Raw genomic sequence first — 57,671 nt, 5'->3', positions numbered from 1 at the left:
TGATGGCCCGGTCAGCGTGACCACGCCCAAAGCCGGCAACAACCCGTTGTTCGCCGCGATGGTGGAAGCGGGCGTGCAAGCGGGCTATCCGCGCACCGACGACCTTAACGGTTACCAGCAAGAAGGCTTCGGCCCGATGGACCGCACCGTCACGCCGTTCGGCCGTCGGGCCAGCACCGCGCGCGGCTATCTCGATGACGCGAAAAAGCGCTCGACGCTGACCATCGTCACTCACGCCCTGACCGACCGCATCCTGTTCGACGGCAAGCGCGCCGTCGGCGTGGCCTATCTGGTCGGCGACAGCGACGCTCGCATCGAAGCCCGCGCTCGCAAGGAAGTCTTGCTGTGTGGTGGGGCCATCGCTTCGCCGCAGATCCTGCAACGTTCCGGCGTCGGCCCGGCCGAAGTGCTGAAGAAGCTGGACATCCCGGTGGTTCACGACCTGCCGGGCGTGGGCGAGAACCTTCAGGATCACCTGGAGATGTACCTGCAGTACGCCTGCACCGAGCCGGTCTCGCTGTACCCGTCGCTGTTGTGGTGGAACCAGCCGAAGATCGGTGCGGAGTGGATGTTCCTGGGCAAAGGCATCGGCGCCAGCAACCAGTTCGAAGCCGGTGGCTTTATCCGTTCGCGGGAAGAATTCGAGTGGCCGAACATCCAGTACCACTTCCTGCCCGTTGCGATTAACTACAACGGCAGCAAGGGTGTGCAGGAGCACGGCTTCCAGGCCCACGTGGGCTCGATGCGTTCACCGAGTCGTGGCCGCGTGCAGGTCAAGTCGAAGAACCCGCGCGAGTACCCGAGCATCCTGTTTAACTACATGGCCAGCGAGCAGGATTGGCAGGAGTTTCGCGACGGCATCCGCCTGACCCGCGAGATCATGCAGCAGCCGGCGCTGGACAAGTACCGGGGCCGGGAAATCAGCCCGGGTATCGAAGTGCAGACTGACGAGCAACTGGATCAGTTTGTCCGCGAGCATGCCGAGACGGCGTACCACCCTTCGTGCTCGTGCAAGATGGGCACCGATGAGATGGCCGTTGTCGATGGCGAAGGCCGCGTGCATGGCGTGCAGAACCTGCGCGTGGTGGATGCCTCGATCATGCCGCTGATCACCACCGGCAACCTGAATGCGCCGACGATCATGATCGCCGAGAAGATCGCCGACAAGATCCGTGGCCGCGCGCCGCTGCCACGCAGCACGGCGGACTACTTCGTCGCCGGCGACCGCCCTGCCCGCACCACGCCGCTGCGTGATGTGAGCCGGACAGCGCAGTAAATACACCGCACGACCTCCTGTAGGAGCGCGCTTGCCCGCGATTGCAATCTGTCTGAAGCCCCTCTGGCGAATGGCACACCTCAATCGCGAGCAAGCTCCTCCCACCAAGCGCGCTCCTACAATCGCTGCAACCGTCACGCCCCCGCTTGCCGCTACCCTCCTCGCAGGCCTAATCTAGAGCCCGCGCAACCGCTTCGTCTCCTGCGTACCCACCGGCCCACATCTTGCTTCAGGTTGTTGTTCAGCCTGACAGCCTTCCAAGGAGCCTCTCTGCATGTTCGATTTCTCCGCTCAACTCTCGCAGCGGTTTGCCGCGCTGGAGAGCAGTGCCCAGTTTTTCTCCCTGCGTTACGTCAAACAGACCAGTCAGCACCTGTCCGTGCGCAAGAACGTGGCCGCGCCGCCGCACATGAGCATCGACGAAGGCGCGATGCTGACCGTGCGCCTCAACGGCGTGGAAACCTATGCCGCCACCAACGATATTTCCCAGCGCGGCCTGCAAGCGGCGCTGGAGCAGGCCGAGATGCAGGCGCGTCTGCTGGCGCCGCATTCCCTGCTCGATCTGAGCGAACAACGTGTGTCCAGCGCCCGCGCCGATTACCTCTCGCCCAACCTGTCCAGCGCCTTCCCGTCACTGAGCGATTGCTACGCCCTGCTCAGCGCCGAATCGGCTGCCGTGCCAAAGGACGAGCGCCTGGTGAACTGGCAGGTCAGCCTGGGCATTGAAAATGTCGAGCAGATCTACCTCAACAACGCCGGGGCGCAGATCCGTCAGGCCCAGCGTTATGTGTTTCCCGGCTTGAGCGTGACGGCTTTCGACGGCCACGACAGCCAGTCCCGCAGCCTGGGCCGCGAGAATTTCGGCCAGCAAGGCGGCGCGGAAGTCATTGCCAGCTGTGGCCTGGTCGGCGCCGGGGTAAAGATCGCCGATCAGGCGCTGCAACTGATCATGGCGCCCAACACGCCCACCGGCCCGCGCGACCTGCTGCTGACCCCCGATCAAATGACCCTGCAAATCCACGAGTCCATCGGCCACCCGCTGGAACTGGATCGCATCCTGGGCGATGAACGCAACTACGCGGGCACCAGTTTCGTCAAAACCAGCGACTTCGGCACCCTGCAATACGGTTCAAACCTGCTGAACGTGACCTTCGACCCGGACATTCCCGAGCAACTGGCGAGCTACGGCTACGACGACGATGGCACCGAAGCCAGCAAACAATTCTTGATCAAGGATGGCGTGTTGGTACGGCCGCTGGGCGGTGCGCTGTCGCAGTATCGCGCCGGGATGGACGGTGTCGCCAACAGCCGCGCCTGCGGCTGGAACCGCGCGCCCATTGATCGCATGGCCAACCTGAACATCGAGCCGGGCGATAAGTCGATGGCGCAACTGATCGGCGGGATCGAGCACGGGATTTTGATGAGCACCAACAGCTCCTGGTCCATCGACGATGCGCGTAACAAATTCCAGTTCGGTTGCGAGTGGGGCCAGTTGATCGAAAACGGCGAACTCAAAGGCGTGGTGAAGAACCCGAACTACCGCGCGATCTCGGCGCAGTTCTGGCGCAACCTCAGCGCCGTGGGTGATGCCAGCACCTTCAAAGTCCTCGGCACGCCCAACTGCGGCAAGGGCGAACCCAATCAGGTCATCCGCGTGGGGCACGCATCGCCCGCCTGCGTGTTCTCCCATGTCGATGTATTCGGAGGTGACGCTTGATGTCTCATCACTCTCAGTTCAAGTCCCTGGTTGATCGCCTGAACGGCGCAATCACCCATCAGGAACGCTTCACCCTGAGCTACAACGCCGAAGAATCGGACTTCATTCGCTTCAACCACGGCAAGGTGCGTCAGGCCGGGCATGTGCAGCAGGCCAGCGTGAACTTCAAGCTGATTGACGACGGCCGCCACGCCAACCTCAACCTGACGCTCTCGGGCGACAGCGAGGTGGATCAACAGCGTTTGTCCGAAGCCCTGCACCAACTGCGGCAAACCCTGACGCTGCTGCCGGAAGACCCTTACTTGCTGCTCAACGAGCAGGACTGGCAGAGCAACAACGTCCAGGACCAACCGTTGCCGGACAGCGCCCATGTGGTCAACCAAATCGCGCAACGGGGCGAAGGCCTCGACCTGGTCGGCATTTACGCGGCCGGGCCGTTGTATCGCGGCTTCGCCAGTTCCCAGGGCGCGCTGGGCTGGCATCAGGCCAACAGTTTTAATTTCGACTGGAGCCTGTTCCACGACAACGGCCAGGCGGTGAAGGCCAATTACGCCGGTCACGACTGGAGCGATGAGGCGTTTGCACGCCGCTTCACGCTGGCTCGCGAGCAACTGGAATTCCTCGGCCGCCCAGCACATACGTTGGCGCCGGGGCAATACCGCGCGTATCTGGCGCCGGCGGCGGTGGAAGAGATCGTCGGCATGATGTGCTGGGGCGGATTTTCGGCGCAGTCGCTGGCCGACAAGAGCAGCCCGCTGCAACGCCTGTACAGCGGCGAACTGGCGCTGAACCCGCTGGTGAGCCTGGACGAGCAGGTCAGCGGTTCGTTGTCGCCAGCGTTTTCCGGCGAAGGGTATCCACGTTCGGACCTGTCGCTGGTGGTCGAAGGCGCCGCACGGGATCAACTGGTCAGCTCGCGCAGCGCGGCGGAATACGGTCTGGCGGCCAATGGCGCAGGTGGCGGCGAGTCCCCCAGTGCGTTGAGCATGAATGGCGGCTCGCTGGGGCTGGACCAGGTGCTGCAAGCCCTCGGCACCGGCTTGTACATCAGCAACCTGTGGTACCTCAACTTTTCTGACCGAAGCGCAGGCCGCCTGACCGGCATGACCCGTTTCGCAACGTTCTGGGTGGAGGACGGCAAAATCATCGCGCCGGTGAGCACCATGCGTTTCGACGACAGCCTGTTCAGCCTGCTGGGCGACGCGCTGGAAGAATTGACGACAGAGAGGGAACTGATTCTGTCCACAAGTACCTACAGTCAGCGCGATACCAGTTCCAACCTGCTGCCGGGCGCGTTGATCAGCAAGCTTACCTTGACGCTCTGAGTACCCTGTAGGAGCGCGCTTGCCCGCGATTGCAATCTGTCCGCACCGTAGAGGCGACTGATCCACCGCAATCGCGGGCAAGCGCGCTCCTACCAATCGCCTCATGCCAATAAAACCAACAAGGACCCACGCCCCACATGCCGACCACAACCCCGCATCTGGACGCCACAACACTGCGCTGGATGCCTTGGGTCATTGCCATCGCTTTCTTCATGCAAAGCCTGGACGGCACGATCCTCAACACCGCCCTCCCCTCCATGGCCGGTTCGTTGTCCGAAGACCCGCTGCGCATGCAGTCGGTGATCATCGCCTACATGCTGACCATCGCCCTGCTCATCCCGGCCTCTGGCTGGATTTCGGATCGATTCGGGATCAAGCGCATCTTCTTCAGCGCCATTCTGTTATTCAGCTTCGGCTCCTTGCTGTGCGCCCTGGCCAACTCGTTGAGCATGCTGGTGGGCGCGCGGGGGATTCAGGGGCTGGGCGGCGCACTGATGATGCCGGTCGGGCGCCTGATCGTATTACGGGCCTATCCGCGAACCGAGCTGGTGCGCACCTTGAGCTTCATCACCATGCCGGCGCTGCTGGGTCCGTTGATGGGCCCGACCGTGGGCGGCTGGCTGGTGGAATACCTGAGCTGGCACTGGATCTTCCTGATCAATATTCCGGTCGGCATTCTGGGCTGCTTCGCCGTGCGCAAATTCATCCCGGATTTGCAGGGTGGCGGGCGTACGCGCTTCGATATGGTGGGCTTTTTGCTGTTCGGCGCGTCAATGGTGCTGATCACTATCGCGCTGGAAGGCCTGGGCGAGCTGCACCTGCCGCACCTGCGCGTGGTCATGCTGTTGTTCGGCGGGATGGCCTGCCTGGCGGCGTATTGGTTGCGCGCAAGCCATGTAGAGCACCCGCTGTTCTCGGCTTCGCTGTTCAAGACCCGCAGTTTTGCGGTGGGAATCATGGGCAACCTGTTCGCCCGACTGGGCAGCGGCGCCTTGCCGTTTCTGGTGCCGTTGATGCTGCAAGTGGCGCTGGGTTACTCGCCGTCCCATGCCGGGATGAGCATGATTCCGCTCGCGCTGGCCGCGATGTTCGCCAAACCGCTGGCCACCAAGGCGATCGAGCGGCTCGGTTACCGCATCGTGCTCACCGGCAACACGCTGCTGCTGGGCATCTTGCTGGCGAGCATGGCGTTGATCAGCGCGGAGACTCCGTACTGGATGCTGCTGATTCATCTGGCGCTGCTGGGTGGCGTCAACTCGCTGCAGTTCTCGGCGATGAACGCCGTGACGCTGATCGACCTCGACGACGCCAGCGCGGCCAGCGGCAACAGCCTGTTGTCGGTGGTGGCGCAGTTATCGTTGAGCCTGGGCGTGGCCTGCGCGGCGGCGCTGCTCGGTGGGTTCACCGACGACGTGGCGACCGGCGAGGTCAGCAGTGTGCTGGGGGCGTTCCAGCTGACATTCCTGTGCGTTGGGGTGCTGGCGATGCTGGCCGCGACGATTTTCCTGCAGTTGTCGCCCCGAATCACCCAGGAGAACCCGCCGCGCAAGCCGCAGCCGGAGCCTGAGATCGAAGCGTGACCGGTCCCGCCCTGTAGGAGCGAATTCATTCGCGAAGGGCTGGTGTAGGCGACGCCTATTTGTCGCCCATGCCTGCGTATCACGAATAAATTCGCTCCTACAGAGGTTCTCTGACTAACGCGTACCATTTATCGCCCATGGCCCCAAGGCAGGGACCGCGACCTGATACACTGCGCGACATTTTGTTTTGCAGGCTCACTCTTGTGACTAACACCGCGTTCAATACCTTGCCCCTTTCCGCCGCCATGCTGGCTAACCTGGAGTCCCTCGGTTACGCCCAGATGACGCCGATTCAGGCGCAGAGCCTGCCGGTGATTCTCAAGGGCATGGACCTGATCGCTCAGGCCAAGACCGGCAGCGGCAAGACCGCCGCCTTCGGTATCGGCCTGCTGAACCCCATCAATCCGCGCTTCTTCGGTTGTCAGGCGCTGGTGCTGTGCCCCACGCGTGAACTGGCTGACCAAGTCGCCAAGGAAATCCGCCGCCTGGCGCGTTCCGAAGACAACATCAAGGTCCTGACCCTGTGCGGCGGCGTGTCGTTCGGCCCGCAGATCGGTTCGCTGGAGCACGGCGCGCACATCATCGTCGGCACGCCGGGCCGCATCCAGCAGCACCTGCGCAAGGGTTCGCTGGTGCTGGACGGTCTGAACACGCTGATTCTCGACGAAGCCGACCGCATGCTGGACATGGGGTTCTACGACTCCATTGCCGACATCATCGAGCAGACGCCCAAGCGCCGTCAGACCCTGCTGTTCTCCGCCACCTACCCGGTCGGCATCAAGCAACTGTCGTCCAAGTTCATGCGCGACCCGCAGACCGTCAAGGTCGAAGCGCTGCACGCCGACAGCCAGATCGAGCAGATTTTCTACGAAATCTCCCCGGAGCAACGCCTCGAAGCCGTGGTGAAAGTGCTGGATCACTTCCGCCCGCAATCGTGCGTGGCGTTCTGCTTTACCAAACAGCAGGTTCAGGAAGTGGTCGATCACCTGATCGCCAAGGGCATGTCGGCGGTCGGTCTGCACGGCGACCTGGAACAACGCGATCGTGATCAAGTGCTGGCGATGTTCGCCAACCGCAGCACCTCGGTGCTGGTGGCCACTGACGTCGCGGCGCGCGGCCTGGACATCGACGGCCTGGACATGGTGCTCAACGTCGAGTTGGCGCGGGATTCGGAAATCCACATCCACCGCGTCGGGCGTACCGGTCGTGCGGGTGAAACCGGCATCGCGGTCAGCCTCGTCGCCCCGTCGGAAAGCCAGCGCGCCCGCGCCGTTGAAGAGCTGCAGAAAGCGCCGCTGAACTGGCAGCCATACGAAAACCTGACCCGCACCGAAGGCGGCAAGCTGCTGCCACCGATGACCACCCTGTGCATCGGCTCGGGTCGAAAGGACAAGCTGCGTCCGGGCGACATCCTCGGCGCACTGACCGGGGACGCCGGTATTCCCGGCGCTCAGGTCGGCAAAATCGCGATCTTCGATTTCCAGGCCTACGTCGCCGTCGAACGCAGCATGGCCAAACAGGCGCTGGAGCGTCTGAACAACGGCAAAATCAAGGGCAAGTCGTTGCGTGTGCGGATTCTCTAAACTCCGCCGCCTTACCCCTTTGTAGGAGCTGCCGAGGTACGAAGGCTGCGATCGCAGTGTGTCAGGTTTACCGAATCGCAGCCTTCGTTCCTCGGCAGCTCCTACAGTTATCGATCGTTCCCATGCTCCGCGTGGGAATGCCCTGACGGACGCTCCGCGTCCAGGGTGACGCAGAGCGTCACGAATCGCGTGCCCACGCAGAGCGTGGGCACGATCTTTGTTTCCCGAGGAATCCGCTTTGCCCGTTACTGACGTTGTGATCATCGGCGCTGGCGCCGCAGGCTTGATGTGTGCGTTCACGGCCGCTAATCGCGGGCGCAGCGTGATGCTGATCGATCACGCCAACAAGCCGGGCAAGAAAATCCTCATGTCCGGTGGCGGTCGCTGCAACTTCACCAATATGTACAGCGAACCGGCCAACTTCCTGTCGCAGAACCCGCATTTCTGCAAATCGGCATTGGCGCGCTACACCCAGTGGGATTTCATCGAGCTGGTAGGCAAGCATGGCGTGCCGTATCACGAGAAAAAGCTCGGTCAGCTGTTCTGCGACAACAAGTCCAGCGACATCCTCGAGCTGCTGCTGGACGAGTGCAAACAGGCCGGTGTGAAGCTGCACATGGACACCTCGGTGCAGCAGATCGAAAAGACCGAAGCTGGCTATCTGTTGCAAACCACCTTGGGCGACATCAGTTGCGCGTCGCTGGTCATCGCCACCGGCGGCCTGTCGATCCCGACCCTGGGCGCCACCGGTTTCGGTTATCAGGTCGGCAAGCAGTTCGGCCACACCCTGCTGCCGACCCGCGCAGGCCTGGTGCCGTTCACCATCACCGACCAGCTCAAGGCGCTGTGCACCGAGCTGTCGGGCACGTCGGTGGATTGTCTGGTCAGTTGCAATGACACCGCTTTCCGGGAAAACATCCTGTTCACCCATCGCGGCCTCAGCGGCCCGGCGATCCTGCAGATTTCCTCGTTCTGGCAGCCGGGGGACGTGGTCGAAATCAACCTGATGCCCGACCACGATGTACCCGCCTGGCTGGCCCAGCAACAGGCCGAGCGCCCCAACAGCGAACTGAAAACTTTGCTGGGCGAGATCTTCACCAAAAAGATGGCCAACCTGATCGCCGAGCAATGGTTTGTGTCCAAGCCGATGAAGCAATACACCCACGCAGAACTCGCCGACATCGCGGCGAAACTGGCGAGCTGGCAGGTCGTGCCGGCGGGCACCGAAGGCTATCGCACCGCCGAAGTCACGCTGGGCGGGATCGACACCCGGGAAGTTTCGTCCAAGACCATGGAGTCGCTGAAGTCTCCGGGCTTGTACTTTGTGGGTGAAGTGCTGGACGTCAGCGGTCATCTGGGCGGTTTCAACTTCCAGTGGGCGTGGGCCTCGGCCTACGCGGCCGCGCAGTTCGTCTGACCCGTCATCCCTGGCTACTCGCGAATAAATTCGCTCCTACCGAAGTTTTTCAAGCAGAATCGATTTATCGCGAACCAGGCAGTCAGCGTTCCTATGGCATCGAAATTCAAATCGTTGCGTAATACCTTCCGCCGCCTGTGGGCGCTGGATAAGTTCAGCTACAGCGTACGGGTGTTCATCGCCCTGACCGGCAGCATGGCGCTGTGCTGGTACCAGGGCGAGATGAAACAACTGATTCCGCTGTTCCTCGGGATCATCGCCTGCGCCCTTTCTGAAACCGACGACAGCTGGCAAGGCCGGCTCAACGCGCTGGCCGTGACGCTGGTGTGCTTCAGCGTCGCCGCCCTGTCGGTGGAACTGCTTTTCCCCTACCCCGTCCTGTTTGTCTGCTCCATGGCCGTGGCTGCTTTTTGCCTGACCATGCTCGGCGCGCTGGGCGAACGCTACGGGGCGATTGCCTACGGCACCCTGATTCTCTCGGTGTACACCATGATCGGCGTCGATCAGCGCGGCGGCGAAGTCATCGACTTCTGGCACGAACCGATGCTGCTGGTCGCGGGCGCGGCGTGGTACGGCCTGCTCTCGGTGTTGTGGCAAATGCTGTTTTCCAACCAGCCGGTGCAGCAGGCACTGGCCCGGCTGTTTCGCGAGCTGGGTTTGTACCTGAAGATCAAATCCGAATTGTTCGAACCGATTCGCACGCTGGACGTAGAAGCGCGTCGCCTGGACCTGGCCAAGCAGAACGGCCGGGTCGTCGCGGCGCTGAACTCCGCCAAGGAAATCATCCTGAATCGCGTCGGCAGCGGTCGACCGGGCTCGAAAGTCAGCCGCTACCTGAAGCTGTACTTTCTGGCGCAAGACATCCACGAACGCGCCAGCTCCTCGCACTATCCGTACAACTCGCTGGCTGAAGCGTTCTTCCACAGCGACGTGTTGTTCCGCTGCCAACGCCTGCTGCGCCAGCAAGGCACGGCCTGTCGCGACCTCTCGGTGTCGATCCAGCTGCGCCAGCCATTCATTTATGACGACAGCTTTGCCCACGCCCTGAATGATCTGCACGCCTCGCTGGAACACCTGCGCATCCAGAGCAACCCGGCCTGGCGCGGCTTGCTTCGCTCCTTGCGCGCGCTGGCCAACAACCTGGGCACGCTGGACCGATTGCTCAGCGATGCCAGCAACCCCGATGCCCTGGCAGACGCCACCGACAGCAGTTTACTGGACCGCTCGCCGCGCAACTTCAAAGACGTCTGGAATCGCCTGCGCCTGCAACTGACACCCACCTCGCTGCTGTTCCGCCACGCGTTGCGCTTGCCGCTGGCACTGGTCGTCGGCTACCTCACCGTTCACCTGATTCACCCGTCGCAGGGTTACTGGATCATCCTTACCACGGTGTTTGTCTGTCAGCCGAGCTACGGCGCGACCCGGCGCAAGCTGGGCCAGCGGATCATCGGCACCGCCATCGGCCTGACTGTCGGCTGGGTGCTGTTCGATCTGGTGACCTCACCGATCCTGCAATCGATGTGTGCGGTGTTGGCGGGTGTGGTGTTCTTCGTCAATCGCACCACGCGTTACACGCTGGCCACCGGCGCGATTACCGTGATGATCCTGTTCTGCTTCAATCAGGTGGGCGACGGCTACGGGCTGTTCCTCCCGCGCCTGCTGGATACGCTGCTGGGCAGTTTGATCGCAGGGCTGGCGGTGTTCCTGTTCCTGCCGGACTGGCAGGGCCGTCGCCTGAACAAAGTGCTGGCCAATACGCTGACCTGCAACAGCATTTACCTGCGCCAGATCATGGAGCAATACGCGCAAGGCAAGCGGGACGATCTGGCTTATCGCCTCGCTCGCCGTAACGCTCACAACGCTGACGCCGCGCTGTCGACGACGCTGGCCAATATGCTGATGGAGCCGGGCCATTTTCGGAAGGAAGCTGACGTGGGCTTCCGCTTTCTGGTGCTGTCGCACACGCTGTTGAGCTATCTGTCAGGCCTGGGGGCGCACCGGGAGACGCCGTTGCCCGCCGAAGTGCACGAGCAGCTGATCGAGGGCGCGGGTGCCACGCTGGCGGGCAGTATCGATGAGATTGCGCAGAGCCTGGCGACACGCCAACCGGTCGCGGTTCAGAGTGACGCGGAGGAAGCCTTGGCCGCCGAACTGGAGCAGATGCCTGAGGAGCTCGACGAAGGCCAACGCCTGGTTCAGACGCAACTGGCGCTGATCTGTCGCCAGCTCGGACCGCTGCGGACCCTGGCCGCGCATTTGATCAAGGCGCCCGTGACCGAAACCACCGACCTCACAAACCGTGCAGCTTGAACAGCTTCTCGTAGCTGCCGTCGGCCTTCATGGCCGCGATCTCCTGGTCGAAGCGGGCGACAATGTTGGCGTGATCCGGGATCTTTCGACTGACCAGAATGTGCAGGGTGTTTTCGGCCAGGGCCACAGGCAGAAATTCGACGCCCGCTTGCACGTCGGATGACTCGTGGCTCAAGGCGTAGCGCGCCGCGTATTCATCCTCGACGGCCAACTCCACTCGCCCGGCCACCAGCATGCGCAAGGCGGTAGAGAAGTTCGCCACCGGCACTTTCTTCAACTCCGGATCGTTGTCGAACGCGGGTGAGTACGCGTAGCCCCGCACCACCGCAATGGAGTAAGGGTGCAGCTGCGCAAGGTTCTGATAACTGACATCGGCGTCCTTGCGCTTGATAAAGCGCAAGCGATTGGTCAGGTAAGGTGCAGAAAACTGTCCCATGCGGGCCCGATCATCGCTGTACCACGCGTTGATCAACACGTCGTAGCGGCCTTCGCTCAAACCATGCACGGCGCGCGCCCAGGGGACCTGCTCGAATTCAGTTGCGTAACCGGCGCGGCTCAGCGCGGTTCTGATCAGGTCCGTTGCCAATCCGCCATTGAGCAACGAGGCATCCGCGTACGGGGCCCAGGCGTCTCCCGCCATGCGTAACGTATCCGCCCCCGCCGTCCCGGCCGCCCACATGAAGCTTAAAAACCCCATGGTTCGAAGCAAACGCGGCATGCTCAAGATCCTTTGGCAAACGACAGCCCGTTGGGTTTACTACGCCGAAGAGGCCGCCGTGGCGGTGCTAGCAGGTCGCCTTCATTGAAGACCCATTCCCGCTTGAGTACAACTCATAAGAATCTGAAGGCTGTGCGGTAGTTCAAGAACTTCACAATAAGCATCCGGCTCTTTTTGCAGACGAGGAAACCGGGCCGAATACTGAGTTGGGCTCACGTCATTAAGCGTTTAGTATCCACCATGGATTTCCCCTTATGAGCCCGCGTCATGCCGATCAACTGGATTTGCAAACACCACACCGAACTCAGCAAAGAACAGCTGTACACCATCCTGCAGCTACGGGCGCAGGTGTTCGTGGTGGAGCAGAAATGCTGGTATCAGGACGTCGACGGTCAAGACTTGCTGGGCGACACCTGTCACCTGATGGCGTGGCAAAACGATCAATTGGTGGCGTATCTGCGCCTGCTCGATCCGATCCAGCAAAACGGCGATGTCACCATCGGCCGCGTCGTGACGGCGCCGTCGATGCGCAACAAAGGCATGGGCCATGAGTTGATGGTGCAGGCCATCGACCACGCAGAACGCAAATGGCCAGACCAGCCGATCTATCTATCGGCTCAGGCGCACTTGCAGGGCTACTACAGCCGGTATGGGTTCAATGCGGTGGGCGATGTCTACGTCGAGGACGGCATTGAGCACATAGGCATGCGCCGCGATCTGGACTGAACGCCGGGCAATCTCTCAGGGATAGCCCAACACTGATTTGATCTGTGCCAGGTGGGTCGCAATCCACTGCTTGTCGATCGCGCCCCACTCCCGAATCCGGTAGCCGCCCGCGTGGTTACGCCCGCCGTCGAGCTGCTCGAACTCACACACGATGTCCAGATCCGCCAGCGCTGCGAGGGTATCCTGCGCCGTGCGCCGAGGCATGCCGGTGACCTCGGTCAAGGCCGGCACGTTGCTGGCCAGCCCACTGTCGATCAGATAGGCCACATAGAGGCGGCGGTAGAAGCTGGTTTTGGTTTTGCTGACGTCCATCGTAAAGTCCTTGTTCGAGCATCGCCCGCGGATCAGGTGTAGGAGCGCGCTTGCCCGCGATTAGGTGAGTCAGTCACATAGATGTCGTCTGACAAATCGCTATCGCGGGCAAGCGCGCTCCTACAAATATCAGTGCTTACCCGTGGCCTGCAGATCCCGCCAGGTCAAGTAAACCCGCAGGTCGAACTCCATCTGGTGATAGCCGGGCAGCATGTGTTCGCACAGGTTATAGAACGCTTTGTTGTGATCGGATTCCTTGAAGTGCGCCAACTCATGCACCACGATCATTTTCAAGAATTCCGGTGCCGCCTCCTTGAACAGCGACGCCACGCGGATTTCCTTCTTGGCCTTTAGCTTGCCGCCTTGTACGCGGGAAACCGTGGTGTGTAACCCGAGGGCGCGATGGGTGAGATCGAGGCGGTTATCAAACAGCACCTTGTCGATGGGCGGTGCATTGCGCAGGTATTCCTGTTTGAGCGACAGCGCATAGGCGTACAGCGCCTTGTCACTCTGGACTTCGTGCCGGCCGGGGTAGCGCTGTTCCAGGTAGGCCGCCAGTTTGTCCTGGGCGATGAGTTGTCGCACCTGCTCCTGCAGGCTTGGAGGGTAAGCCTGCAGGTATTTCAGCGGGTTGAGGGTCGGTGAGCTCATGTTCGTTGCAATAGCAGGAAAACGCCGAGTTTACAGGTTAGTCGCGGCTGATCTGCAACGGATCGACCGGGGCCGTGACGGCCTCGATAAATCGCAGCGAATCATCCGACGTCATGGGGCGCCCCAGCAGCGCGCCTTGAATCACCTGGCAACCGTTATCCACCAGCCAACGATATTGCTCACCGGTTTCAACGCCTTCGGCAATCACTTCGATATCCAGTTGGCGACACAGGTCGATGATGCTGCGCGCCACGGCCATGTCCCGCGCGGAACCCGGCAGGCCGGCGATGAAGTGCCGATCAAGCTTGAGGGTGTCCAGATCGAGATTACGCAAATGGGTCAGCGAGCACTCCCCTGAGCCGAAATCATCCAGCGACACGCGCACGCCAATGTCATGCAGGCTTTGCAGCTGTTTGCGACTGTGAACCAGGTTGTGGACCAGCGACGGTTCGGTGATTTCAATCTCCAACTGCCGTGGCTGCAAGCCATGAATGTGAATGGCGCGCTGCAGCTCTGCCGCCAGATTGGGCATGCTGAACTGCGCCGGGCTGACGCTGATGCTGATCACCAGATCATCGCCAAACACGCTGCTGCAACGTTTACGCTGGGCAGCACCCTGTTCGAAGATCCAGCCGCCAAGCTTGTTGATCAGGCGGGTTTCTTCCAGCAACGGGATAAACAGCCCGGGGGGCACATCCCCGGCCGAAGGATGCTGCCATCGCAGCAGCGCCTCAAAACCGCGAACGCTGCCGTCGGCAACACGCACTTGAGGCTGGTAGACCATCGTGAAGTCCTTGCCTTCGATGGCCCCGCGTACGCTTTCTTCAAGCATCAGCCGCGATCGCGCGCGACCGTTCATGTCCTGATCGTAAAATCGGTACTGCTGGCGCCCCGCACGCTTGGCCTCGTACATGGCCACGTCCGCCGCGCGCAGCAGCGCATCGAGATTCAGCCCGCAATCAGGGTAAATGGCGATACCGATACTGACGCCCAGGGTCGCCTCCATGCCATCGATCTGTCGACGTACCGAAATGCGCTCGATCAGTTTCTCAGCCACTTTCGCCGCGTGCTCCGGGTAATCCAGGCCGTCGATCACCACGACAAACTCATCACCCCCCATGCGCGCCAGCACGTCGTAGGGTCGCAGGCTGTCTTTCAACTGCTCCGCCACCCACAGCAAGACCTGATCGCCGGCGTCATGCCCCAGCGAATCGTTGACGTGCTTGAAGCCGTCCAGATCCAGGTACAGCACCACCAGATACTTCTCGGCGTGATCTTTGCGCATCAACATGCTTTCAACGGTCTGGTAGAAACCGCGCCGGTTAAGCAAACCGGTCAGCGCGTCGGTGACCGCCTGCTGTTCAAGCTGGCGATAAAGGTCGCGCACCACCGACATGTCGAGAATGCTCAGCACCATTGCCTTCTGCTCGCCCGGCAAAGGCGCGCAAGACAGCGCCACCGGCACCTGACGACCTTCCGGCGAACGCAGGATCGCATCATGCACCCGGTAGGTGTCCGCGCGACGGTAGTGGTGATAGAAGCCCGACTCGGTCCACTCGCTGACACTGGGCTCTTGCAGGTAGCTGATCAATTGAGTGCCGCGCAGCTCGCCGTCGGTCATGCCCAGCAACCGGCAGATGGCGGGATTGGCGAAGCTGATCAGTCCAGCTTCGCCCACCACCAGAATGCCTTCTGCGACGTTGGCCAACACCGAGGCATTGAAGGCCCTCGCCGCTTCAAGCTCGCGGCTGAGTTTCTGCAACGCACGGCGATTGGACTGATGCTCAAGCAGCGCCTGGACCTTGGGCTTGAGGACGTTGGGGTCGAAAGGTTTGAACAGATAATCCACCGCACCACTGGCGTATCCCTTGTGAACAGAGTCCCGGGACAGCTCGTTGGCGGTGAGAAATATAATGGGGGTCAGCCGGGTGCGATGGCTGCCGCGCATGAGGCGAGCCACTTCAAATCCATCCATGCCCGGCATCTGCACATCAAGCAGGACCAGATCGACCTCGATCTCAAGCAGCAAGCCCAAGGCTTCCAGACCCGAGCTGGCCGTTATGATTTCCCAGTCCTGACGCTGAAGAACCGCACGCATGGTGACCAGGTTTGCCGGATAGTCATCGACAACCAATAAAACCGACTTGCCAGCTACTGGCTGGGACTGCACGCATTCCATGCTGCTACTCATACATAACTGATGCCGATAAGGGGCTCCGCCCATGGCGCCGAATGGCATTCACTCTAGTCGTCTCTCGGAAAAATAGAAGAGGGCTATTGTTTAGCCACCAACTAATTGTGTCCGGCCCGACTAACGGTCATGTCCCCAGAGGCGTTTGGCACAGTGGCCTCGGGAAAAAATGTGGGCACTTTGACTGCATCCGCTCGACGGAATTCCATTAACAATGCCCATTCTCAACCGTATAAGGAGCACCCTTCAAACACCTTGCGCCAGACATCTTCGCTGGCAATGAGACATACGGACGATTAGACATGATTGATTTGGGATCCTGGAATCTGAGCATTCCGGTGGGCTCGCCACCCGCCACGGTTGAAACGCGACAACTGGTAAAAGGCTACAGCGGCAAGTACTTCAAGTCCGACTCCTCATCCATCATTTTCTGGTCCCCGGTCACGGGTACCAAGACGGAAAACGCGATTTACCCTCGAAGTGAGCTGCGGGAAACCTGGACCAACGGAGACCTGCACAACTGGTTCTATCGGGACGCGGACAATTATCTGAACGCCAAACTGCAGGTCAATCAGGTGCCCTCCTCGGGCAAAATCGTGATTGGCCAGATACACGCTTACGAAAGCACCCAGCCGTTGCTGAAAGTCGAGTATCAATTCAAGGACGCCACCGACACCGGGAACATCGTCGCCAAAGTGCGCATGCACCCCGATGACAAAACCAGCCGCGTCATCACCATTGCCGAAGGGGTGCAGCTCAATGAAACCTTCAATTACATCATTCGACTGAGCCCCGGCGGGATGCTGAACGTCACTGCACACGACCAGAACTGGCACCAGCGGATCAGCGCCCAATGGAGTGACAAACCGCTGTACTTCAAGGCCGGCGTCTATACCCAGGACCACACCGGCTACACCAGTGAAGGCGGCAAGGCGACCTTCTTCAATCTGGATATCGATCACAACAAGACATAACGAAAAAGGCCCGCTCTCTTGCGAGACGCGGGCCGTTTTGACAACGCCGACTATCAGGCAGCCTTGTACTCTTTCTCTGCGGCGTCAAAGCGCGCCTGCATGGCGGCGGAGGCAGGCTTGCCGATCAAGCTGAAGCCCACGATGGCAATGCTGGCGAAGACGAAGCCCGGAATGATTTCGTACAGGCCCATCACCTCGAAATGCTTCCACACCACGACCGTGACCGCACCCACCAGAATGCCGGCCAGTGCGCCGTTGCGCGTCATACCTTTCCACAGCACCGAAATAAGCACCACCGGACCGAACGCCGCACCGAAGCCGGCCCAGGCGTAACTCACCAGCCCGAGCACGCGGTTTTCCGGATTGGCCGCCAACACAATCGCAATCAGTGCGACCAGCAGCACCATGGCGCGGCCGACCCACACCAGTTCCAGCTGAGAAGCGCTCTTGCGCAGGAATGCCTTGTAGAAGTCTTCAGTCAGTGCGCTTGAGCACACCAGCAACTGGCAACTGAGCGTACTCATCACCGCCGCCAGGATTGCAGACAGCAGCACACCGGCAATCCAGGGGTTGAAGAGGATCTTCGCCAGCTCGATAAAGACCCGCTCATGGTTCTCGGTAACTGGAGCGGCCAGCTCAGGATGCGCCGAAAAATAGGCGATACCGAAAAAGCCCACCGCCACCGTGCCGCCCAGGCAGAGGATCATCCAGGCCATCGAGATGCGGCGCGCCTTGGCGATGGATTTAACCGAATCGGCTGCCATGAAACGCGCCAGGATGTGCGGTTGACCGAAGTAACCCAGCCCCCAGCCCATCAACGAAATGATGCCGATGAAGCTGGTGTTCTTGAGCATGTCGAAGTTGGTCGGATCGTTGGCCTCGATGGCCAGGAAGGTAGTGTCGACCCCGCCGGTCGCCAGCAGCACGATGATGGGCGTGAGGATCAGGGCGAAGATCATCAGCGTCGCCTGTACGGTATCGGTCCAGCTGACTGCCAGGAACCCACCCACGAAGGTGTAGGCGATGGTTGCCGCTGCGCCTGCCCATAGCGCCGTCTCATAGGTCATGCCGAAAGTGCTTTCGAACAGTCGGGCGCCGGCAACAATGCCAGAGGCGCAGTAGATGGTGAAGAACACGAGAATCACGACGGCGGAGATCACCCGCAGCAGTCCACTGGTGTCTTCGAATCGGCTGGAAAAGTAATCCGGGAGGGTCAACGCATCGCCGTTGTGCTCCGTCTGGACGCGTAGACGACCGGCGACGAACAGCCAGTTGAGGTAAGCGCCGACGATCAGCCCGATGGCGATCCAGCTCTCGGAAAGGCCTGAAAGATAGATCGCGCCAGGCAGCCCCATCAACAGCCAGCCACTCATGTCCGAGGCGCCGGCCGACAGTGCAGTCACGACGCTCCCCAGGCTGCGACCGCCGAGGATGTAATCAGACAGGTTATTGGTGGAGCGGTAGGCCATGAATCCGATCAGGACCATTGCCGCGATATAGATCACGAACGTGATCAATGTAGGGTTACTGACACTCATTGTGTACGCCCTTGCTTGTTTTTATTGAGCCCGACGGGCAGCAGACAGGAGGCGTGTGTGACTCAATGACTGCTCCCTCCCCCGGGCATGTAGACGAAGATTCAGCAACGAATCCTCATCGTTTCAGCTTCCAGCCGTTTCAGATGACCGAGGGCGCGCATCCTAATCAACATGCCAAACCGGGTGCAACCCTTGCCTCGGTTTCAGTTGCACCCAAGTCCGAAAAAAATGTAACCAGGGCGCGAATTTGCGCTGTTTCGGCGCAAAGACCTGCAGCACTGAAAGAAACGGCCCCTAAGGTGTGCAAGACATTTCGCTGTTCGGACGAGAGGATGCAATATCTCGAAAAAACCGGTTGCACCCGGTTGCACCCCCCTATCGGCAGAGGCTATCTTTGCGCCAATTAAAGCCACGGAACCGTGGCTGACATGAGGACAAGACATGGCGACCACCACTCTGGGTGTCAAACTCGACGACCCTACCCGCGAGCGATTGAAAGCAGCTGCGCAGTCCATCGACCGGACGCCGCACTGGCTGATCAAACAGGCGATTTTCAATTACCTGGAGAAACTCGAGAGTGGTGCAACCCTGACTGAACTTAACGGTTCGAGCAGCAAGGACGCCGACGAGCTGGGCGAGATCCCCACTGAAGTGGCCCATCAGGCTTTTCTGGAATTCGCTGAAAGCATCCTTCCGCAGTCCGTGCTGCGCGCAGCGATCACCTCGGCTTATCGCCGCCCGGAACCAGAAGTCGTACCGATGTTGCTGGAGCAGGCGCGCCTCCCGGCTGAAATGGCCGCCGCGACCAACAAGCTGGCCTCCACGATTGCCGAGAAGCTGCGCAATCAGAAAAGTGCTGGTGGACGCGCTGGCATCGTCCAGGGGCTGCTGCAGGAATTTTCACTGTCTTCCCAGGAAGGCGTAGCGCTGATGTGCCTGGCCGAAGCGTTGCTGCGCATTCCGGACAAAGGCACCCGCGACGCACTGATTCGCGACAAGATCAGCACCGGCAATTGGCACCCGCACCTGGGCAACAGCCCGTCGCTGTTCGTCAACGCCGCCACTTGGGGCCTGCTGCTGACTGGCAAGCTGGTCAGCACCCACAATGAAGCAGGCCTCACGTCGTCCTTGAGCCGCATCATCGGCAAGCGGGGCGAGCCGATGATTCGTAAAGGCGTCGACATGGCGATGCGCCTGATGGGCGAGCAATTCGTCACCGGTGAAACCATCGCCGAAGCATTGGCCAACGCCAGTCGTTTCGAAGCCAAAGGCTTTCGCTATTCGTACGACATGCTCGGCGAAGCAGCACTGACCGAGCACGACGCGCAAAAATACCTGGCCTCCTACGAGCAGGCCATTCACTCCATCGGCAAAGCCTCCCACGGTCGTGGCATCTACGAAGGCCCGGGCATTTCAATCAAACTGTCGGCCCTGCACCCCCGCTACAGCCGCGCGCAGTACGAACGCGTGATGCAAGAACTGTATCCGCGCCTGCTGTCGCTGACACTCCTGGCCAAGCAGTACGATATCGGCCTGAACATCGACGCCGAAGAAGCCGACCGCCTAGAGCTGTCGCTGGACCTGCTGGAACGCTTGTGCTTCGAGCCACAGCTGACCGGCTGGAACGGCATCGGCTTCGTGATCCAGGCGTATCAGAAACGCTGCCCTTATGTGATCGATTACGTCATTGACCTGGCCCGCCGCAGCCGTCATCGCCTGATGATCCGTCTGGTCAAAGGGGCGTACTGGGACAGCGAAATCAAACGCGCCCAGGTCGAAGGCCTGGAAGGCTATCCGGTCTACACCCGCAAGGTGTACACCGACGTGTCCTACATTGCCTGCGCCCGCAAATTGCTGGCGGCGCCGGAAGTCATCTACCCGCAGTTCGCGACCCACAATGCCCACACCCTGTCCGCGATTTACCACATCGCCGGTCAGAACTATTACCCCGGCCAGTACGAGTTCCAGTGCCTCCACGGCATGGGCGAACCGCTGTACGAGCAGGTCGTCGGCAAGGTATCGGACGGCAAACTGAACCGACCGTGCCGGGTTTACGCACCGGTCGGCACCCATGAAACCCTGCTGGCCTATCTGGTTCGCCGATTGCTGGAAAACGGCGCGAACACCTCGTTCGTCAACCAGATTGCCGATCAATCGATCTCCGTCCAGACGCTGGTCGCCGATCCGGTCAGCAGCATCGAACGCATGGCAACCCAGGAAGGCGGTTTCGGTCTGCCGCATCCGCGCATTGCGCTGCCCCGTGACCTGTACGGCCCGGACCGGGCGAATTCGGCGGGCATCGACCTGGCCAACGAACATCGCCTGGCATCGCTGTCGTCTGCGTTGCTGGCGACCGCACACAACGACTGGAAAGCCGCGCCCATGCTCGGCAGCCCGGTCAGCGCAGGCGCCTCGGTGCCGGTGCTGAACCCGTCTGACTTGCGGGACGTGGTGGGCCACGTGCAGGAAGCGAGTCTGGAGGATGTCGACAACGCACTGCTCAGTGCTGTCAGTGCCGGCCCGATCTGGCAAGCGACGCCACCGGCCGAACGCGCCGCGATTCTCGAGCGCGCTGCCGATCTGATGGAGGCCGAGATTCAGCCGCTGATGGGGCTGCTGGCGCGCGAAGCGGGCAAGACGTTCGCCAACGCCATCGCCGAGGTGCGTGAAGCCGTCGACTTCCTGCGCTACTACGCCGTTCAGGCGCGCAACGACTTTACCAATGACGCCCATCGCCCCTTGGGGCCGGTGGTGTGCATCAGTCCCTGGAACTTCCCGCTGGCCATTTTCAGCGGCCAGGTCGCGGCAGCGCTGGCCGCCGGTAATCCGGTGCTGGCCAAGCCTGCCGAACAAACGCCACTGGTCGCCGCTCAAGCGGTTCGCCTGCTGCTGGAAGCCGGCATTCCTGAAGGCGTCGTGCAACTGCTACCGGGCCGGGGTGAAACAGTGGGCGCTCGTCTGGTCGGTGACGATCGGGTGAAAGGCGTGATGTTCACCGGGTCTACCGACGTCGCGCGGCTGCTGCAGCGCAACATCGCCGGTCGCCTTGATGCCCAGGGCCGACCGATCCCGCTGATCGCCGAAACCGGCGGCCAGAATGCAATGATCGTCGACTCCTCCGCGCTGACCGAACAAGTGGTCATCGACGTGGTGTCCTCGGCCTTCGACAGCGCCGGCCAACGCTGCTCGGCCTTGCGCGTGCTGTGCCTGCAGGAAGATTCCGCTGGTCGTGTCATCGAAATGCTCAAGGGCGCCATGGCCGAAAGCCGGCTGGGCAACCCCGAGCGTCTGTCGGTGGACATCGGCCCTGTGATCGATGCCGAAGCCAAGGCCGGCATCGAGAAACACATCCAGGCCATGCGCGATAAAGGCCGTTCGGTGTATCAGGTCGCCATCGCTGACAACGACGAAATCAAGCGCGGCACCTATGTCATGCCCACCCTGATCGAGCTTGAAAGCTTCGACGAACTGCAAAGGGAAATCTTCGGCCCCGTCCTGCACGTCGTGCGCTACAAACGCAAAGAGCTCGATCAACTGATCGCCCAGATCAATGCCTCCGGCTACGGGCTGACGCTCGGCGTGCATACGCGCATCGACGAAACCATCGCCAAAGTCGTGGACAACGTGAACGCCGGCAATATGTACATCAACCGCAACATCGTCGGCGCAGTCGTGGGAGTCCAGCCGTTTGGTGGCGAAGGCCTGTCGGGCACCGGCCCCAAGGCGGGTGGTCCGCTGTACCTGTACCGTCTGCTGTCGACCCGCCCCGTTGACGCCATCGAGAAGTCGTTCGTGCGCGGTGATGAATTAACCGCACCTGACACTCGCCTGCGTGAGTCGATGAGCAAACCGCTGACCGCCCTGGCGACCTGGGCGAGCAGCCATCAGCACACCGAGCTGGCAGCATTGTGCGCCCAGTTCGCCGAGCAGTCGCAAAGCGGCGTGACGCGTCTGCTGGTCGGCCCGACCGGGGAACGCAACAGCTACAGCATCCTGCCGCGAGAACACGTGTTGTGCCTGGCGGAGGACGAAGCCGACCTGTTGACGCAATTGGCAGCGGTCATGGCAGTAGGCAGCACGGCAATCTGGCCGGAAAACGACCTCGGCAAGTCGCTGCGCAATCGTCTGCCCAAGGAAGTGCAAGCCCGCATCAAGCTGGCGGCTGACTGGAACAAGGACGAATTGATCATCGATGCCGTGCTGCATCACGGCGATTCGGATCAGTTGCGCTCCATTTGCGAGCAGGTTGCCAAACGCGCCGGCGCTATCATCGGCGTGCATGGCTTGTCCAAAGGCGAAACCACCATTGCCCTGGAGCGCCTGGTGATCGAGCGCGCGATGAGCGTCAACACGGCGGCAGCGGGTGGCAACGCCAGCCTGATGACCATCGGCTAACGTGCTGGAGGGAGGCTTGCCCGCGAATGCGATGTATCAGGCGCGATTATTTCGTCTGACGCACCGCATTCGCGGGCAAGCCTCGCTCCAACCCGGTGCTACATGACCATCACCCACATCAATCATCCTTCTGCCCCATGCCCCACCCCACCTAGACTCTCGGCTATCCATAAAAAAGGTACGCCGACATGTCCGAGACGCTGCTCAGTTCCCGCAATCTGGCTTTCGAGCTGTATGAGGTGCTGGACGCCGAAGCGCTGACTCAACGCCCACGCTTCGCCGAGCACAGTCGAGAGACGTTCGATGCGGCCATCAACACGGCCCGAGCCGTCGCCGAAAAATACTTCGCTCCGCATAACCGCAAGGCCGACGAAAACGAGCCACGTTTCGAGAACGGCGAGGCCATTCTGATACCTGAAGTCAAACCGGCCGTGGACGCGTTTCTTCAAGCGGGCTTTCTCAACGCGGCACGCCGCTTCGAAGACGGCGGCATGCAATTACCTACCCTGCTGGCTCAAGCGTGCTTTGCCCATTTTCAGGCCGCGAATGCGGGCTCCACCGCTTACCCGTTTCTGACCATGGGCGCGGCCAATCTGATTGAGAGCTTTGGCAGCGAAGAGCAGAAACGGCGCTTTCTCCAGCCGATGATCGACGGCCGCTTCTTCGGCACCATGGCACTGACCGAGCCCCATGCCGGTTCGTCGCTGGCAGACATCCGGACGCGGGCAGAACTGGCGGCAGACGGCACCTACCGACTGCGCGGCAACAAGATCTTTATCTCAGGTGGCGATCACCCGCTGTCGGAAAACATCGTGCACCTGGTGCTCGCCAAACTGCCGGAAGCACCCGCTGGCGTGAAGGGCATTTCACTGTTCATCGTGCCCAAGATTCTGGTCAACGACGACGGCAGCCTTGGCCCGCGCAATGACGTGATTCTCGCAGGGCTGTTTCACAAGATGGGGTGGCGCGGCACCACCTCCACGGCGCTGAACTTTGGTGACAACGGGCAGTGCGTCGGCTACCTGGTGGGCAAGCCGCATCAAGGCTTGAGCTACATGTTCCAGATGATGAACGAGGCGCGCATCGGCGTCGGCATGGGCGCCGTCATGCTGGGTTACGCAGGCTATTTTTACTCACTGGACTACGCGCGGCAACGCCCCCAGGGTCGAACGCCCGACAACAAAGCGGCCGACAGCGCGCCGGTGGCGATCATCGAGCACGCCGACGTCAGGCGGATGCTGCTCACACAGAAGTCGTACGTGGAAGGCGCTTTCGATCTGGGTCTGTACGCCGCCAGGCTGTTTGACGACACCCAGACCGGCGAGACTGATGAGGCGCGACAACAGGCCCTGGCGCTGCTCGACCTGCTCACGCCCATCGTCAAATCCTGGCCGTCCGAGTTCTGCCTGAAAGCCAACGAACTGGCGATCCAGGTCCTTGGCGGCCACGGCTACACCCGGGATTACCCAGTGGAGCAGTATTACCGCGATAACCGGTTGAATCCCATCCACGAGGGGACCCATGGCATACAGTCGCTGGACTTGCTGGGGAGAAAACTGGCGCAAAACGACGGATCGGGCCTGAAGCAATTGATTCGTTTGATCGCCACAACCTGCGAACGCGCCCAGGCCCATGAATCACTCAACACGCTGCGCCAGCCGCTGGAGCAACTGGTGGCGCACCTGCAAACGGTCACCATCGGCCTGCTGACAGACTTGGCCCAAGGCAAAATCACCTCGACGCTGGCCAACGCCGCGCTGTATCTGAAAGCGTTCGGTCACACCGTGATCGGCTGGCGCTGGCTGGAACAGGCGATTCGCGCCGAAGAAGGTTTAGCCAAGGTACAGGAAGCCGATCGTGACTTCTACACCGGCAAACTGCAAGCCGCCCGGTACTTCCTGACGTGGGAAGTACCGGGCTGCCATCATGAATTGGCGATTCTGGAACGCCGGGATGATGCATGCCTGTCGATGCAGGACGGATGGTTTTAAATCACATGGTCAGGCATGGGGGACCCATGAATTGTCTCTCCCCGCATCGATCTTGAATCGGCGAGCAAATGGCGCATAAAACTCGTAGGCCTGGTTTAGACGCTCGGCGTAGGGTAACGAGCTGATTCCCGCCTTGGGTTTAAAATTCTCATCCACCAGATCCGCGTAGTCCGGACGCGTTTTTTTCAGTGCATCGATAAATAACCGGGGCCCAGTGACCTCAGAAATTTTCGCCATGTAGGGATTAAACTTGCCGACGGTTTCGGACCTGGACGTCGACAGGTCATCAAGCGTGTCGAAATCGCCGGAGAAGCGTATGTATAGCTCTTTCTGCAGCACCCGCAGTACCGGGTTACCGGCATGGCTTGCGAAGTGGCTGTTGCCCGGACCAATAAAACCCATGGTCTCTGAGGTTAGCGGGGCGCCTACCAACACATCAGCAGGTCCGGCCATGAGTTCCTGCCCGGAAAACGAGCGTTTAATCACGTCGTCGCAGTCCATATAAATCCCGCCGTACTCCCTGATCAACTGATAGCGCAGAACGTCGGACGCTGCGGCAAGGTTTTGCCCACGACCGTTACGGAAGTACCTGAACGGCTCAGCGGTCTCCTGATAAGTGACGAAGTACTTGAAGAAATTCTCGTCCTTCAAATTCGAAATCGTCATGTTCGGGAAGTCTGCGAACTGCGCTTCAAGCTGCTCCCGGGGCGTCAGCCCATCCGCGATAGCGACATCGTCGATATCAATGTGAAAGGTAAACTTCAAATCAGGGCTCATCGACATGTTGGCCTTGATGTTGTCGATTAGTTGGCTTTTCGGAAGCCTGTTACCCAGCCAGATATGGTGAACGGTCTGATCAACAGCCGCCTGCTCCCCGGAAAATCCTGGTACGCGGGGGAACGTGTAGAGCTCGGTGCTGACGCCGACGCGAAGTTTCGAATTGACCTTCAAATAGGCTTTCTCGCTGCCTGTCCGCCATGTGCCGTTGTTATCCAGCCACATGAGCTCAACCGCGTCTTTTCTCCAACAGGCCAGATCTGCGTCATATCTGACGGGCGTACCGTCCGGCCCATTCATGGCGAAATACTTCTGGGCAGGCTTGCCCCAATCATCGGTGCCTGGTCTCACCTCGATACCATCCATGGGAATCTCGATGTGCACGGGTGGCTGGGCTCGAATCAGTTTTATCTCGGCCTTCGCAATCTCCGGCACCGGTTCAGCGGGGGGTGGCACCTCAATGAAACTGTCACCACCGCGCAATCCGGTTTTAAGATCGATATCGGAGTAGAAGCCCTTCACCCTTTTGACGTATGGCCCCTTCAGAAACGAGTCATCTGGCGAAACAATCCGGTATTGGCCCGCGGCTTCCACACGCTCAACGCAGTAGATCTTTGAGTGCACCCGCGCGAAGTAGCTATTCTTTGCTGCCTCTGGGTGACTGACCTTGTAGACCGCCCCGAAATCATCGGTTGTCCAGGCGCCGGCGGGATCGAGTGGCGCCTGATATTCAAAGCGGGCAAGTGAGGTCCTGAGGTCCGGCGTCAGTGAGCGAAGCCCCTCAGGTTCTACACCAAAGGCAATTGCGCTGTCGTAACGTGCCGCACGGTGAGTCTTGATTGCCAGGCGCTGCTGCTCCTCCGTTCTCAATCGCGCTGCGCGTTCGCCCGCTGACTCATTGGCTCGCTCCAGAGCGTCTTCAGCAGACTGCGCCTGCACCTTTTGATCCCTTGCCAGCGCTACGCCTTGTTGCTCCGGGGAGCGGCTGGCAATCACCTGTCCGGCGTCATCCGCCGCACCGGGAATCAGCGCCTCCCCCTCCCGGGCGGCTGCGCCCAGGAAATCACCGGCAGCCGCACCCCCTTCAGCCAAAACAGGCACAGCGTTCAGGACGCCAAATACGATTCGGTCAGTCCCCTGCTTCTTTTCATCCAGTGTTCTGCCTTCAAGGGCCTCATCCGCACCGAGCCCAACCAACGCCACGGACATTGCCGCCAATGGCACCCACAGGTAAGGCGCCACCATTGCAATCACGCCTGTGGCAAGAATGGCGTTATTCAAGAACTGCGCCGCGACTTCCTTGTTGTGGTCGGCACGGTTGCGGATAAGTTGCTGCCCATCGGACACGAGTCGCGCCTGCAGACTCTCCTTAAAGTGTGTAAACGGCCATGGCGAAAGCGCGTCGCCCAGGTGAATTTCCCTGGACGGATCCCAGTATCCCGTCGCCTGGTTCAGGAAGTGTGGATAGACCGCCAGACCGGCCAGGGCCGTATGAACGCCACTGATGAACAGCCCGTCACCGTCATCTTCGATCTTGAAGTGGCTTTCCAGCGTCTTTCTTCGGCGCGAATCCTTGCACTGGAGCGCTACCCAAAGACGTAACGCCTGCAGATCCTTGAAGCCATGAAGCGGAGAAGAATTGCCAGGGACATACATCACCAGCCGGTCGGTCTGCTCGTTTCTGATCACAATAATGTCGGTGGCGACGTATCGGTACAGCACAAGCTCGCGAAACGTGATGGTATGGGGCAACGGCGCATCCGCAAACGCCTTGAAACTCAGCGTTTCCCATGGCTGATCAGCATCCAGACCCATGGACTGAAACACCAGCGCTTTGTCCTCTGCGCTCAATGAGCCTTCGGCGTGTTGTACGCAGGCGGCTTTCAGGACTGCCGCCTTGATCAGCAGGTTGTAATCAGTGCCGTAGCCATCCCAGAACTGCCTCAGCGACTCCTCATAGTGAGCCTGCAAGTCAGCGTCCCAGACAAACTGCTTGAACGTCTCTGGATCGATGGATATGTGTGTCGAGCGGTCAAAGCGCTGGGGGCTGGTTTTGCGGTAAATCGCATCATAGGAATAGCAATCAGAGGGTTTGAGTGGTGTCGGGGATATTTGAACCGGATAACCGCCTTCTTGGTAACGCCGTGGATGCCCAAGATGATCCCACCAGTCGCCATTGCCACTCTTTTGGTAGTTGTTCATGAGTGCATCGGTCAAGGTGATCGACTGAACGATGTTTGCCCGCTGCGGTTCACCGTCCTGTTCGTTGATGTACAACGTGACGAGCAATAAGTCATCGGGGTCGATGTCTTCGTCCAAATGTTGCAAGAGGAATTCATTGGCTTTCTCGTGGGCGTAATTGCGAGGTAGCCCGAATTCAATCTCTTGCGAAGCAACAAAATCTTTCAGCAGAAGCGAATCGGAGGCGTACGTTTCCTTGGTCATTATTGACATCCTGTCAGTGAATGGAGGCGTCAGCGTAACGGCGCGCAGAATCATCAATGGAATATCTATTTATCGCGGATAGAACCACTCGTCGCTCAATCGGGCTGCGAGCCGCCTGATGATTCAAACCGGCGCCCTCACCGTCTCTGGCTGCACGCGTCACGGGATTAAGCTTTGACAGCCAGCCAATTCAACAGGTTAAATCCCTTGGCACGCGGACTGCATGGTCCGTAACGCCCTCGCTTTTTCGATTTCGTTCTGGAGTACCGCCCTTGGATGCCACCACCATCAACAGCCTGTTCCTGATCGGCGCGTTGCTGGTAGCGGCGAGTATTCTGGTCAGTTCGCTGTCCTCGCGCCTGGGCATCCCGATCCTGGTGATTATCCTGGCGGTCGGCATGGCGGCTGGCGTAGACGGCGGCGGCATCATCTTCGACAACTACCCCACGGCCTATCTGGTTGGTAACCTCGCCCTCGCGGTGATCCTGCTCGACGGCGGGCTGCGGACCCGGGTCGCCAGTTTCCGGGTTGCCCTGTGGCCTGCGCTGTCGCTGGCCACCATTGGCGTGCTGATCACCACCGGATTGACCGGGATGATGGCCGCCTGGCTCTTTGACCTGAACATCATTCAAGGCCTGCTGATCGGCGCCATCGTCGGTTCCACGGACGCCGCTGCGGTTTTCTCGCTGCTGGGCGGCAAGGGGCTAAACGAAAGGGTCACGGCCAGTCTGGAGATTGAATCCGGCAGCAACGACCCGATGGCCGTGTTCTTGACGGTCACCCTGATCGGCATGATTTCCAGCGGCGAAACCGGTCTGCACTGGGCGTTGCTCGGGCATCTGATTCAGGAATTCGGCATCGGCGCCATCATCGGCCTGGGCGGTGGCTGGTTGATGTTGCAAATGGTCAACCGAATTCATCTGGCCAACGGCCTGTACCCGATTCTGGTGATCGCCGGCGGCCTGTTTGTCTTCGCCGTCACCAACGCCATCCATGGCAGCGGCTTCCTGGCTGTTTACCTGTGCGGGCTGGTGCTGGGCAACAAGCCGATTCGCAGCCGCCACGGCATCCTGCACATGCTCGACGGCATGGCCTGGCTGGCGCAGATCGGGATGTTCCTGGTGCTGGGCCTTCTGGTCACCCCTCACGATCTGCTGCCCATCGCCCTGCCCGCCCTCGGTCTGGCGCTGTGGATGATTCTGGTCGCACGGCCGCTGTCGGTGGCCGCCGGATTGCTGCCGTTCAAGGTGTTTCACACACGGGAAAAAGCGTTCATCGCCTGGGTCGGCCTGCGCGGCGCGGTGCCGATCATCCTCGCGGTCTTCCCGCTGATGGCGGGTCTGCCGCAAGCCCAGCTGTATTTCAACCTCGCGTTCTTCATCGTACTGGTGTCGCTGCTGGTGCAGGGCACGAGCCTGCCGTGGGTGGCCAAGCTGTTAAAAGTCACCGTTCCACCAGAGCCTGCGCCCATTTCCCGTGCCGCGCTGGAAGTCCACGTGACCAGCGAGTGGGAGCTGTTCGTGTACCGCCTCGGCGCCGAGAAATGGTGCATCGGCGCAGCCCTTCGCGAGCTGAAAATGCCCGAGGGCACCCGGATTGCCGCGCTGTTTCGTGGCGAACAACTGCTCCACCCGTCGGGTAGTACGGTGCTGGAAGTCGGTGATCTGCTGTGCGTGATCGGCCACGAACACAACCTGCCAGCCCTCGGTAAACTGTTCAGCCAGGCACCGCAACGAGGCCTGGACCTGCGCTTTTTCGGCGACTTCGTGCTCGAAGGAGACGCTCAGCTGGGGGCTGTGGCGGCGCTGTATGGTCTGAAGCTCGATGGCCTGGATTCAAACATGCCGCTGAGCCAGTTCATCATTCAGAAGAATCGCGGCGCGCCGATTGTCGGTGACCAGATTCAATGGAATGGAACTATTTGGACGGTTGCCGTCATGGACGGGAACAAGATCCTCAAAGTGGGCGTCAGATTCCCCGAAGGAAGCCGCCCGGGCCCCGGGTTGTTCCTTTAAACTGCCCGCTATTCCACGTGCTCGACCCGGTGTCTATGTTCTCGCTGCGTACGCTTGTTGCCTCGGCCCTGCTTGGGCTTTGCCTTTCTTCTGCTCCGGTCTTGGCAGCCGACACCCCTCCACCCACCACCGACTCGGTTCAGCACAGTCTGGACAAAATCGCCGATCGCAAACTGCCGGATGCGGACCAGAAAGCCTTGCGACAGGTGCTGGAGCAGACGCTCACGTTTCTGACAGCGCAGAAAGACAACCAGAAAAAGCTCGACGACTTAAAACGCCAGCTGGCCGACGCGCCCAAGCAAACCACCGACAATCAGAAAGAACTGGCGCGCCTCAAAGGCGTTCGCCCGATGCCAGTGTCCCAGCGTTACGCCAACCTGGACGTGCCGACGCTTGAGCAGATGCTCAGCCAACGCAGCACACAGCAGGCCGACCTGCAAAGCGCGCTGAACGACGCCAACAGCCTGACCATCACCGCTCAGACCCGGCCTGAACGCGCCCAGGCCGAAATCAGCGCCAGCCAGACCCGCATCCAGCAGATCAATGCCTCGCTCAAGGCGGGCAAGGATGGCGGCAAAACCCTCAGCGCCGACCAGCGCAATCAGTTGAACGCCGAACTGGCTTCGCTCAACGCGTTGATGGCGCTGCGGCGTCAGGAGCTGGCCGGCAACAGTCAACTTCAGGACCTGGGCGGCAGCCAGCGTGACCTGCTCACCGAGAAAGTCACCCGGCAGGAACAGGAGATCCAGGACCTGCAGACCCTGATCAACCAAAAGCGCCGCGAACAGTCCCAGCGGACCGTGACGCAGCTGCATCTGGAGGCGGAAAAGGCCGGCAGCAGCAGCCTGCTGGCGACCGAGAGCGCGGCCAACGTCAAGCTGTCCGATTACCTGCTACGGGGCACTGACCGGCTCAACGAACTGACGCAACAGAACCTCAAGACCAAAACCCAGCTGGATGCGCTCACCCAGAGCGATCAGGCGCTGGACGAACAGATCAATGTGCTCAGCGGCAGCCTGTTGCTGAGCAAGATCCTCTACAAGCAGAAGCAGGCGTTGCCGCACTTGAAGCTCGACAACGGGCTGGCTGACGAAATCGCCGACATCCGTCTGTACCAGTTCGAGGTCAACCAGCAACGCGAGCAGATGAGCAGCCCTTCGGCCTACGTCGAAACGCTGCTGGCGACGCAAAAGCCTGAAGACATCACGCCGGCGCTGCGCAAGACACTGCTGGACCTGGCCACCACCCGCAGCGATCTGCTGGAACGCCTGAACCGCGAGCTGAGCTCATTGCTCAACGAATCCATCACCCTGCAGCTCAATCAGAAACAACTGGTCAGCACGGCGATCAGCCTGCGCCAGACGCTGGACGAGCAGATGTTCTGGATCCCCAGCAACAAGCCGCTGGATCTGGAGTGGTTTGAACGGGTGCATCCGCGCCTGATGAAGCAGATCACCACGCTGCCGTGGACATCGAGCGTCAGCGAACTGGCGGACGGCCTGACCCAACGCCCGTACATCTTCCTGCCGCTGCTGCTGGTGATTGGCGTGCTGATGTGGAAACGCAAGGCGCTGTACGACAAGCTCAATCGCCTGCACGCCGACATCGGCCACTTCAAGCGCGATCGGCAATGGCATACGCCGCTGGCGATCTTCGTCAATGTGTTGCTGGCAACGCCGTTTGCCCTGGCATTGGCGCTGTGTGCCTACGCGCTGCAAATCGATGCGCGGGGGCAAAACGTCAACCTCGGTGCGGCGCTGCTGCAGATGGCGCTGGCGTGGCTGGTGTTCTACACCGCCTATCGCATCCTCTCGCCCGGTGGCGTGGCGCAGTTGCACTTCCGTTGGGAGAAACCACAGGTCGAGTTCCTGCGCGGCTGGATCCGGCGACTGGGTCTGGTGGTGCTGGCGTTGGTCACCGTGGTGGCCGTCGCCGAACACGAACCCGCCGCATTGGCCGACGATGTCATCGGTATCGCTGTCGTATTGACCTGTTACGCGATGATGACCTGGCTGCTGGCGCGCCTGTTGCTGACCAGCCCGACGCACCACAACGCCTCACTGTTCCGCCGCGCCATTGGTCTGGCCTTCACAGCAATGCCCGTCGCGCTGTTTGTGGCGGTGTGCTTCGGCTACTACTACACCGCGTTGAAGCTCAGCGACCGGCTGATCGATACGCTGTACCTGATCATGCTGTGGCTGGTGATCGAAGCCGCCTTCGTGCGGGGTTTGAGTGTCGCGGCGCGGCGCCTGGCGTATCAGCGCGCCCTGTCCAAGCGTCAGGCGGCCAAGGAGTCCGGCGATGGCGAAGGCGCGCTCATCGAAGAACCGACGCTGGACATCGAACAGGTCAACCAACAGTCACTGCGGCTGATCCGTCTGGCCTTGCTGGCAGGCTTCATCGGCGCGCTGTATTGGGTGTGGGCGGATCTGATCACGGTGTTCTCGTACCTCGACAACATCACCCTGTATGAGTACACCAGCGGCACCGGCGCCACCATGAGCATGGTGCCGATCAGTCTGGGCGACCTGATCGGCGCACTGGTGATCATCGGCATCACCTTTGTGCTGGCGGGTAACCTGCCGGGCCTGCTGGAAGTGCTGGTGCTGTCGCGCCTGAATCTGGCGCAAGGCAGCGCTTACGCGACCACCACCTTGCTGTCGTACACCATCGCCGGCATCGGTTTTGTCTCCACCTTGTCCGCCCTGGGCGTGAGCTGGGACAAGTTGCAGTGGCTGGTGGCCGCGCTGTCGGTGGGCCTCGGCTTCGGGATGCAGGAGATCTTCGCCAACTTCATCTCCGGCATCATGATTCTCTTCGAGCGTCCGGTGCGCATCGGCGACACGATCACCATCGGCGCCCTGTCCGGCACCGTCAGCAAGATCCGGATCCGGGCCACGACCATCACCGACTTCGACCGCAAGGACATCATTGTCCCGAACAAGACATTCATCACCGGGCAACTGATCAACTGGTCGCTCACCGACACCATCACCCGCGTGACGCTGAAACTGGGCGTCGATTACGGCTCGGACCTGGACCTGGTCCGCGACCTGCTGCTCAAGGCGGCGCAGGACAACCCGCGCGTACTGAAAGAGCCGGCGCCGCTCGTGTACTTCCTCAACTTCGGAGAAAGCACGCTGGATCACGAACTGCGCATGCACGTGCGGGACCTGGGCGACCGCAACCCGGTGCTGGACGAGATCAACCGCTTCATCAACAAGGAATTCAAGCGCCAGAACATCAACATCTCGTTCCGCCAGATGGAGGTGTACCTGAAGAACCTGCAAGGGCAGGAATACAAAATGGTGCCTATCGAAGCCGAACCCAAACCGGTCTCCGATCCCGACCCGGTGCCTGCCGCGCCTAAAGACGCGCCCGAGCCGCCAGACGTCAAACTCGACTGATGCGCTAAATCCCAGCAGAATGGTCGGACATTCTGCTGGAGGCATCCCTTGAAAGCCCTCGACGAACTGACCTTCGACAACCGCTTCGCCCGCCTCGGCGATGCGTTCTCCACCACCGTATTGCCTGAACCGATTGCCGAGCCCCGCTTGGTGGTGGCAAGCGATGCTGCCCTGGCATTACTGGATCTGGCCCCTGAACAGGCGCAAACGCCCCTGTTCGCGGAGGTGTTCAGCGGTCACAAACTGTGGGAGGAAGCCGATGCGCGAGCGATGGTGTATTCCGGTCATCAGTTCGGTTCGTACAACCCGCGCCTGGGTGATGGTCGCGGGCTGTTGCTGGGCGAGGTGTATAACGATGCCGGCGAGCATTGGGACTTGCACCTCAAGGGCGCCGGGCAGACGCCTTACTCACGCATGGGGGATGGCCGCGCCGTGCTGCGCTCCTCGATTCGCGAGTTCCTGGCGTCCGAGGCGCTGCACGCGCTGGGCATTCCCAGCAGCCGTGCGGCCTGCGTGATTGGCTCGTCGACCCCGGTCTGGCGTGAAACCCAGGAACGCGCCGCCATGGTGCTGCGCCTGGCGAAAAGTCATGTGCGCTTTGGCAGTTTTGAATATTTTTTCTACACCAAACAGCCCGAAGAGCTGAAAGCGCTGGCCGATCACGTGCTGGCGCTGCACTACCCCCACGCCCTCGAACAGCCGGAACCGCATCTGGCGATGTTCACTGAAATCGTCGAACGCAATGCCGAGCTGATCGCCAAATGGCAGGCTTACGGTTTTTGCCACGGGGTGATGAACACCGACAACATGTCGATTCTGGGCATCACCTTCGACTTCGGGCCGTTCGCGTTTCTGGACGATTTCGATCAGGCGTTCATCTGCAATCACTCGGATCACGAAGGGCGTTATTCCTTCAGCAATCAGGTGCCCATTGCCCAGTGGAACCTCAGCGCGCTGGCGCAGGCCTTGACGCCGTTCATCAAGGTGGAAGCGTTGCGCGAAGCGATCGGCCTGTTCTTGCCGTTGTATCAGGCCCATTACCTGGACCTGATGCGTCGCCGGCTCGGCCTGACCACCGCCGAAGATGAGGACAGCGAGATCGTGAGCCGCCTGCTGCAATTGATGCAGAACAGCGGCGTGGATTACACCCTGTTCTTCCGCCGATTGGGCGATGACGCACCCGAAGTAGCGGTACGCCGACTGCGCGATGATTTCGTCGACATGGCCGGTTTCGATGCCTGGGCCGAGGTCTACCTTGCTAGGGTCGCCCGTGAAGACGCGGGCACCCAGGCAGACCGTCAAGCGCGCATGCACGCGGTCAACCCGCTTTATATCCTGCGCAACTACCTCGCCCAACGCGCCATCGAAGCCGCCGAAAAAGGCGACTACGACGAAGTCCGCCGATTGCATCAGGTCTTGAACAGCCCGTTCGAGGAGCAGCCGGGCATGGAGAGCTATGCCCAGCGGCCACCGGATTGGGGCAAGCATCTGGAGATCAGTTGTTCGTCTTGAGCACTTGGTTAGCAGGTCAGGGTAGGCCAGCGGTGGACCGGGAAGATGCAGCGTTGACCTTGCTCATGGCGCCAGCGATGCCAGCCGACTCAACGGTGGCTGGTGCGTGGTCGAACTTCTTACGTCTGAACATGAGTTCCATCATTTCGAATAGGGTCATGAATTTGGGTTCTTTCTGTTGGAGAGGACTTTTCTCGTCTCTCATGTCGGCTAGCGCCTTTGCCTCATAATCGTCCGGGTATTCGACCTGCTCTATAAGCGGTAAAGATCGGTAATGAGCTGCAATCTCTGCGTAGAAGTTGGGCGTTTTACCCCCGTTGGTCGCCGACTCTATATTTTTGTCACGAAACAGCGCCTCTCTCCAGCGGCTCTCCATACCGCTGATAGCATACGATGCAGCACGCCGCTCGTTCACGGTATAGGAGCCACTCTCATCGTAAACAATTAAATTCAATTGCTCCCTTGAAAGACCTCCGAAGGGGTTTTTAACACTTTGATCTTGCTGAGCGCGCCGCACGACATACTCGGTGGCCAAACTTGCTCTATCCAGCAAATCAGGATCATCGGTCTTGGGCACATACGCGTTGTGCACGTTCTGCTGCGCATGATAGGCATCACCGCCTATTTGATTCAGTAATCTACTCGCCTCCGCAGCAAGCTCGCGCCGATCAAAACGAGCATCCCTGATCTGCGCCCGCGCAGCACTTTCTCCAAGTTGCCGCGCCAGTGTAGATATCTTTAATTCACTTGAATCGCCTGCCACCTCTGTAGCTGGTTGCTTAAGCAGACCGGTGGCAGGCTTTGCTTTATCCACACTACTGTTCACCACAGATGTGCTGGAACTTAAATAATGAACATTGCTGATCATAGGCGAATCTCCTACTGCAAGTGGAAGCAGCCTGAATAGCCTCCCCTCATGAAAACACCTCATGCTGACAAGCCATCCAGCCTGGGATCAGTGACTATCGCATCGTGAACTCAACGGCCCACGCGTGCGTAGCCGGGTTGGTCGATGTAACTCTCACGTCGCAACGGGCCCCACCACTGGCGTCGGCACTTTTATTCCACTTTGGCGCAACGCCACGGCCTGGAAGCTTCAAATAGCTGGTTTTAAATTTGCAGACTTTACCGCCAGACTTGTACTGAAATACCACTGTCGTTACATCGGGCGACAATGAGCCTGTAACCTTGTAATTGTCCGATTCTCCAGCCTTTACTTCTCCCTTGGGCTTTGGCTGGGCCTCTGAGTAACTGTATGCACTGCTACCTGTTACGTCATAAATGGCATCGCTAGCGCCATTATTCTTGAACACCACTTGCACCTCCGGCCCGGCCTGTGCCACGCCGACAGTAATCAATGCAGATACAACCGTAATACCTACTGCGCAATTTTTAATTTTCATTAGATAAGTCTTTTTCTTATTTATAGTTAATACACGCACACTCAACGGCGCACGCATTCGATAGATGTGTTTTAAAAACCAGATTAGATCCAACAGTCACTGACCAATAAATCCCTAAGATTCATGAACGCCAATTCATGAAAAAAAGGCTATCGACAGCGAGTAATACGCGCAACTACCCGAACGAGCGGAACGTTCGGGTAGTTAATGCGGAAAATAAAGCGCAGGTTTTAACGCAGCAGCCAATCAAGTCCCATCGCCACATGTTCCTGGGTGCTGTCGACCAGGGGCAATGGACTGTCTACGCCTTCAAGCAGCAGGCCGATTTCGGTGCAGCCGAGAATGGCCACTTCGGCGCCGTCGTCGCGCAGTGTTTCGAGCACGCCCAGGTAGAAGCGGCGAGCCTGTTGATGAAACTCACCCCGGCACAGCTCGGCGAAGATGATGCGGTCGATTTCGGTCATGGCAGCGCGGGTCGGCAGCAGCGTTTCGATGCCGAAGCGTTCTGCCAGACGGCGGGCGTAGAAGTCCTCCTGCATGGTGAAGCGCGTGCCCAGCAGTGCCGCTGTCGACACGTTGCGCTGGCGCAGGGCCTGGCCGACCGCATCACCGATATGCAAGAGCGGGATGCTGACGGCGGCTTCGATGGCGCTTGCCACTTTGTGCATGGTGTTGGTGGCCAGCAACAGGGCGCTGGCACCGGCCTGTTCCAGACCGCGCGCGGCGTCGGCCAGTTGTGCGCCGGCCTGCGCCCAATCGCCGGCCTTCTGCAACGCGGCGATCCCGGCAAAGTCCACCGAGTGCAAAAGAATGGGTGCCGAATGCAGCCCACCCCGGCGGTCACGCACGCCCTCATTGAGCCACTTGTAGTACGTGGCCGTGGATTCCCAGCTCATCCCGCCTAACACGCCCAGGGTTTGCATGCCGTTTCCCTCCCATCCGTCGTGACTGCAGGCTAGGCGGATCTGACCATGCCGGCCACATACAGACGTCGAACAACCGGCCGGTACAGTCCGCCATGCGGTTGATAATTGCCGGCGACGCCACCACGTTAGTGGGCATTACCCCTTTGAGGCGCCTGCCATGTCTGAATCCCTGATGATCCCTTGCCCGCACTGCAACGGGCTGAACCGGATTCCCGCCGATCGCCTCGGCGACCAACCCAAATGTGGTCGATGCAAGCAACAGGTGTTGCTGGGCAAGCCGTTCAATCTGACCGAGGGCGATTACGCCAGCCAGATCAAGGGCGACCTGCCGCTGTTGGTGGATGTGTGGGCCGAGTGGTGCGGACCGTGCAAGTCATTCGCGCCGACCTTCGAGCAGGCCGCCGCCCAGCTCTCGGGGCGCTGCAGACTGGCCAAACTGGACAGCGAGGCCAATCAGCAGCTGTCAGCGCAACTGGGCATTCGTTCGATCCCGAGTCTGATTCTGTTCAAGAACGGCCGTGAAGTGGCACGACAAAGCGGGGCACTGCCGCTGCAACAACTGACTGCCTGGTTGAGCAGCCAAGGGATCTGAGTGCCGCCCGGAAACACGGCGAAACCTGATTGAAGTGCGTTGCCGCTGGCCGTCGTAGGACGGGTCTGAAAACGCCGTTTGGCGCGCAGGGTCGCGCGTTTAGCGCCTACGATGTGCTCTTCGCAGAGCATCTTGGAGTGGGCAGCGATGACGTTTGTAGTCAGGGAAGGCGATTCAACGAGCACCGGCGGCTTTGTGTTGAAAGCATCGGGCCGTCAGCTGTGTGATGAGCGCCGGCTGGCGCGCATGGGGGATCCGGTGTGGTGCGCGGTCTGCCAGCGCGTGGGCTTCATTGCCCAGGGCAATCCCACCTATATCGATGACTTCATGGCGGTGGCGACCCACGGGCAAACGGTTCGCTGTGATTGTCCCGCCGATGAACACCGGCTGATCGCCAGTCAGGTCGAGGTCACGGCCGACATGGATGCATCAATCGCCATTCCGGCAGACCAAGCCAAGGCCGCACAGAAAGCGGCCAGAAAGTTGAACGCCGCTATCAGCGACGGCTCGCTCAGGCTGCAACGCCCGTGACGCTCGAACCGACCTGAACCTCAGCCAGCGTTGTTTTCCAGGTACTGATGCAGCTCCATGAACTGCTGCGTCAGTTTGTGCCGCAGATCAAGGTGGATCAGCGGCATGTTGGCCTGGTGCGACTCACGCATCTTGACTGAGCTGTTGAGGTAAACGGGCAGGACCGGCAGCCCTTCGGCGATCAGTTCGTCCAGCATCTGCTGCGGCAGGCTGGCACGGGGCTGGAACTGGTTGACGATAATCCCCTCCACGATCAGCGCCTCGTTGTGGTCCTCTTTCAACTCCTCAATTTCCTTGAGCAGGCCATACAGCGCCTGACGGGAGAAGCTGTCGCAGTCAAACGGGATCAGCACCCGGTCCGCCGCAATCAACGCCGACACCGCGTAGAAATTCAGCGCGGGCGGCGTGTCGATGTAGATCCGTTCGTAATCCTCATCCAGCTCGTCGAGCAATTTGCGCAGCTTGTTGATCTTGTGCTTGGCCTCAAGCTTGGGCTGCAGATCAGCCAGCTCGGGGGTAGCGGTCACCACATGCAGATTGTCGAAGGGCGTTTCGTAGATATCGACCTGGTTTTTCCTGGCGACCGGTCCGGACGACAGGGTTTGCTTGAAGAAATCGGCGATGCCCATGGGAATATTGTCGCCGGTGAGGCCGGTCAGGTACTGGGTCGAATTGGCCTGCGCATCAAGATCGATCAACAACGTCCGATACCCTTCATAGGCACTGACCGCCGCAAGGTTGCAGGCGATGCTGGATTTTCCAACGCCGCCCTTTTGATTGAACACCACGCGCCGCATGAAACGACCTCCTTGTTGCTGTGTGCTGTGAAGGCCGGCGAGCGGCCCGATGAATGGCTTCGAGTCTATGCAATACGGATGACGGCCGCGAGTTTTAGGGAAATTTCTGACAACCGGACTTGCGCGCTTAATGCGTCAATGAACCACAACAGGGCCCCACATGAAGCGTCACGCCTTGCAGTAGTACAGAGTTTTGTAAACCCGGGATGTGTAACTGCGTTTGCCACTGCGCAGCTCGACCGGGATAATGCGCGCCACTCGGTGATAGCGCCGCGCCATGGCTGGTGTCACTTCGGCTCACTGCCGAAGTTGGAAGTGCCCACATGGGCGGGAAGATAATTCGTGATCAGTTTCAACATTGCACAATGGCGTGCCTGGGCCCCGGGCCTGACTTGCGTAGACGATTGGCAGCGCTGGAGCCAGCACCCGACCCAGGTCGAGAGCGGCGACCAGATGCCCGACGTCTCGTTTCTGCCCGCCATTCATCGGCGCCGACTGGGTCGCCTGGCCCGAATGGCGTTCAGCGTAGGCTGGCCGCTGGCGCAAGGGCAGCAGCAACTGCCGCTGGTGTTTGTGTCCCGTCACGGCGAAACACCGCGCACCTTCGAGATCCTCAGCGATCTGGCGGCCAACCAACCGTTATCGCCCACGCAATTCAGCCTCTCGGTGCATAACGCCGTCATCGGCCTGTGGTCGATCCTGCGCGGCGAAACCAGTGAAATGACCGCGCTGGCCTGCGCCGGTGATGGCCTCGAACACGGCGTCATCGAAGCGGTGGCCATGCTCGCCGAAGGTGCGCCTGCCGTGCTGCTGGTGGTGGCGGAGGAAACCCCTCCCGCCGCCTACGCCCCCTGGGTAGACGACGTGCCGTTTGCGTACGCGCTCGGGTTGCTGCTGACCCCAGGGGATCAGTGGCAGCTGTCACTCAGCGCCCACGCCCCCCAGCCATCAGACGCCATGCGCGATAAATGGCCGCACCCGCTCAACCTTTTACGCGCGCTGTCGACACAGCAGAGCGCCTTGCAACATCCCTGGAAGAGTCGGCTATGGAACTGGCAACGCAACCATTGAGCAAATACCGCGGCACCTATTACTGGCGCCTGCTGGCCACTGCTGCAAGTTTTGCTCTGTTCGGGCTGGGCGGCCTGTGCCTGCGCGTGCTGGTTTTTCCCCTGCTCTCCTGCTTGCCCGGCGATGCGCAGCGCCATCAACAGCGTGCTCGCCATACCATCAGCCGGCTGTTCTGGCTGTTCATTCGTTTCATGGCCCGCGCCGGCGTGCTGACCTATGACGTGCAAGGCGCTGAGCGTCTCGGGCGTCCCGGCCAGATGATCATCGCCAACCACCCGTCCCTGATCGACGTGGTGTTTCTCATCGGCCTGGTGCGTGACGCCAACTGCGTGGTCAAGCAAAGCCTGTGGCAGAACGCGTTTACCCGCGGCCCTGTCCGCTCGACCGGCTATATCAGCAACGACGGCAGCCTGGACATGCTCGACACCGCGGCTCAGGCGCTGCGAGACGGCCAGACCCTGATCATCTTCCCCGAAGGCACACGCACCCAGCCCGGCCAGCCGCCAGCGTTTCATCGCGGTGGCGCGGCCATTGCGTTGCGCGGGGCGAAGGTGATTACCCCGGTGACCATCCACGTGTCGCCCACCACCCTGACCAAGGCAGAGCCCTGGTATCGCATTCCGTTACGTCGGGTTCATTTCCAGCTGCGCGTGGGGGCTGACATCGACCCCCACGCCTTTTCGGCAATAGGCCCGGCGCCTGTGGCATCGCGCAAGCTCAACGACTTTCTGCATCACTACTACATCAAGGAGCTCGCCACAGATGAGCGATCTGCATCAGGACATTAAGCAGTTGATCATCGACGCCTTGGGCCTCGAAGACATCAGCACCCACGACATCGGCAACGACCAGACACTGTTTGGCGAAGGCCTGGGCCTGGACTCGGTGGACGCACTGGAACTGGGTCTGGCCATCCAGAAACGCTACGGCATCAGGATCGATGCCGACGCCAAAGACACACGCAACCACTTCACCAGCGTGGACACCCTTGCGGCGTTCGTCAGCGCTCGCCAAGCGGCTTGAGGACAGAACATGCAAACCCGTGAAGACATCTTCGAAACCCTGCGCACCGCGCTGGTTGAGTTGTTCGAACTTGAACCTGAACGAGTCACGCTCCACGCCAACCTGTATCAGGATTTGGAGATTGACAGCATCGACGCGGTCGACCTCATCGACCACATCAAACGCAAGACCGGCAAGAAAATCGCCGCTGAGGAGTTCAAGGCCGTGCGCACCGTCAACGACGTGGTCGAGGCGGTTTATCGTCTGGTCAACACCGCCGCATGAATCGCCTGGTCGGCCTGATCCTGGTGTTGGCGGGGGTGCTCTATCCCTTCGCCGTGTACTTCGGCATGGGGCATTTCTCCCCCTGGCAGTTCGCACTGTTGCTGGGCACCTTGTGGGCGGCGCGGGCACTGACCGGTGAGCGACGTTCCGGCAGCCTGGGCATGGCGCTGGTCGCCATCGGCTTTTGTCTGGTGCTGGCGATTGTCGACAGCCCTGTGCTGCTGCGCTGGTACCCGGTGCTGATCAGCGGCTTCATGCTGAGCCTGTTCGGCCTGAGCCTCTTGCACGGCATGCCGCTGGTGGAACGCCTGGCGCGCCTCACTGACCCGGTCTTGCCCGACCGCGCGATCCCGTACACACGCCGGGTGACAGAGGTGTGGTGCGGTTTTTTTCTGCTTAACGGGATGATTGCCGCCGGGTTGACGCTCTGGGCGCCGCTGTCCTGGTGGGCGTTGTACACAGGCCTCATCGCCTACGGCTTGATGGGGATGCTGTTCGCCGGCGAATGGCTGCTTCGTCAACGAGTACGAGGACGCCCATGAGCTGGATAGACCTTGAGCACCTGCTGCTCGAAGCACACCACGAACGTGCGGTGACTCACCTGCCCGCCGTGGATCACGCACAGTTTCGCCTGACCGTCCTGGGCATTGCCGGCGGCCTGATCGAGCGCAAGGTCAAACGCATCGCCGTTCACCTGGAAGATGCCGGCGAGTTGGCCGTGGCCCTCTTCGGCGCATGGCGTGCAGGCGTCGAAGTCCTGTTGCCCGCCGATCTGCAGGCGCCCACCCGCGAGCGGTGGTCCGGCCAGGTTGACCTGTGGCTGACCGACCGCCCCGATGACGTGTCGCTCGATACGCTACTGGCCGAGCCGCTGTTGCCCGCCGCGCTGAATCTGGATCAGTGCGTGCTGAGCCTGTGCACGTCTGGCTCCAGCGGCGAGCCCAAGCTCATTGAAAAGCGTCTGCGGCAGCTGGCCAATGAGGTTGGCAGCCTGGAGCGTCTGTGGGGTGCCGACCTGGGGAACGCGTGCATGATCGGCAGCGTCGCCACCCAGCACATTTATGGCCTGCTGTTCCGCGTCCTGTGGCCGCTGTGCGCCGGGCGCAGTTTCGTGCGCAAGCAGTTGCCGTTCCCTGAGGACTTGCAGCGGGTCAGCCACGAACACGCCACGTTCGCGTGGGTCGCGAGCCCGGCCTTGCTCAAGCGCATGGGCGACAACCTCGACTGGCCCGGCCTGCGGGCGGTGCGCCGGGTGTTTTCGTCCGGCGGCGCGCTGCCGTTCGAGGCCGCCGAGCGCCTGCATGCCCGGCTGGACCAATGGCCGACCGAGATCCTTGGCAGCTCCGAGACCGGCGGCATCGCCTGGCGTCGAGGCGACCGACTGTGGCGCGCGTTCGAAGGCGTGCAACTGAGCCAGGACAGCGACGGCGCGCTGCGTGTCGAATCGCCGTACCTGCCGGTGGATCATGTGGAACAGACCGCCGATGCCGCACGGTTCACCCCGGACGGCCGCTTTGAATTGCTCGGCCGTCTCGACCGCATTGTGAAGCTGGAAGAGAAACGGGTTTCGCTGCCGCTGCTCGAGCACGCGCTGGTGCAGCATGAGTGGGTCAGCGAGGCGCGGCTGGGCGTTGTCCTGGAAAACCGCGCGTCACTGGGCGCCCTTGTCGTGCTCAGCCAGCGCGGCGTACAGGCACTGCGCAATCAAGGGCGGCGCACGCTGACCCAAACCCTGCGCCAGCACCTCGCCCCTCATTGCGAAGCCCTGGCCCTGCCGCGTCGCTGGCGTCTGCTGAGCCAGCTGCCGGTCAACCCACAGGGCAAGCTGCCCCAGGCGCAGATCGATGCGCTGCTCATGACGCCGCGCGTGCAGGAGCCCGAACTGGTCGCACAGCGCCAGGTCGAGGACGAATTGCGTCTGGATTTGGTCGTGCCGCTGGATCTGGCGCACTTCAGCGGCCATTTCCCGACCACGCCCATTCTGCCCGGCGTGGTGCAAGTCGACTGGGCGATCAACCTGGCGCAACGGCTGCTGCCGGTGCCACCCAGGTTCGCCGGCATGGAAGTGCTCAAATTCCAGCAACTGGTACGCCCCGGTGACCACATCACCCTGACCCTGCGCTTTGATCCCGAGCGCGGAAAACTGTACTTCGCCTACCACAGCGGCGACCTGCCCTGCTCCAGTGGACGGATCTTGCTGGAGGCGGCTTATGCTTAACGTGAACCCGCGCGGCAGCGCTGGACCTGCAACCCATTCCGGTGGGAGCGGACCTGTCCGCGAAGGGGCCGGTGCAGTCGCCAGATATTCATCGTGTGACCCAATGTCTTCGCGGACAGGTCCGCTCCCACGGGGATTGCATTTGTATGCATAACCCCTGCGCCATCATCCCGGTGTACAACCACGAACTGGCCGTGCCCGCCGTCGTGCAGGAGCTGCTGGACGCGGGCCTGCCGTGCGTGCTGGTCGACGACGCCAGCAGCCCGGCCTGCGCGGTCGTCTTGAAAGCCCTGGCCGAACGGGACAGCGTGTTTCTCGTCGTGCTGCCCGCCAACCAGGGCAAAGGCGGCGCAGTCATGGCCGGGCTGCGTGAAGCGGCCCGCCTGGGTTTCAGCCATGCCCTGCAGGTCGATGCAGACGGCCAGCACAATCTGAACGACATCGCCCTGTTTCTCGACCAGTCGCGCTCGCACCCGCAGTCGCTGATCTGTGGTTACCCGCAATACGACGCCAGCGTGCCAAAAGGCCGCTTATACGCGCGTTACCTGACCCACGTCTGGGTCTGGATCAACAGCCTGTCGCTGCAAATCCCCGATTCGATGTGCGGCTTTCGCGTCTATCCGCTCACGCCGGTGCTGCACCTGATCAACACCGTGAACCTGGGCAAACGCATGGATTTCGATCCGGAAATCCTCGTGCGTCTATCGTGGCGCAACCAGCCCATGCGCTGGCTGCCGACCAAGGTCCATTACCCGAAAGACGGGCTGTCGCACTTTCGCCTGTTCCACGACAACGCCCTGATTTCGAAAATGCACACCAAGCTGTTCTTCGGCATGTTGGGCCGCTTCCCGCTGATTCTGTGGCGGCGGTGGTTACCATGAGCGAGACCGAACAGCATTGGGCTGCACACAAAGAACGCGGCAGTTTCGTGCTGATGAAATACACCGCCCTGGCCGTCAAACTGCTGGGCCGACGCGTGCTGAGCCCGGTGCTGCACGGCATCGTGCTGTACTTTTTCCTGTTCGGTCGCAGCGCCCGGCAAAGCGCCTGGCAATACCAGCAACGGCTGGCAGACTGGGCCGAGCGCCCGGATCTGCGGCCAACCCGCTGGCGGGTGTTCAAGCAGTTCATGGCGTTCGCCGACGCGCTGCTGGACAAGCTCGACGTGTGGAACGGCAAGCTCGGTATCGAGCACATCGACATCGTCGACCCCGCAGGCTTGCGCAGCCAGTTACGCGGCGAGCGCGGGCAAATGCTGGTGGGCGCGCATCTGGGTAACCTGGAAGTGTGTCGCGCGCTGGCAGAACTGGGCGAAAAAGTGACCATGAATGTGTTGGTCCACACCAAGCACGCCGAGGGCTTCAATCGTCTGTTGGGCGAAGCCGGTGCGACCAACCTGCGCCTGATTCAGGTCAGCGAACTGGACCCGGCCATCATGCTGCAACTGAGTCAGCGGCTGGATCGCGGCGAGTGGCTGGCGATTGCCGGCGACCGCGTCCCGTTGCGCGGCGCACGCAATGCCCGGGTCGATTTCCTCGGGCATCCGGCGGCGTTTCCCCAAGGCCCGTGGCTGCTGGCCGGCCTGCTGAAATGCCCGATCAACCTGATTTTCTGCCTCAAGGGCGCCAGCGGCTACCGGGTGATTCTCGAGCCGTTCGCCGACGCCATCCACTGGCGCCGAAGTGATCGCACAGAGGTGATCGCCCAATGGACCCAGCGCTACGCCGACCGTCTCGCGCACTACTGCCTGCAAGCACCCAGGCAGTGGTTCAACTTCTACCCGTTCTGGACATCCGATGACGAACCCCGCACCTGACCCGATCATCTTCGGCGAACGCCCCTTGAGCATTGAGGACGTGCTGGCCCTGTCCAATCGCCAGCGCCCCACGGCGCTGCAGCAGGACGACGACTACCGTGAGCGGATCGCCAAAGGGGCGCGGTTCCTGGATTCGTTGCTGGACAAGGAAGGCGTGATCTACGGCGTGACCACCGGCTACGGCGATTCCTGCGTGGTGGCCGTGCCGTTGCAGCACGTCGAAGCGCTGCCGCGTCATCTCTATACCTTCCACGGCTGCGGGCTGGGCAAACTGCTGGACGCCCAGGCCACGCGCGCGGTGCTGGCGGCGCGCCTGCGTTCGTTGTGCCACGGCGTGTCCGGCGTGCGCTTCGAGTTGCTGGTGCGGCTGCAGGCGTTTCTCGATCACGACATCCTGCCGCTGATCCCCGAAGAAGGCTCGGTGGGTGCCAGCGGCGATCTGACGCCGCTGTCTTACGTGGCCGCGACCCTGTCCGGCGAGCGCGAAGTGATGTTCGACGGCGAGCGGCGTCAGTCCGCCGATGTGCATCGGCAATTGGGCTGGGAGCCGCTGGTGCTGCGCCCGAAAGAAGCGCTGGCGCTGATGAACGGCACCGCGGTGATGACCGGCCTGGCCTGTCTCGCGTTCGCCCGCGCCCAGTATCTGCTGCAACTGGCGACACGCATCACGGCGCTGAACGTGGTGGCGCTGCAGGGCAACCCGGAGCATTTCGACGAGCGCCTGTTCGCCGCCAAGCCGCATCCGGGGCAGATGCAAGTCGCCGCGTGGCTGCGCGAGGATCTGGCGATCAACGCGCCGACTGCGCCGCTGCATCGCCTGCAGGACCGCTATTCCCTGCGCTGTGCGCCCCATGTGCTGGGCGTGCTCGCGGACAGCCTGAACTGGCTGCGCAGCTTCATCGAAATCGAGCTCAACAGCGCCAACGACAACCCGATCATCGACGCCGAGGCCGAGCGCGTATTGCACGGTGGCCATTTCTACGGTGGGCACATCGCCTTTGCCATGGACAGCCTGAAGAACCTGGTGGCTAACGTCGCCGACCTGCTGGACCGTCAACTCGCCCTGCTGGTGGACGAACGCTATAACCACGGTTTGCCGGGCAATCTGTCCGGGGCACCGGCTGATCGGGCGATGATCAACCATGGTTTCAAGGCGGTGCAGATCGGCACCAGCGCCTGGACCGCCGAGGCCTTGAAAAACACCATGCCAGCCAGTGTCTTTTCGCGCTCCACCGAATGCCACAACCAGGACAAGGTCAGCATGGGCACCATCGCCGCCCGCGACGCCATCCGCGTGCTGGAGCTGACTGAGCAAGTTGCCGCTGCCACGCTGATTGCCGCCAATCAGGGTGTGTGGCTGCGCAGCCGCGTGACCGACGCACGGCCATTGCCGCCGGTGCTGGCCGCCATGCACGAACAGCTGCGCGAGGACTTCCCGCCCGTGATCGAAGACCGCGCGCTGGAAGGCGAGCTGCGCCTGTGCCTGAAACGCATCGCCGACCAACACTGGAGGCTGCATGCGTAGCAAAGGCGTGATCCATGCCGACAGCGAAGTGCTGGTGCCCTTCTTCGACGTTGATTCGCTGAACATCGTCTGGCACGGCCACTACGTGAAATACCTCGAAGTGGCGCGCTGTGCGTTGCTGGACAAACTCGGTCATGACTACAACCAGATGCGCGACTCCGGCTACGCGTGGCCGGTGATAGATCTTCAACTGCGCTACGTGCGCGGCGCGGTGTTCGGCCAGCGCCTGAACGTGCGCGCCAGCCTCGTGGAATGGGAAAACCGCTTGAAAATCGATTACCTGATCACCGACCTCACAACCGGCGAGCGCATGACCCGCGCCAGCACCACCCAGGTTGCGGTAAGCATCGCCAGCCGGGAAATGCAGCTGGCATCGCCCAAGGTCTTCGTCGATCTCGTTCAAAAGGCCCTGTCATGAGCGCGCTGCGTCACACCTTCCTGGCCCTGCTGCTGGTTGCTCTTGCACCGCTGGCCCAGGCGTTTGATCTGGCCCGGTTAAGCGAGCAACTGGCCAAACCTACGGTGATCCACGGCGGCTTCGTTCAGGAAAAACACCTGCGCGCCCTGCCCCAGCCGCTGACCAGCAAGGGCAATTTCGTACTGGCCAAAGATCATGGCTTGCTGTGGCTGCTCGACAGCCCGATCAAGCAGGATTACCGCATCACCGCCGCCGGTATCGCCCGTCGTGACAACGACGCGCACGGCGGCTGGCAAATGGTCCCGAACAAGAGCGCCGGGGCCGAGCAAAACCGTCTGTTTATCGCCGTTCTGCAAGGCGACAGCAGCGGGCTGCAGCGGGACTTCGAGCTGCAACTGAGCGGTGACGCCCAGGCCTGGAAGCTGACACTGGTGCCACGCTCGCTGCTGCTCAAGCAGGTCTTCACCCAGATCAACATCGACGGCGGTGCCTTGGTGCAACGCATCGAACTGCTGGAGACCCAGGGTGACAGCACCCTGTTGAAGATGGTCGACAGCAGCGCCGCCCAACCGCTGACCGATGCGGAGCGCGCAGACTTTGCCGAGTGAACGCCTGCTGCCGCGCCTGTTCCTGATCATCCTGCTGGCGGTGCTGGCCGTGGCCGGCTGGCAATGGCGCGACGGCGCGCCCTTGTCGGCCAACCTCATGGATCTGGTGCCCGGCAACAGCCCGGATGCTCTTGAGTTGCGCGCCGAGCAGCGCATGCAGGCACCGCTGAACCGGGAAATGCTGGTGCTGGTGGGCCACGCCGACCGGGAAAAAGCGCTGCTGCTGGCGAAACAATTGAGCGATCAATGGCAAGCCACCGGGCTGTTCGAGAAGGTGCAGTGGAACTTACAGGCCGATCTGCCGGCGCTCCGCGAGCAACTGCTGCGCGGCCGTCTGTCGATGCTGGCAGCGAAGGATCGCCAGCAGTTGATTGGCGATCCCAAGGCGTTCATCCAGCAGCGGATCAAAAGCCTGTTCGACCCGTTCGGCGGTTTCAGTCTGGTGCCAAGCCAGGACGACTGGCTGGGGCTGACCGGCCGCATCCAGAACAGCCAGCCGGCGCGCGGGTCGGTGCAACTGGACATCGGCAGCGGCGCGCTGATCGCCCAGGCCGACGGCAAAAGCTGGGTGCTGCTGCGTGCGCGGACCCAGGCCGATGCCTTCGACATGCGCCTGCCGATCAAGGTCGCCGACCTGCTCGACAGCGCCCGCGTCGACGCCGGCAAGATCGACGCTCAGTTGCTGGCGGCCAGCGGCTTGCTGTACGCCGCCAACGGCCAACAACAGGCCGCGCGGGAAATCACCTGGGTCGGCGGCGGCGCCACGCTGGGCATTCTGGCATTGCTGCTGTTGGCGTTCCGGCGCTGGCGAGTGTTGCTGGCCTTTCTGCCGGTCATGGTCGGCATGCTGTTTGGCGCCGTCATGTGCGTGGCGCTGTTTGGCAACATGCACGTGATGACCCTGGTGCTGGGGTCCAGCCTGATCGGCGTCGCGGTGGATTACCCCCTGCACTACCTGTCGAAAAGCTGGAGCCTGAACCCTTGGCGCAGCTGGCCAGCGCTGCGCATGACCCTGCCCGGCCTGACGCTGAGTCTGGCCACCAGTTGCATCGGTTATCTGGCGCTGGCCTGGACGCCATTTCCGGCCCTGACCCAGATTGCCGTGTTCTCGGCCGCCGGGTTGCTCGGCGCGTATCTCACCGCCGTTTGCCTGCTGCCGGCGCTGCTCAAGGGCGTCGAGTTGCGTCCCGCGCAGTGGCCGCTGCGCATGGCCGAGCGACTGCTGGGCTGGCGTGAAGCGCTGCTGCGCAAGATCCCTACGCCTGCCCTGCTGGCGCTGCTGATGATCTTTTGCGCCGCCGGCTTGTGGCAGCTCACGACCAAAAACGACATTCGGCAGTGGATCGCTGCACCCCCGTCGCTCACCGATCAGGCGCGCGCGGTCGCTCGCATCACCGGCTACCAGCCCACCAGCCAGTTCTTTCTGGTGCGCGGCAAGGATCAGCAACAGTTACTTGAGCGCCAGGCCGCGCTCAGTCAGCGTCTCGATCAGTGGGTGAATCTCGGCCAGCTGCAAGGCTATCTGTCGCTCAATCAACTGGTGGCGACGACAACCGATCAAATAAAGACCCGGGATGCACTCGCGGCATTGCCCGCACTCTGGGCGCCGCTGACAACGCTCGGCGTGCCGGTCCAGGCGCTGAACGCCGAACTCGACACGCTGCGCGCCCTTCCCGTTCAGGACATCGACAGCGCGCTGTCAGGTCCCTTGGCCGAACCCTGGCGCACACTCTGGCTGGGTAAGACCGACGACGGCGTCGCCGGCATTGTCAGCTTGCAGGGCTTGAATGACGCCACGCTGCTGCGCGCTGAAGCCCAAGGGCTGGAAGGCGTACAGCTGGTGGATCGATTGGGCGACCTGAATGCCGTGTTCGCCGACACCCAAATCAGCGCTGCGGAATTGAAGCTGCTGTCGTGCCTGTTGATCGTGGCGATGCTGATCGTCCCGTTCGGGCTTGGCGGCGCGCTGCGGGTCATTGCGCTGCCCTTGCTGGCGGCGTTGTGCAGCCTGGCGAGCCTGGGCTGGCTCGGGCAACCCCTGACGCTGTTCAGCGTGTTCGGCCTGCTGCTGGTCACGGCGATCAGCGTTGATTACGCCATCCTCATGCGCGAGCAGATCGGCGGGGCGGCCGTCAGCCTGCTCGGCACGCTGCTGGCCGCCGCAACCACCTGGTTATCGTTCGGGCTGCTGGCCGTTTCCAGCACCCCGGCCGTCAGCAACTTCGGGCTGTCGGTCAGCCTGGGGTTGGCCTTCAGTTTCATTCTCGCCCCGTGGGCAGGTCGTCATTGCAATGCGCAAACATCGCCACTCACGCACAAGGACACCCCGTGCCACTAGCTGAAATGGAAATTCGCCAGGTCGTCGTGATCGGTGCCGGCCCTGCCGGCGCCATCGCTGCGGCGCTGCTCAAACGTCAAGGCCACGATGTACTGGTGATCGAGCGCCAGCTGTTTCCCCGGTTCTCCATCGGCGAAAGCCTGCTGTCGCACTGCCTGGATTTCGTCGAAGAAGCCGGGATGCTGGACGCGGTTCACGCAGCGGGGTTTCAGCTGAAAAATGGCGCAGCCTTCGCGTGGGGCGAGCGGTACAGCGCGTTCGATTTTGGCGACACCTTCAGCGGCGGTAAACCCACCACGTTCCAGGTGCAGCGTGCGCAGTTCGACAAAGTGCTGGCGGACGATGCCGAGCGCCAGGGCGTGGAAATCCGTTATCAGGAAGAAATCACGGCGGTGGATTTCGACGCGCCGCAGCCTGTTTTGCAGGTGCGCAGACTCGACGGCAGCGACTACCGCATCCAGGCAGGCTTTGTGCTGGACGCCAGTGGCTACGGCCGCGTGCTGCCACGCTTGCTGGACCTTGAAGCGCCTTCCGGTTTCCCGATTCGCCAGGCCGTGTTCACCCACGTTGAGGACCGCATCGACGATGAAAGCTTCGACCGCGACAAGATTCTGGTCACCATTCATCCTGATATGCGCGACGTCTGGTTCTGGTCGATCCCGTTCAGCAACGGCCGCACGTCCGTCGGCGTGGTGGCCTCTGCCGAACGTTTCAACGCGCAACCGAAGGACCTGGACGCCTGCCTGCAGGCCTTCATCGAGCAAACCCCGAGCCTGAAACGGGTCCTGAAAAACGCCGTCTGGGACACCCCGGCGCGCACGCTCGGCGGCTATTCGGCCAACGTCAAAACTCTGCACGGCAAGGGCTTTGCGCTGCTGGGCAACGCAGCAGAGTTCCTAGACCCGGTGTTCTCCTCGGGCGTGACCATCGCCATGCGCTCGGCCAGCATGGCGGCCGGGCTCTTGCACCGCCAGCTCACGGGCGAAACCGTCGACTGGGACACCGAGTTCGCGATCCCCCTCAAACGCGGCGTCGACACCTTTCGGGCCTACGTCGAGAGCTGGTACGACGGCAGTTTCCAGGACGTGATTTTCTACCCCGGCAGCACGCCGGACATCCGCCGCATGATCAGCTCAATCCTCGCCGGTTACGCCTGGGATGAGCGCAACCCGTTCGTGGCCGAGCCCAAGCGACGCCTGCGGATGCTGGCCGAAATCTGCGCGAGCCCCGCCTCATGAGTGAGCCCTTTTTCAGCGACAGCTACGTGGAGGAAACTCGACTGGGGTTCCTGTTCCTGCGCAGCCACACCTGGCAGCACCATGTCCTGCGGGTGGCTGTCGACGATTTGCGCGAGCTGTTTACCGATCCATTGCCAGACCGGCCGGTGGTGCTGGACGCCGGCTGCGGCCAGGGCAAGTCGTTTCAATACCTGCGCAATGCCTTCGCACCGAGCCGCTTGCTGGGCGTCGACGCCGACCCTCACAGCCTCAGGCTCAGCGGCGAAGAAGCCCAACGGCTGGACATGGATGTGGAGCTGATCGGCAGCGACTGCGCGGCCCTCACGGTAGCGGACGCCAGCGTGGACATGGTCTTCTGCCATCAGACCTTTCACCATCTGGTGGAGCAGGAAAAAGCCCTGGCCGAGTTCCACCGGGTGCTCAAGCCCGGCGGTTATCTGCTGTTTGCCGAATCCACCGAGGCCTACATCGATACCTGGGTAATCCGCTGGTTGTTCCGTCATCCGATGCACGTGCAGAAAAGCGCCGCGCAATACCTTGAGATGCTGCGCAGCCAGGGTTTTGCGTTCGGGGCGCAGAATGTGTCCTACCCCTACCTGTGGTGGAGCCGCGCCCAGGACTTCGGGTTGCTGGAGCGCTTGAAACTGAGAAAGCCGCGACTCTTTGGGCAACGCGAAGAAACCCTGATCAACGTCGTGGCGCGCAAACCGCTTCACGCCCCCGCCGAAGGTAACGCCCCATGATTCGTTTTCTGCTGATGGCCTGTTTGCTGCTGTTGAGCGCGTGCGCCAGCCAGCCACCGCTGCCGCCGCAAACCCCGCACATCAAGCTGCCGCAGCAACTGCATATTCAGCGCGAACAGGCCGGGCAGCGGCAGGACTGGTTGCTGGTGGTGCAGAAGGAGCACCACGATGTGCGCTGGTCGTTGATGGACCCGCTGGGCATCCCGCTGGCCCGGCAGAAGCTGGCGCATCAGACGTGGAAAGCCGACGGTCTGCTGCCGCCCAACCCTGAAGCCCGGGAGTTGTTCGCCGCGCTGCTGTTTGCGCTCACCACCGAGCAACAGGTGCCCTTCGATTATCCCGGCGTCCAGCTGCGTCCGAACGGGCGCAGTCTTGAGGACCGCTGGACGGTGGACTACGCCAGCGAGGGGTTTTTCCGGATCACGCTGAAGAATGGCCTGAAGTACACCGTCAGCCCGCTTGAAGGCAAGGCGACAAAATGACCGCCTACCTCAACGCCCTCGGGCTGGTCTGCTCCCTGGGCAATGACCGGGCGAGCGTGACGCGTGCGCTGTTGGCGGGCGACACCTCGGGCATGGTCAGCGAAAGCGGCTGGGTGCCGGAGCGCAGCCTGCCGGTGGCTGCGGTGAGGATGACGCTGCCCGAAGTGCCCCGTGCACTGGCTCAGCAGCGCAGCCGCAATAACCAGCTGCTGCTGGCCGCCGAACGGCAGATCGACGACGACATTCAACGCGCCATCGAGCGCTACGGACGCGATCGCATTGGCGTGATCCTCGGCACCAGTACTTCGGGCATCGACGAAGCCAGTCGCGGCATCGCCGCTTACCTGCGCGATGACCGGTTCCCCGGCGATTACGACTACCAGCAGCAGGAGCTCAGCGCGCCGGCCAATTTCCTCTCCGCACTGCTGGACCTCAGCGGCCCGTCTTATGTGATATCCACCGCCTGCACCTCCAGCGCGCGGGCGCTGCTCAGTGCCCGACGATTGCTGGACATGGGCCTGTGCGATGCGGTGCTGTGTGGCGGCGTGGACAGCCTGTGCAAACTGACCCTCAACGGGTTCATGTCGCTGGAAGCGGTCTCGGCGCAGCGCTGCAACCCGTTTTCCGTCAACCGCAATGGCATCAACATCGGCGAAGCCGCCGTGCTGTTTTTAATGACTCGCGAAGCGTGCGACGAACACGCTATCGCCCTGCTCGGCGCCGGCGCCAGTTCAGACGCGCATCACATCTCCGCGCCAGAGCCGACGGGGCGCGGTGCCCGGCAAGCCATGCAGCAGGCGCTGGACAACGCGCAATTGCTGCCTGCCGACATCGGCTATCTGAACCTGCACGGCACCGCCACGCTGCACAACGACGCCATGGAAAGTCTGGCGGTGCAGGGCCTGTTTCCGGATGGCGTGCCCTGCTCGTCCACCAAACCCATGAGCGGTCATACGCTGGGCGCGGCCGGCGCGCTTGAGGCCGCTTTCTGCTGGCTTGCGCTGTCATCGGAAAATACCGGGCACACGTTGCCACCTCACGTGTGGGACGGCCACGCCGATACAAACCTGCCGGCCCTGAACTGGACGCGCCTCGGCACCCGTCTGCGGGAAGAACGACCGCGTCGAATGATGAGCAACTCCTTCGCCTTTGGTGGCAATAACGTCAGCCTGATTATCGGAGACGGCCCATGACCGACACCTTGCACGCACCATGGCCGCCCGCCGACTTGATGCCCCATGCCGGCGACATGCTGCTCATCGACGAGGTGCTCGACTTCGGAGATGAGCACGTTCGCACTCGCGTTCAAGTGCGCCCCGGCGGACTGTTCAATTGCGCAGACGGCAGTCTGCCCGCGTGGGTCGGTATCGAGCTGATGGCGCAAAGCGTCGCGGCCTACGCCGGCTGTCAGGCGCGCCTGAAAAACGAATCCGTGGAGCTGGGCTTTTTGCTCGGCACCCGCAAGTACGAGTGCAATGTCGCGCACTTCCCGGCCGGCAGCGAACTGATCATCCACGCCCGACGCTCGTTGCAGGACGACAACGGCATGGGTGTTTTCGAATGTGAACTGACCGGCCCCGGCATCACCGTCGTGGCCCGCCTGAACGTGTACCGCCCGCCGCAATCGGCACAGTACCTGGCCGAAGGAACCCAACATGACTGACTCAATTCTGGTCACCGGCTCTAGCCGTGGCATCGGCCGCGCCATCGCCCTGCGTCTGGCCCGCGCCGGCTTCGACCTGGTGCTGCATTGCCGCAACGGCAGGGCCGAGGCCGAAGCGGTCCAGGCCGAGGTTCAGGCGCTGGGACAGCAAGCCCGCGTGTTGCAATTCGACGTGGCCGACCGCGCTGCCTGCAAAGCTATTCTCGAAGCGGACGTGGACACCCACGGTGCCTATTACGGCGTGGTGTGCAACGCAGGGTTGGCCCGGGACGGCGCGTTTCCGGCGCTGACCGATGACGACTGGGACATCGTCATGCGTACCAACCTCGACGGTTTCTACAACGTGTTGCACCCGGTGATGATGCCGATGATTCGTCGTCGCGCGGCGGGGCGCATCGTCTGCATCACCTCGGTGTCGGGGATGATCGGCAACCGTGGCCAGGTCAATTACAGCGCGTCCAAGGCGGGTGTGATCGGCGCGGCCAAGGCGTTGGCGATTGAACTGGGCAAACGCAAGATCACCGTCAACTGCGTGGCGCCCGGCCTGATCGACACCGCGATGCTGGATGAAAACGTGCCGGTTGAAGAGCTGATGAAGATGATCCCCGCACAGCGCATGGGCACCCCCGAAGAAGTCGCCGGCGCGGTGAATTTCCTGATGTCGGCGGAAGCGTCGTACATCACCCGCCAGGTCCTGGCGGTCAACGGAGGCCTGTGCTGATGAAGCGCGTTGTCGTCACCGGCATGGCCGGCATCACCTCGTTGGGCAGCGACTGGGCCAGTATCGAGGCCCAGTTCAACGCCAACCGCAGCGGCATCCGGCGCATGGACGAGTGGGACCGCTTCACCGAGTTGAACACTCGGCTGGCCGGACCTATCGATGACTTTGCCGTGCCGTCGCACTGGACCCGCAAGCAACTGCGCAGCATGGGTCGGGTGTCTCGCCTGGCCGTGGGCGCTGCTGAGCAGGCGCTGTCGGACGCCGGGTTGCTGAACGATCCGATCATCCGCGACGGGCGCATGGGCGTGGCCTGTGGTTCATCCACCGGCAGCACCGACGAGATCAAAGCCTTCGGCAACATGCTGCTCAATTCGGTGGCGGAAGGGCTGAACGCCAATTCCTACGTGCGCATGATGCCGCACACCACCGCAGCCAATATCAGCATCTTCTTCAACCTGACCGGGCGCCTGATCCCGACGTCCAGCGCCTGCACCAGCGGCAGCCAGGGCGTGGGTTACGCCTATGAAGCGATCAAGTTCGGGCGCCTGCCGTTGATGCTGGCGGGCGGCGCCGAGGAACTGTGCCCGACCGAAGCGATGGTGTTTGACGCGCTGTACGCCACCAGCCTGAAGAACGACGCGCCGCAGACCAGCCCGCGCCCGTACGACAGCGGCCGCGACGGTCTGGTCATCGGCGAAGGCGGCGGCATGCTGGTGCTCGAAGAGCTGGAACACGCACTGGCCCGTGGCGCGCGGATTCATGCGGAGATCGTCGGCTTCGGCAGCAACGCCGATGGCGTGCACACCACCCGACCCGAGCAGGTGACCATGCGCCGGGCCATGGAACTGGCGCTGGAGGACGCAAGCCTTGCGCCGGAAGCCATCGGCTACGTCAACGGCCACGGCACCGCGACCGAGCAGGGTGACATCGCCGAAACCCTCGCCACCCACAGCCTGTTTGGCGCGCGCATGCCCATCAGTTCGCAGAAAAGCTTCCTGGGTCACACCCTCGGCGCCTGCGGTGCGCTGGAGTCGTGGTTCTGCATCGAAATGATGAACCGCGACCGCTACATCCACACCCTGAACCTGGACGAGGTCGACCCCCGCTGTGGCGAACTGGATTACCTGCGCGGCGAACCGCGACGCATGAGCCATGAGTTCGTGATGAACAACAACTTCGCCTTCGGCGGCGTGAACACCTCCCTGATCTTCCGCCGCTGGGCGTGACTTTTTCTGTTCCGGTGCGCCGCTCTGGTGGGGCATCGACTTATCGCCACCATCCTTCTCAAGGAGAGAAAGCATGACCGTAAAATCCTGGGCCGCTGCGGCTGCTGTTGTTCTGAGCGTGTTGCCCGCTGTCAGTCAGGCCCGCGATACCGCGCTGTACCTGCCGTTCGACAAAGTCATCGCTGACATGACCGCCGCGAAGAAGCTGGACGGGACCGTGAAGTTTTACCTGGCGGGCGTTCAACCCAAAGGCAACGTGAGCGTGGTTTTACCGGGCGTGGTCACCAACAAAAAGACCAACGCCTTCAACAAGTCCGATAACGATGCCTGTGAATGGGTGCTGCAGTCAGCGATCTTGCAGATGAACGAAGCGGCGAAAAACGCGGGCGCCAATGCCGTGACTAACATTGTGAGTTTCTACAAGAAAAACGAGCGCAAGGACCCAGCCACCTATGAATGCCATGCGGGCGCGATCATGGCCGGTGTTGCACTCAAGGGTGATCTGAGCAAGGTGCAGTAAGGCTTAGCCGGTTTTTGTAGGCGCCAGCTTGTTGGCGAAGCGGCCAGTGCGGTGTCAGCCGGAACGCTTCGCGAACAAGTTCGCTCCTACGCCTGCGGCAGAGGCGGATCTTGAAAGGCGCCTGCGACAGAAGCGGATCGGCGTGCGATCGGGCCTTTGGTTCTGGCGGCAGCCGTGGGTGCTTTTGACTCTGGCCGAAGGCCGTGGGAGCTGACTTGTCTGCGATCTGCTGCGCAGCGGCAGCAAAACCTGCGTACGCGTTCTTTCAGGACGACTGGAGTATTAGGGTTTACGACCGGTCCCCGGCCGATCGCTGGCAAGCCAAGCTCCCACGCCCTCCGGGCAGAAGCGGATCTCGAAAGGCGCCTGCGGCAGAAGCGGATCGGCGCGCGATCGTGCTTTGGTTCTGGCGGCAGGCCGTGGGTGCTTTTGACTCTGGCCGAAGGCCGTGGGAGCTGGCTTGTCCTGCGATCTGCTGCGCAGCGGCAGCAAAACCTGCGTACGCGTTCTTTCAGGACGACTGGAGTGTCAGGTTTTACGACCGGTCCCCGGCCGATCGCTGGCAAGCCAAGCTCCCACGCCCTCCGGGCAGAAGCGGTCGGCGCGCGATCGGGCTTTTGACTCTGGCCGAAGGCCGTGGGAGCTGACTTGTCTGCGATCTGCTGCGCAGCGGCAGCAAAACCTGCGT

The 57,671-nt window shown here is 61.5% G+C and carries 46 protein-coding genes (1 of these 46 running past the window's edge); 36 read left to right on the top strand and 10 right to left on the bottom strand.

Going from position 1 to position 57,671, the window contains the following annotated elements; translation table 11 throughout:
* The 7 genes from betA to yccS form a co-directional block, all read left to right on the top strand.
* Positions 1 to 1,276: the 3' portion of a choline dehydrogenase gene (betA, locus tag ABQX22_RS10925; protein WP_349799319.1), read on the top strand. 428 nt of this gene lie to the left of the window's left edge; only the last 1,276 of its 1,704 coding nucleotides appear in the window; its start codon lies beyond the left edge, outside the window; it ends in the stop codon at positions 1,274 to 1,276.
* A 274-nt stretch (positions 1,277 to 1,550) separates the two neighbouring features.
* Positions 1,551 to 2,993, top strand: a complete 1,443-nt coding sequence (locus tag ABQX22_RS10920; RefSeq protein ID WP_349799317.1) for a TldD/PmbA family protein — start codon at positions 1,551 to 1,553, stop codon at positions 2,991 to 2,993.
* Complete coding sequence (locus ABQX22_RS10915; protein WP_349799315.1) at positions 2,993 to 4,318, top strand: TldD/PmbA family protein; 1,326 nt, start codon at positions 2,993 to 2,995, stop codon at positions 4,316 to 4,318. Before ABQX22_RS10920 ends, ABQX22_RS10915 begins: the two co-directional genes overlap by 1 nt.
* Positions 4,319 to 4,455: 137 nt before the next feature.
* A complete protein-coding gene (gene mdtD, locus ABQX22_RS10910; protein WP_349799313.1) occupies positions 4,456 to 5,898 on the top strand; it encodes a multidrug transporter subunit MdtD in 1,443 nt (480 codons plus the stop codon).
* 203 nt (positions 5,899 to 6,101) lie between these two features.
* Positions 6,102 to 7,481 (top strand): ATP-dependent RNA helicase DbpA, encoded by a 1,380-nt coding sequence (gene dbpA / locus ABQX22_RS10905; protein WP_349799311.1) that lies wholly within the window; start codon positions 6,102 to 6,104, stop codon positions 7,479 to 7,481.
* A gap of 238 nt (positions 7,482 to 7,719) precedes the next feature.
* On the top strand, positions 7,720 to 8,898 hold the full coding sequence (locus ABQX22_RS10900; RefSeq protein WP_349799309.1) for an NAD(P)/FAD-dependent oxidoreductase: 1,179 nt from the start codon (positions 7,720 to 7,722) through the stop codon (positions 8,896 to 8,898).
* Between the two features lie 93 nt (positions 8,899 to 8,991).
* Positions 8,992 to 11,208 carry a YccS family putative transporter gene (gene yccS / locus ABQX22_RS10895; RefSeq protein WP_349799307.1) on the top strand — a complete coding sequence of 739 codons (2,217 nt, stop codon included), beginning with the start codon at positions 8,992 to 8,994 and terminating at the stop codon, positions 11,206 to 11,208.
* Here yccS and ABQX22_RS10890 read toward each other — a convergent pair.
* The gene (locus ABQX22_RS10890) at positions 11,189 to 11,926 is read right to left on the bottom strand and encodes a substrate-binding periplasmic protein (RefSeq protein ID WP_349799305.1); all 738 of its coding nucleotides are present in this window, start codon (positions 11,924 to 11,926) and stop codon (positions 11,189 to 11,191) included. The two genes, yccS and ABQX22_RS10890, sit on opposite strands and share 20 nt — an antisense overlap.
* A 267-nt stretch (positions 11,927 to 12,193) precedes the next feature.
* Here ABQX22_RS10890 and ABQX22_RS10885 point away from each other — a divergent pair, with 267 nt between their 5' ends.
* Positions 12,194 to 12,652: a GNAT family N-acetyltransferase gene (locus ABQX22_RS10885; RefSeq protein WP_349799303.1), complete on the top strand. Its 459-nt coding sequence runs from the start codon at positions 12,194 to 12,196 to the stop codon at positions 12,650 to 12,652.
* Positions 12,653 to 12,667: 15 nt separating this feature from the next.
* Here the strand turns inward: ABQX22_RS10885 and ABQX22_RS10880 are convergent, their stop codons facing one another.
* The 3 genes from ABQX22_RS10880 to ABQX22_RS10870 form a co-directional block, all read right to left on the bottom strand.
* Positions 12,668 to 12,964, bottom strand: a complete 297-nt coding sequence (locus ABQX22_RS10880) for a winged helix-turn-helix domain-containing protein (protein ID WP_349799301.1) — start codon at positions 12,962 to 12,964, stop codon at positions 12,668 to 12,670.
* A 129-nt stretch (positions 12,965 to 13,093) separates the two neighbouring features.
* Positions 13,094 to 13,615, bottom strand: coding sequence for a M48 metallopeptidase family protein (locus ABQX22_RS10875; protein WP_349799299.1), 522 nt, complete (start codon positions 13,613 to 13,615; stop codon positions 13,094 to 13,096).
* Between the two features lie 37 nt (positions 13,616 to 13,652).
* Positions 13,653 to 15,806 carry a putative bifunctional diguanylate cyclase/phosphodiesterase gene (locus ABQX22_RS10870; RefSeq protein ID WP_349799297.1) on the bottom strand — a complete coding sequence of 718 codons (2,154 nt, stop codon included), beginning with the start codon at positions 15,804 to 15,806 and terminating at the stop codon, positions 13,653 to 13,655.
* 302 nt (positions 15,807 to 16,108) lie between these two features.
* Here ABQX22_RS10870 and ABQX22_RS10865 point away from each other — a divergent pair, with 302 nt between their 5' ends.
* Complete coding sequence (locus ABQX22_RS10865) at positions 16,109 to 16,780, top strand: polysaccharide lyase family 7 protein (RefSeq protein WP_349799295.1); 672 nt, start codon at positions 16,109 to 16,111, stop codon at positions 16,778 to 16,780.
* A 53-nt stretch (positions 16,781 to 16,833) separates the two neighbouring features.
* On the opposite strand, the gene putP is transcribed toward ABQX22_RS10865, so the two are convergent.
* A complete protein-coding gene (putP, locus tag ABQX22_RS10860) occupies positions 16,834 to 18,318 on the bottom strand; it encodes a sodium/proline symporter PutP (protein ID WP_349799294.1) in 1,485 nt (494 codons plus the stop codon).
* Between the two features lie 441 nt (positions 18,319 to 18,759).
* On the opposite strand from putP, the gene putA reads away from it, so the two are divergent.
* Together putA and ABQX22_RS10850 are read left to right on the top strand one after the other, a co-directional pair.
* Positions 18,760 to 22,713, top strand: coding sequence for a trifunctional transcriptional regulator/proline dehydrogenase/L-glutamate gamma-semialdehyde dehydrogenase (gene putA, locus ABQX22_RS10855; protein WP_349799292.1), 3,954 nt, complete (start codon positions 18,760 to 18,762; stop codon positions 22,711 to 22,713).
* 188 nt (positions 22,714 to 22,901) lie between these two features.
* Positions 22,902 to 24,704, top strand: coding sequence for an acyl-CoA dehydrogenase (locus ABQX22_RS10850; protein WP_349799290.1), 1,803 nt, complete (start codon positions 22,902 to 22,904; stop codon positions 24,702 to 24,704).
* Positions 24,705 to 24,713: 9 nt separating this feature from the next.
* Here ABQX22_RS10850 and ABQX22_RS10845 read toward each other — a convergent pair whose 3' ends face one another.
* Positions 24,714 to 27,926, bottom strand: coding sequence for a dermonecrotic toxin domain-containing protein (locus ABQX22_RS10845; protein WP_349799288.1), 3,213 nt, complete (start codon positions 27,924 to 27,926; stop codon positions 24,714 to 24,716).
* Between the two features lie 272 nt (positions 27,927 to 28,198).
* On the opposite strand from ABQX22_RS10845, the gene ABQX22_RS10840 reads away from it, so the two are divergent.
* Genes ABQX22_RS10840 through selO form a run of 3 tightly spaced genes read left to right on the top strand, consistent with a single transcriptional unit; the run spans position 28,199 to position 34,860 of the window.
* The gene (locus tag ABQX22_RS10840) at positions 28,199 to 29,941 is read left to right on the top strand and encodes a potassium/proton antiporter (protein WP_349799286.1); all 1,743 of its coding nucleotides are present in this window, start codon (positions 28,199 to 28,201) and stop codon (positions 29,939 to 29,941) included.
* Positions 29,833 to 33,348, top strand: coding sequence for a mechanosensitive channel MscK (gene mscK / locus ABQX22_RS10835; RefSeq protein ID WP_349799284.1), 3,516 nt, complete (start codon positions 29,833 to 29,835; stop codon positions 33,346 to 33,348). Before ABQX22_RS10840 ends, mscK begins: the two co-directional genes overlap by 109 nt.
* A gap of 48 nt (positions 33,349 to 33,396) precedes the next feature.
* Positions 33,397 to 34,860, top strand: a complete 1,464-nt coding sequence (gene selO, locus ABQX22_RS10830) for a protein adenylyltransferase SelO (protein WP_349799282.1) — start codon at positions 33,397 to 33,399, stop codon at positions 34,858 to 34,860.
* A 16-nt stretch (positions 34,861 to 34,876) separates the two neighbouring features.
* Here the strand turns inward: selO and ABQX22_RS10825 are convergent, their stop codons facing one another.
* The 3 genes from ABQX22_RS10825 to ABQX22_RS10815 form a co-directional block, all read right to left on the bottom strand.
* Positions 34,877 to 35,728: a hypothetical protein gene (locus tag ABQX22_RS10825; protein WP_349799280.1), complete on the bottom strand. Its 852-nt coding sequence runs from the start codon at positions 35,726 to 35,728 to the stop codon at positions 34,877 to 34,879.
* Between the two features lie 94 nt (positions 35,729 to 35,822).
* Positions 35,823 to 36,263 carry a hypothetical protein gene (locus ABQX22_RS10820; protein WP_349799278.1) on the bottom strand — a complete coding sequence of 147 codons (441 nt, stop codon included), beginning with the start codon at positions 36,261 to 36,263 and terminating at the stop codon, positions 35,823 to 35,825.
* Positions 36,264 to 36,493: 230 nt separating this feature from the next.
* Positions 36,494 to 37,186: an aspartate/glutamate racemase family protein gene (locus tag ABQX22_RS10815; protein ID WP_349799276.1), complete on the bottom strand. Its 693-nt coding sequence runs from the start codon at positions 37,184 to 37,186 to the stop codon at positions 36,494 to 36,496.
* 160 nt (positions 37,187 to 37,346) lie between these two features.
* On the opposite strand from ABQX22_RS10815, the gene trxC reads away from it, so the two are divergent.
* On the top strand, positions 37,347 to 37,781 hold the full coding sequence (gene trxC, locus ABQX22_RS10810; protein WP_349799274.1) for a thioredoxin TrxC: 435 nt from the start codon (positions 37,347 to 37,349) through the stop codon (positions 37,779 to 37,781).
* Positions 37,782 to 37,928: 147 nt separating this feature from the next.
* Positions 37,929 to 38,312, top strand: coding sequence for a PAAR domain-containing protein (locus tag ABQX22_RS10805; RefSeq protein WP_349799272.1), 384 nt, complete (start codon positions 37,929 to 37,931; stop codon positions 38,310 to 38,312).
* Between the two features lie 20 nt (positions 38,313 to 38,332).
* On the opposite strand, the gene ABQX22_RS10800 is transcribed toward ABQX22_RS10805, so the two are convergent.
* Positions 38,333 to 39,109 carry a ParA family protein gene (locus ABQX22_RS10800; protein WP_349799270.1) on the bottom strand — a complete coding sequence of 259 codons (777 nt, stop codon included), beginning with the start codon at positions 39,107 to 39,109 and terminating at the stop codon, positions 38,333 to 38,335.
* Positions 39,110 to 39,451: 342 nt separating this feature from the next.
* Here ABQX22_RS10800 and ABQX22_RS10795 point away from each other — a divergent pair, with 342 nt between their 5' ends.
* The 20 genes from ABQX22_RS10795 (at position 39,452) to ABQX22_RS10700 (ending at position 56,983) form a co-directional block, all read left to right on the top strand.
* Complete coding sequence (locus ABQX22_RS10795) at positions 39,452 to 40,180, top strand: beta-ketoacyl synthase chain length factor (RefSeq protein ID WP_349799268.1); 729 nt, start codon at positions 39,452 to 39,454, stop codon at positions 40,178 to 40,180.
* Positions 40,156 to 40,968 (top strand): lysophospholipid acyltransferase family protein, encoded by an 813-nt coding sequence (locus tag ABQX22_RS10790; RefSeq protein WP_349799266.1) that lies wholly within the window; start codon positions 40,156 to 40,158, stop codon positions 40,966 to 40,968. The genes ABQX22_RS10795 and ABQX22_RS10790 overlap by 25 nt, the downstream gene beginning before the upstream one ends.
* Positions 40,943 to 41,203: a phosphopantetheine-binding protein gene (locus tag ABQX22_RS10785; RefSeq protein WP_349799264.1), complete on the top strand. Its 261-nt coding sequence runs from the start codon at positions 40,943 to 40,945 to the stop codon at positions 41,201 to 41,203. The genes ABQX22_RS10790 and ABQX22_RS10785 overlap by 26 nt, the downstream gene beginning before the upstream one ends.
* 9 nt (positions 41,204 to 41,212) lie before the next feature.
* Positions 41,213 to 41,467: an acyl carrier protein gene (locus ABQX22_RS10780; protein WP_349799262.1), complete on the top strand. Its 255-nt coding sequence runs from the start codon at positions 41,213 to 41,215 to the stop codon at positions 41,465 to 41,467.
* Entirely contained in the window at positions 41,464 to 42,009 is a 546-nt protein-coding gene (locus tag ABQX22_RS10775) for a hypothetical protein (protein ID WP_349799260.1), read from the top strand. The genes ABQX22_RS10780 and ABQX22_RS10775 overlap by 4 nt, the downstream gene beginning before the upstream one ends.
* On the top strand, positions 42,006 to 43,685 hold the full coding sequence (locus tag ABQX22_RS10770) for an ApeI family dehydratase (protein WP_349799258.1): 1,680 nt from the start codon (positions 42,006 to 42,008) through the stop codon (positions 43,683 to 43,685). Before ABQX22_RS10775 ends, ABQX22_RS10770 begins: the two co-directional genes overlap by 4 nt.
* A 146-nt stretch (positions 43,686 to 43,831) precedes the next feature.
* Positions 43,832 to 44,566 carry a glycosyltransferase family 2 protein gene (locus ABQX22_RS10765; RefSeq protein WP_349799256.1) on the top strand — a complete coding sequence of 245 codons (735 nt, stop codon included), beginning with the start codon at positions 43,832 to 43,834 and terminating at the stop codon, positions 44,564 to 44,566.
* Entirely contained in the window at positions 44,563 to 45,501 is a 939-nt protein-coding gene (locus ABQX22_RS10760) for an LpxL/LpxP family acyltransferase (protein WP_349799255.1), read from the top strand. The genes ABQX22_RS10765 and ABQX22_RS10760 overlap by 4 nt, the downstream gene beginning before the upstream one ends.
* Positions 45,482 to 47,026 (top strand): HAL/PAL/TAL family ammonia-lyase, encoded by a 1,545-nt coding sequence (locus ABQX22_RS10755; protein WP_349799253.1) that lies wholly within the window; start codon positions 45,482 to 45,484, stop codon positions 47,024 to 47,026. Before ABQX22_RS10760 ends, ABQX22_RS10755 begins: the two co-directional genes overlap by 20 nt.
* Positions 47,019 to 47,444, top strand: a complete 426-nt coding sequence (locus ABQX22_RS10750; RefSeq protein ID WP_349799251.1) for an acyl-CoA thioesterase — start codon at positions 47,019 to 47,021, stop codon at positions 47,442 to 47,444. Before ABQX22_RS10755 ends, ABQX22_RS10750 begins: the two co-directional genes overlap by 8 nt.
* Positions 47,441 to 48,052: an outer membrane lipoprotein carrier protein LolA gene (locus ABQX22_RS10745; RefSeq protein WP_349799249.1), complete on the top strand. Its 612-nt coding sequence runs from the start codon at positions 47,441 to 47,443 to the stop codon at positions 48,050 to 48,052. The genes ABQX22_RS10750 and ABQX22_RS10745 overlap by 4 nt, the downstream gene beginning before the upstream one ends.
* Positions 48,042 to 50,390, top strand: coding sequence for an MMPL family transporter (locus tag ABQX22_RS10740; protein ID WP_349799247.1), 2,349 nt, complete (start codon positions 48,042 to 48,044; stop codon positions 50,388 to 50,390). Before ABQX22_RS10745 ends, ABQX22_RS10740 begins: the two co-directional genes overlap by 11 nt.
* Positions 50,381 to 51,628: an NAD(P)/FAD-dependent oxidoreductase gene (locus tag ABQX22_RS10735; RefSeq protein ID WP_349799245.1), complete on the top strand. Its 1,248-nt coding sequence runs from the start codon at positions 50,381 to 50,383 to the stop codon at positions 51,626 to 51,628. Before ABQX22_RS10740 ends, ABQX22_RS10735 begins: the two co-directional genes overlap by 10 nt.
* Entirely contained in the window at positions 51,625 to 52,371 is a 747-nt protein-coding gene (locus tag ABQX22_RS10730; protein ID WP_349799243.1) for a class I SAM-dependent methyltransferase, read from the top strand. Before ABQX22_RS10735 ends, ABQX22_RS10730 begins: the two co-directional genes overlap by 4 nt.
* Complete coding sequence (locus ABQX22_RS10725; protein ID WP_349799241.1) at positions 52,368 to 52,853, top strand: DUF3261 domain-containing protein; 486 nt, start codon at positions 52,368 to 52,370, stop codon at positions 52,851 to 52,853. The genes ABQX22_RS10730 and ABQX22_RS10725 overlap by 4 nt, the downstream gene beginning before the upstream one ends.
* Positions 52,850 to 54,046, top strand: a complete 1,197-nt coding sequence (locus tag ABQX22_RS10720) for a beta-ketoacyl-[acyl-carrier-protein] synthase family protein (RefSeq protein WP_349799239.1) — start codon at positions 52,850 to 52,852, stop codon at positions 54,044 to 54,046. The genes ABQX22_RS10725 and ABQX22_RS10720 overlap by 4 nt, the downstream gene beginning before the upstream one ends.
* Positions 54,043 to 54,516 (top strand): hotdog family protein, encoded by a 474-nt coding sequence (locus ABQX22_RS10715; protein WP_349799238.1) that lies wholly within the window; start codon positions 54,043 to 54,045, stop codon positions 54,514 to 54,516. The genes ABQX22_RS10720 and ABQX22_RS10715 overlap by 4 nt, the downstream gene beginning before the upstream one ends.
* Entirely contained in the window at positions 54,509 to 55,237 is a 729-nt protein-coding gene (gene fabG, locus ABQX22_RS10710; protein WP_349799236.1) for a 3-oxoacyl-ACP reductase FabG, read from the top strand. The genes ABQX22_RS10715 and fabG overlap by 8 nt, the downstream gene beginning before the upstream one ends.
* Positions 55,237 to 56,463, top strand: a complete 1,227-nt coding sequence (locus tag ABQX22_RS10705; RefSeq protein WP_349799234.1) for a beta-ketoacyl-ACP synthase — start codon at positions 55,237 to 55,239, stop codon at positions 56,461 to 56,463. Before fabG ends, ABQX22_RS10705 begins: the two co-directional genes overlap by 1 nt.
* A gap of 73 nt (positions 56,464 to 56,536) precedes the next feature.
* The gene (locus tag ABQX22_RS10700) at positions 56,537 to 56,983 is read left to right on the top strand and encodes an excinuclease (RefSeq protein ID WP_349799232.1); all 447 of its coding nucleotides are present in this window, start codon (positions 56,537 to 56,539) and stop codon (positions 56,981 to 56,983) included.
* Positions 56,984 to 57,671: the final 688 nt, after the last annotated feature.

Origin of the sequence: Xanthomonas sp. WHRI 1810A, from assembly GCF_040202885.1 — a bacterium.
GTDB lineage: Bacteria > Pseudomonadota > Gammaproteobacteria > Pseudomonadales > Pseudomonadaceae > Aquipseudomonas.
The sequence above is the reverse complement of the archived record's forward strand: the minus strand, read 5'-3'. Positions and strand labels throughout refer to the sequence as shown.

Excerpts from the sequence above, each read along its gene's own strand:
- fabG (WP_349799236.1), top strand. The coding sequence starts at position 54,509 with ATGACTGACTCAATTCTGGTCACCGGCTCTAGCCGTGGCATCGGCCGC.
- ABQX22_RS10705 (WP_349799234.1), top strand. The coding sequence starts at position 55,237 with ATGAAGCGCGTTGTCGTCACCGGCATGGCCGGCATCACCTCGTTGGGC.
- ABQX22_RS10880 (WP_349799301.1), bottom strand. The coding sequence starts at position 12,964 with ATGGACGTCAGCAAAACCAAAACCAGCTTCTACCGCCGCCTCTATGTG.
- ABQX22_RS10715 (WP_349799238.1), top strand. The coding sequence starts at position 54,043 with ATGACCGACACCTTGCACGCACCATGGCCGCCCGCCGACTTGATGCCC.
- ABQX22_RS10800 (WP_349799270.1), bottom strand. The coding sequence starts at position 39,109 with ATGCGGCGCGTGGTGTTCAATCAAAAGGGCGGCGTTGGAAAATCCAGC.
- ABQX22_RS10720 (WP_349799239.1), top strand. The coding sequence starts at position 52,850 with ATGACCGCCTACCTCAACGCCCTCGGGCTGGTCTGCTCCCTGGGCAAT.
- ABQX22_RS10730 (WP_349799243.1), top strand. The coding sequence starts at position 51,625 with ATGAGTGAGCCCTTTTTCAGCGACAGCTACGTGGAGGAAACTCGACTG.
- ABQX22_RS10915 (WP_349799315.1), top strand. The coding sequence starts at position 2,993 with ATGTCTCATCACTCTCAGTTCAAGTCCCTGGTTGATCGCCTGAACGGC.
- putA (WP_349799292.1), top strand. The coding sequence starts at position 18,760 with ATGGCGACCACCACTCTGGGTGTCAAACTCGACGACCCTACCCGCGAG.
- putP (WP_349799294.1), bottom strand. The coding sequence starts at position 18,318 with ATGAGTGTCAGTAACCCTACATTGATCACGTTCGTGATCTATATCGCG.
- mdtD (WP_349799313.1), top strand. The coding sequence starts at position 4,456 with ATGCCGACCACAACCCCGCATCTGGACGCCACAACACTGCGCTGGATG.
- ABQX22_RS10825 (WP_349799280.1), bottom strand. The coding sequence starts at position 35,728 with ATGATCAGCAATGTTCATTATTTAAGTTCCAGCACATCTGTGGTGAAC.
- ABQX22_RS10775 (WP_349799260.1), top strand. The coding sequence starts at position 41,464 with ATGAATCGCCTGGTCGGCCTGATCCTGGTGTTGGCGGGGGTGCTCTAT.
- ABQX22_RS10870 (WP_349799297.1), bottom strand. The coding sequence starts at position 15,806 with ATGAGTAGCAGCATGGAATGCGTGCAGTCCCAGCCAGTAGCTGGCAAG.
- ABQX22_RS10745 (WP_349799249.1), top strand. The coding sequence starts at position 47,441 with ATGAGCGCGCTGCGTCACACCTTCCTGGCCCTGCTGCTGGTTGCTCTT.
- trxC (WP_349799274.1), top strand. The coding sequence starts at position 37,347 with ATGTCTGAATCCCTGATGATCCCTTGCCCGCACTGCAACGGGCTGAAC.
- ABQX22_RS10785 (WP_349799264.1), top strand. The coding sequence starts at position 40,943 with ATGAGCGATCTGCATCAGGACATTAAGCAGTTGATCATCGACGCCTTG.
- ABQX22_RS10755 (WP_349799253.1), top strand. The coding sequence starts at position 45,482 with ATGACGAACCCCGCACCTGACCCGATCATCTTCGGCGAACGCCCCTTG.
- ABQX22_RS10725 (WP_349799241.1), top strand. The coding sequence starts at position 52,368 with ATGATTCGTTTTCTGCTGATGGCCTGTTTGCTGCTGTTGAGCGCGTGC.
- ABQX22_RS10805 (WP_349799272.1), top strand. The coding sequence starts at position 37,929 with ATGACGTTTGTAGTCAGGGAAGGCGATTCAACGAGCACCGGCGGCTTT.
- ABQX22_RS10865 (WP_349799295.1), top strand. The coding sequence starts at position 16,109 with ATGATTGATTTGGGATCCTGGAATCTGAGCATTCCGGTGGGCTCGCCA.
- ABQX22_RS10890 (WP_349799305.1), bottom strand. The coding sequence starts at position 11,926 with ATGCCGCGTTTGCTTCGAACCATGGGGTTTTTAAGCTTCATGTGGGCG.
- ABQX22_RS10820 (WP_349799278.1), bottom strand. The coding sequence starts at position 36,263 with ATGAAAATTAAAAATTGCGCAGTAGGTATTACGGTTGTATCTGCATTG.
- ABQX22_RS10765 (WP_349799256.1), top strand. The coding sequence starts at position 43,832 with ATGCATAACCCCTGCGCCATCATCCCGGTGTACAACCACGAACTGGCC.
- ABQX22_RS10770 (WP_349799258.1), top strand. The coding sequence starts at position 42,006 with ATGAGCTGGATAGACCTTGAGCACCTGCTGCTCGAAGCACACCACGAA.
- ABQX22_RS10875 (WP_349799299.1), bottom strand. The coding sequence starts at position 13,615 with ATGAGCTCACCGACCCTCAACCCGCTGAAATACCTGCAGGCTTACCCT.
- yccS (WP_349799307.1), top strand. The coding sequence starts at position 8,992 with ATGGCATCGAAATTCAAATCGTTGCGTAATACCTTCCGCCGCCTGTGG.
- ABQX22_RS10850 (WP_349799290.1), top strand. The coding sequence starts at position 22,902 with ATGTCCGAGACGCTGCTCAGTTCCCGCAATCTGGCTTTCGAGCTGTAT.
- ABQX22_RS10750 (WP_349799251.1), top strand. The coding sequence starts at position 47,019 with ATGCGTAGCAAAGGCGTGATCCATGCCGACAGCGAAGTGCTGGTGCCC.
- ABQX22_RS10885 (WP_349799303.1), top strand. The coding sequence starts at position 12,194 with ATGCCGATCAACTGGATTTGCAAACACCACACCGAACTCAGCAAAGAA.
- ABQX22_RS10700 (WP_349799232.1), top strand. The coding sequence starts at position 56,537 with ATGACCGTAAAATCCTGGGCCGCTGCGGCTGCTGTTGTTCTGAGCGTG.
- ABQX22_RS10790 (WP_349799266.1), top strand. The coding sequence starts at position 40,156 with ATGGAACTGGCAACGCAACCATTGAGCAAATACCGCGGCACCTATTAC.
- ABQX22_RS10845 (WP_349799288.1), bottom strand. The coding sequence starts at position 27,926 with ATGACCAAGGAAACGTACGCCTCCGATTCGCTTCTGCTGAAAGATTTT.
- ABQX22_RS10780 (WP_349799262.1), top strand. The coding sequence starts at position 41,213 with ATGCAAACCCGTGAAGACATCTTCGAAACCCTGCGCACCGCGCTGGTT.
- mscK (WP_349799284.1), top strand. The coding sequence starts at position 29,833 with ATGGAATGGAACTATTTGGACGGTTGCCGTCATGGACGGGAACAAGAT.
- ABQX22_RS10815 (WP_349799276.1), bottom strand. The coding sequence starts at position 37,186 with ATGCAAACCCTGGGCGTGTTAGGCGGGATGAGCTGGGAATCCACGGCC.
- ABQX22_RS10920 (WP_349799317.1), top strand. The coding sequence starts at position 1,551 with ATGTTCGATTTCTCCGCTCAACTCTCGCAGCGGTTTGCCGCGCTGGAG.
- ABQX22_RS10760 (WP_349799255.1), top strand. The coding sequence starts at position 44,563 with ATGAGCGAGACCGAACAGCATTGGGCTGCACACAAAGAACGCGGCAGT.